Genomic DNA, 51,211 nt, shown 5'->3' on the forward strand with positions numbered 1-51,211 from the left:
ATACAGCGCCCGGACCAACGCGGCGTCCCCGGTGATCTCCGGTCGCGACAACGTCCAGCCCAGCAACCCCGTCAGGCCCAGGCTCCCGGCCGCCAAGATCCCGCCCGTCAACGCGATCGTCGGGCCCGCGCCGGTGACGCCGAGCCCGCGAAGCCGGGCACTGACAGTCGCGGCAAAGAGCGCGAGCAGCACCGACGACACGAACACCGCCAGCGCGATGATGTGCACCGCCGACGGTTGTGTTCGCACGTAGTGCTCAATCGGGGCGACCGGCCCGTACGGCAGCGGCATAACGCCGCCGAGCGCGACGCCGATGGCCACACCACCGAAGAGCACCGCAATGCACAGCACGGCGAGTAGTTCGACCACCTCACACCTCGAGTCCGATATCCATCACTAGGTATCCAGCGGGTGACTCCACCGCAGTCGTCGAAAGCGCGCGAAGCCGCGGTCGGCACTGAGCCAAGTCGCGTTGTTTTCTAGGGCATAGGCGGCCAAATAGGCGTCTGAAATATCGTTGCCGCGCGCACCGATGTCGGCAGCGAGCCCGCGAAACAAAGTCCAGTGGCGCTCGCCGGGTGAAAGTCGCATGGCCGCAGGAGCGCCAAGTAGTGCATCGATGGCTGTCCACGCTTCGTCGGCGCTTGCCGGTTCGGCGAAAATCCGCCGGTTGGTCATTACTCGGACGAATCCCACGAGCACAAGGTCCGGAATCCCAAGGGGCTCATCGTCGTTGGATAGCCGTTCGAGCAAGGCACGATAGTCCGCATGTTCGTCGAGGTCGCGTCTGTGTGCATAAACAAGCACGTTGACGTCAACGCAGAGCATCGACTGACGCGTGCTCGTCCAGCACCTCGGCGACAGCGGCGTTAGACGAGAGGTCGACTCCGGGTTGAAGCCCTCCCCTGCCCGTTGGCCGGACCCGGTAACGACTCGGTACCCGTTGCTCAGGCGGATTGAGCCCACGTCGCACGGCATCTTCGAGGACCGCGGCCACCGTACGTCCGGACCGCGCGGCCTTCGCCTTCACTTCGCGGTACAGCTCGTCGTCGATACGAATGGTAGTGCGCACTGTGGCATTTTAGCATCACCTTAAGGCATAAAGATGCCGCACGTAGCCGCGCTATGCCAATCGGGTCATTTCGATGACGACATCGAGATCGGTGGCGCCGCGCCCGGAATAGATGCCCTTCAGCGGGGACACATCGGAATAGTCCCGGCCGACACCGACACTGATGTACTGCTCGTTGATCTCACTGTCGTTGGTGGGGTCGTGATTCCACCAGCTCCCGGTCCAGGCCTGAATCCAGGCATGGCTCTGGCCGTCGACAGTCTCCCCAATCACCGCGTCGGCGTTGGGATGGTGATAGCCCGACACGTAGCGCGCGGGAATTCCCATGCTGCGCAACAGCATCAGCGATAGATGGACGAAGTCCTGGCAGACGCCTTTGCCCTCGCGGAGCGCGTCCAGGCCCGACGAATGCACGCTGGTGGTGCCCTTGACGTACTTCAGTTCGCCGCGCACCCATGCTGCCGCCGCCAGAACGGCTTCGGCGGGCTCGTGCTCCTTGGCGATCCGCTTGCCCACGGCCGCAATACGTTTGCTCGCCGGCGTGTGGCCGGTGGGGCTGAGCACCTCGTCGTACCGGTCGATGACTGTCTCGTTCTGCAGGTCAGACCAGGTGAGCTCTTCAGGCGGGGGATCGGGACGCTCGGTCTCCACCACCGACGCGGAAGTCACGGTGAGCTCGGTATGCGGCGCGTGCAAGTCGAACGCCGTCACCGCGGTGCCCCAGTAGTCGACGTAGCGGTACGACCTGGTCGCCGGCACGGTTTCGACGCGATTGAGGACGACGTTCTGCCGGGAATCCGATCGCGGTGTCAGCCGGGCTTCGTTGAAGGAGGCCGTGGCCGGCGACGGGTAGGCGTAGCCGGTCGCGTGCAACACACGGCTGCGCCACATCAGTTCTTCCCCCGCTTGGTCGGCAACGGCTCGCGGTAGCCGGCATCAGACCAGGCAACCCACGGTACGGCGTGAAAGTACTGCACTGCCAACGCGTCTCCGACGTCATAACACGACTTCTGCAAACCGGCCAGCCGCATCTCCAGCGATTCGAGCAGCACCCCCGGCCGCACGAATTCGAGTTCGCTGCGGGCCCGGCCCAGCAGCCGCTGCGCCTCGGAAATGGCACCGACGCGGCTGTGCGGGCTGTGCAGCAGTTCGTCGAGATTGTGCTCGGCCAGCTTCAGCGAATAGAAGATCGACCGCGGGAACAGGCGATCGAGCAGGATGAACTCGACGACCCGATTGGCGTCCAGCACACCGCGATAGGTCCGCAGATAGGTGTCATGGGCACCTGCGGAGCGCAGCACGGTCACCCACGCCGGAGACACCGCGCTGTCACCCACCCGCGACAGCAGCATGCGTACAGTCATGTCGACACGCTCGATCGCACGGCCCAGCATCATGAAGCGGTAACCGTCGTCGCGCGAAAGCGTCGAATCGGCCAGGCCGGCGAACATTGCGGCGCGTCCCTCGATGTACGACAGAAACTCATGCGGGCCAAGACGTTTGGCGGCCCGCTCGCGTTCACCCAGCGCGTTGAAGGTGGTGTTGAGGCACTCCCAGGTCTCGGTGGACGTCACCTCCCGGGCAGACCTCGCGTTCTCCCGGGCGGCCGTGATGGCGTCGACTATAGAGGAGCCGCCGCCTGGGTTGTTACGGCGAAACGCCACCAGATCGGTCAACGACCAGACATCCAGCTCAGTGTCGGGCTCCTCAATGTCCAAGACTTGCAACAGCACTCGCGAGGTGTGGTCGGGGTCGACGCTGGAATCCTCCAGCAGTTGGTGCACCGTGACGTCGAGGATGCGCGCTGTGTCGTCGGCGCGCTCGACGTAGCGACCGATCCAGTACAGCGCTTCGGCGTTGCGGGCGAGCATCAGCGGATCACCGCCTGCTGTTGTTGCTGGGCCGACTGTGTCTGCGACTGGCTCTGTTGCTGGAATTGCTTTTGCTGGGACGGCTTTTCGCCGTCCGCTTCGGTGCCGGCCGTCGTGGCCGGCGTGGGCAATGCCTTGACCACCTCGGCGGCACCCAGCTCACGGTCGGCCGCCGACGTGCGCGACGCCAGCACCCAGGTGTCCTTCGATCCGCCGCCCTGGCTCGAGTTGACCACCCGCGACCCTTCGACGAGCGCCACCCGGGTCAGGCCACCAGGGAGCACCCACACGTCGTCGCCGTCGTTGACCGCGAACGGCCGCAGGTCGACGTAGCGGGGCGTGAGGGTGTCACCGATCTGCGTCGGGACAGTCGACAGCTGCATCATCGGCTGAGCGATCCAGCCGCGCGGATCGTCGCGGATGCTTTTGCTGATCGCGTTCAGCTCTTTGTTGGACGCCTCCGGACCGAAGACGATGCCGTAGCCACCCGAACCCTCGACGGGTTTGATCACCAGTTCGTCGACCCGGTCGAGCACCTCTTCGCGTTCGTCGTCAAGCCAGCACCGGAAGGTGTCCACGTTGGCAAGCAGCGGCTTCTCTCCCAGGTAGTACTCGATGATGGTCGGCACGTAGGTGTAGACGAGTTTGTCGTCGCCCACTCCGTTGCCGATGGCACTGGAGATCACCACGTTGCCCGCCCGGGCCGCATTGAGCAGGCCGGCCACACCCAGCACCGAATCGGGCCGGAACTGCATCGGGTCCAAGTAGACGTCGTCGATGCGCCGGTAGATGACGTCGACCTGCACCTGGCCTTCGGTGGTGCGCATGTAGACCTGGTTGTCCCGGGAGAAAAGGTCGCGGCCTTCGACCAGCTCGACACCCATTTGCCGGGCCAGCAGCGAATGCTCGAAGTACGCCGAGTTGTAGACGCCGGGGGTCAGCACGACCACCGTCGGGTCGGCCTCGTTGGTGGCCGCGGAGTTGCGCAGCGCCCGCAGCAGCTGCGACGCGTAGTCGTCGACGGCGCGGACCCGGTGAGTGGCGAACAGGTTCGGGAAGACCCGCGCCATCGTGCGCCGGTTCTCCATCACGTAGGACACCCCGGACGGTGAACGCAGGTTGTCCTCGAGGACCCGCCAGGTGCCTTTCTCGTCGCGGATCATGTCGATCCCGGCGACGTGAATGCGCACCCCGTTGGGTGGGACGATGCCAACGGCCTGGCGGTGAAAGTGCTCGCAGGAGGTGATCAACCGGCGCGGGATGACGCCGTCGTTCAGAATCTCCTGATCTCCGTAGATGTCGTCGAGATACATCTCGAGCGCTTTTACGCGCTGCGTGATGCCGCGCTCCAACCGCGTCCACTCAGCGGCGGCGATCACGCGTGGAACCTGGTCCAGCGGAAACGGCCGCTCCTGGCCGGACAGCGAGAATGTGATGCCCTGATTGCTGAACGCCCTGCTCAGCGCCTCGGCGCGGTCGTCGAGGTCGGAGGCATCCGATGGCGCCAGCTCCCGGTAGATGCCCTTGTAGGGTCCACGGACGTTGCCCTGACCGTCGAACATCTCATCAAAGGCTTCCGCGTAACCGTCCGAGGCGTTATAGCCGTCAAAGATGTGCGCGTAGGGCTGCGGCGGCTGCGACTTACTGCGCTGCTGCCGCTTGGTCTCAGCGGGAACGGTTCGGAGGGCCACGTTGTCATGCTGCATCAGAAAACGCACCCTCGCAGGGGTTGTGCCTTCACTTTGGGGGAATGCACGACGGACTGATACCCTGAGCAGTCGCCGCTCAAGCGTCAGAACGCTGCGGCAAACCGTGACACCAGCAAGCCGCCCAAAATGTATCGAAGGAATTACGCGTGGCCAACATCAAGTCGCAGCAAAAGCGCAACCGCACCAACGAGCGCGCCCGACTGCGCAACAAGTCGGTGAAGTCGGCGCTTCGCACGGCTGTCCGCGCATTCCGCGAGGCCGCCGAGGCCGGCGAGAAGGACAAAGCCGCCGAGTTGCTGATATCCACCAGCCGCAAGCTGGACAAGGCCGCCACCAAAGGCGTGATCCACAAGAACCAGGCGGCCAACAAGAAGTCGGCGTTGGCGCACACCCTCCAAAAGCTCTGATCGCTTACTAGTCCGCGACTAACTCGGCGACCTTTCGCACCGCTGCTTCCAGGGCGTAGTCCGCATCGGCGGCTGCGCCCTTCACGTCGGCGTTCAGCGCCGCCACCAGTCGCATCGCGGTAGCCACCGAGTCCCGTGACCAGCGCCGGGCCTGTTTCTGCGCCTTCTGCACCCGCCACGGCGGCATCCCCAGCTCGGCAGCCAGCCGGTTAGGGTCGCCCGACAGCGACCCGACCCGCCCGATGCTGTGAATGGCCTCGGCCAGCGCGTCGGCCAGCACCACGTGCGCCTCGCCACGCAGCATCGCCCAGCGCAGCGCCTCGACAGCTCCCGCGACATCACCCACCACGGCCTTGTCGGCGATGTCGAACCCTTTCACCTCTGCCCTGCCGCTGTGGTACCGCCGGACCGCGACAGTATCGACATATCCACCCGTGTCAGCGACCAATTGCGAACAGGCAGAAGCGAGTTCGCGGACATCGGAGCCGACCGCATCAACCAGCGCGGCAACCGTGTCGTCGTCGACCTTGACCTTCAGTGAGCGAAATTCCTTGCGAACGAAGTTCAACCGTTCGCCGGGCTTGATGATCCGCGCGCACGGATGCACCTGTGCGCCCAGCGCGCGGATCTGGTTCGCCAAGGCCTTGGCACGTCCGCCGCCTGAATGCACGACCACCAGTTCGGTGCCCGGCGGGACGTCCGCGGCGGCTTCGGCGATCAATTCGGCGGCTTCTTTGCCGGCTTCACCGGCGGATTCCAGCACGACCACCCGCTCGTCGGCGAACAGCGACGGGCTCAGCAGTTCGGCCAGCTCATAGACCCCGACATCGCCGGCCCGAACCCGGTCGATCGGGACATCGTCGGTGCCTGCGCGCTTGCGTGCCGCCCCCAGCACGCTCGCGACGACGCGCTCGACCAGCAGCTCCTCATCCCCGAGTACCAGATGCAATGCCGAATCCTGCTGGCTCACCGGTCGATCGTGTCATGTCCGGCCGACAGGCCCGCCGACCCCCGCCAATAGGCCCGACAACGACCAGGCCAGCAGCGCGCAGGCCGCCAGCGCCATTCCCGCGCGAAACCAGTGCCAGCGCCACAGCAGCACCGTCAGTACTCCTGCGGCGCCGACCACCAGCACCCCGGCGAGGCCCGAGGGCACCGAAAGGCTCGCGGCCGGGATGTTCGCGGCCCAATGCGCGATCCGCAACAACCACCACAGCTCGGGGCCGGTGAACCGGATCAGCAGTTGCGCCCCGGCCGGCCAGCACAGGCACAGCGCGGCCGCCGCGCTGCCGAGCACGGTGATCGGCGCGATCAGCGCGGCCACAGCGAGATTGGCCGCCGCCGACACCAGGCTCACCCGGCCCGATATACCGGCGATCAGCGGCGCCGTCACCAGCTGCGCGGCACACGCCACGCAGACCGCGTCGGCCAGTGCCTTGGGCCAACCCGCTGCCACCAGACGTCGCGACCAGATCGGCGCGATGACCACCAGCGCCGCCGTCGCCACCACCGACAACGCCAGGCCCACATCGACGGCCAGCTGAGGCGCGACCACCATCAACAGCAACACGGTGGCCGCCAGAGCCGGGATCGCTTGCCTGCGCCGCGACGACAACACCCCCACCAGCGCGATCGCGCCCATCACCGCCGCGCGCAACACGCTGGCGGTGGGCTGCACCACGACGACGAAGAGCACCAGAGCCAGCGCGGCCAGGCCCACCGCGGCCCGCGGGCCGATCAGCCGCGACGAAAACAGCACGGCGCCGCACACGATCGTGACGTTGGCCCCGGACACCGCGGTGAGGTGCGTCAGGCCGGCGGTGCGGAATTCTTGGCCGGTCACCGGGGTCACCGTCGACATGTCGCCGAGCACCAGCGCCGGCAGCATCGCCGCCTGGTCTGCGGGCAGCACCTGACGAGCCGTGCCAGCGAAACCGGCACGAACGGCGTACGCGACCTGATGCACGGGCCCGGCGCGACCCATCGTCGGCGCACCGATCGCATTGATCACTGCCACACTGAGGTCACGACGGCTGGGCGGGGTGATTCTGGCGCGAAAGCGCATCGGCTGACCCACCATCACCGTGCTGAAGTCGCGCACTGGCGCGAAAACCACTGCGCGGCCAGATGTCTCGTCGCGCCCGAGCTGCCGTAGCGTGGCCCTGAACAGCAACCGGCCGTGACCCACCGACACCGCGCTTTCGGTCGGCGTGACGGCCACCTCCATGCTGGTGCCGAATACCGCAACGACGGGGTGGTGCGCGACCGCGTTGGCGCGCAATGCAATCGCGAATCCGAAGCCCGCGCCGACGATGCCCGCGGCCGCCAACCCCATACCGATCGCGCGCATCCGCGGCCGTTGGGGTCCGGCGCGCCACAACAATGCGCCTGACATGCTGCCTGCCAGGCAAAGCATTCCGACGATATTTCCGATCGGCCACAAGATTCCCGCGGCTGTCACGACCCAACTGGTCAGCGCGGCCGGCACCAGCCGCGCATCCAGCCGCGCCGCCGTGGGGTCGGCGCTGGATGGTTGCGCCACCGGCCTCAGACACGAACCAGCGGGCGCAGCTTCTCCAGGCGCCCGGGGCCGATGCCGTCAACCTCCCCCAGTTGGTCGACATTGCTGAACTTGCCGTTGGCCTCCCGCCAGGCCACGATGGCGGCCGCCGTCACCGGTCCGACCCCGGGCAGGGCGTCCAACTGCTGGACGGTCGCGGTGTTGAGGTTGATCGCTTGTGCGGGTGCGCCTTTCGCCGGGTGGGACGCCGAGCTGGTCGGACCGGGACCGGCCGAACCGGGGCTCACCGAACTGCCGAGGACCGCCGGCTGCCCTTTGACCGGCGCGATCCCCACCACGATCTGCTCGCCGTCGTCGACCTGACGGGCCATGTTGAGCCCGATGGTGTCGGCGCCGTCGGTGGTGCCGCCGGCCGCTTTCAGCGCATCGGCTATTCGCGCGCCCGGCGCCAGGGTGACGAGGCCGGGCGTGTGCACCAGGCCCACCACGCTCACCACCACCGGTTGGTTGGCCCGCGCCGACGGACTCGGGCTCGGCCCGCGGCTGGCAGTGGATGCCATGTCGACCGGCGGCAGCTTCGCCGACACCACCGGTGCGGGCTGCTCACGCATCAGGGTGAAGATGGTGACCAGAACCGCGATCGCCGCGATCGCCGCCAAGGCGATAGCGCCCGAACGACCGGGGTCGGCCCGCACCCGCGCCAGCCAGCCGTCGTCGTGCCGCGCCGAAGCGTCCGGAAGCCAGCGCGGCAGAAGCGAGTTCGGGTCGTTGTCGGCGTCTTTGTCGTCGGCGTCGCGGTCCGGTTGCGCGCCCTCGTCCGGCCGGGCGCCGAGCCGCCGGTGCAGACGCTCGGCGGGCAGTTCTGTTCGCATGCGCAGACGGTATGTGCGCCGGCCGTCGCAGCGATGCTGTCGCAGGGCAGAAAACTGCCGGCTGTGTATCAACGGCCGGGTGTTGACGGGTGGTGTCGAGTTTGGCGATTGGCCATGCGGGTAGGCGGTCGCCATGGATGTGGCAGCCGGACTCACCGTGGCCGTTACCGGGCCAACCGGAGATATCGGCATCGCGGCCGTCGCGGCGCTGGAACGGGACCGGAACGTCGAGCGCATCATCGGAATGGCGCGGCGTCCGTTTGACCCCGACTCGCAGGGGTGGACCAAGACGGTCTACCGACGGGGCGACATCCTCGACCGCGATGCGGTGAACGCGCTGGCCGCCGAGGCCGACGTGGTGGTTCATCTGGCATTCGTCATCATGGGTTCGCGGAACGACAGTGAGCGGGTCAATCTGCGCGGCACCCGCAACGTGTTCGAAGCGTGTGCCGCCGGCGCCGACGTTGGGCGACCGCGCCGGCTGGTGTATTCCTCGTCGGTGGCCGCCTACGGCTATTACCCCGACAACCCGGTGCCGCTCACCGAGGACGTTCCTGCCCGGGGGTCGCCCGAGCATTACTACTCCGAGCAAAAAGCCGCGTGCGAAACGGCGCTTGCCGAAGTCTCGGCCCAATCACCGCTGGAGGTGTTCGTGCTGCGGCCGTGCATCGTCGCGGGGCCAAAAGCCCATGCCATGGTCGACGCGTTGCCCTGGAATCGGGTGCCCTACCTGAACACCGCGAGCCGGCTGCTGCCGGTGCTCAAACCGGTTGTTCCTGACCCCGGGGTCCCGTTGCAGCTGGTGCACCACGACGATGTCGCTTCCGCCGTCGCGTTGGCCGCAACGGGATCGGCCCCGGCGGGTGCCTACAACATCGCCGGAGAAGGTTTGCTCTCGGTGTCCGATGTGGTCGCGGCGCTCGGCGGCCGGCCGGTGCGGGTGCCGGCCGTCGCGGCGACTGCGGCTTCGGCAGTCCTGGCCCGGTTACCGCTGGTCCCCTCGGCCGCCGAATGGCTGCACAGCGCCCGGACGTCGATGGTCATGGACACCACGAAAGCCCGAACACAGCTGGGGTGGACGCCGCAATACACGGCTGCGGAAACATTGCAGGCGCTCACCGCGTCGCTGTGAGCGAGCCGCCTCACTGGTTGCTCGGGGCGCCGGATAACGTGCAGAGAGGACCGTCAGATCCAGCAGAGGAGACTGCCATGCAACTGGCGCTCACACCGGATGAAACCGCCTTCCGCGACGAATTGCGCACGTTTTATACGACGAAGATCCCGGCGGAAATCCGGGAGCGGACCCGTTCGGGCGAAGGCCTCGGCCGCGACGACATCGCCACCAGTCACAAAATTCTCAACGAACACGGTCTGGCGGTGCCCGGCTGGCCGGTCGAATGGGGCGGTAAAGACTGGACACCGGCTCAGCACCAGATCTGGCTGGACGAGATGCAGCTGGCATGCGTGCCCGAGCCACTGAACTTCAACGCCAAGATGGTCGGCCCGGTGATCGCGGAGTTCGGCTCGCAAGAGACCAAGCAACGATTCCTCCCGGCGACGGCCAGCCTGGACATCTGGTGGTGCCAGGGGTTCTCCGAGCCGGAAGCCGGCTCGGATCTGGCGTCGCTGCGCACCACCGCCTTGCGCGACGGCGACAGCTACGTCGTCAACGGGCAGAAGACGTGGACCACACTCGGCCAGTACGCCGACTGGATTTTCTGCTTGGTGCGCACCGACCCGCAGGCGCCCAAAAAGCAGGCCGGCATCTCGTTTCTGCTCATCGACCTGGACACCCCCGGCATCACGATGCGCCCGATCAAGTTGATCGACGGCAGCGTCGAGGTGAACGAGGTGTTCTTCGAAGACGTCCGGGTGCCCGCCGATCAGCTTGTCGGAGAAGAGAATCAGGGCTGGAGCTACGCGAAATTCTTGTTGGGCAACGAGCGAACCGGGATCGCCCAGGTAGGCCGCACCAAGGTCAGGCTTGCCGACGTCAAAAAGCGCGCCGCCGACAGCGGCCTGCTGGAGGATCCGCTGTTCGCCGCCCGGGTCGCCGAAGCTGAAAACGATTTGCTGGCACTAGAACTCACCCAGATGCGAGTCACGTCCGGGTCCAAAGCCGGGAAGCCCAACCCCGCATCGTCGGTGCTCAAACTTCGCGGCAGCCAGTTGCAACAGACCGCCACCGAATTGCTCGTCGAGGTCGCCGGTCCCGACGCGCTGCCGTTCGACGCCGGCGACGACATCGCTACGCCGCCTTGGGCGCAGGGCAGTGCGCCGCGCTACCTGAACTACCGCAAGACGTCGATCTACGGCGGCAGCAACGAAGTGCAACGCACCATCATCGCGTCGACCATTCTCGGCTTGTAAGACAGAAAACGAGGTAGCGACATGGACTTTCAGTTGAGTGACGAGCAGGTGCTGCTGCGCGACACCACCCGCGACCTACTGTCGCGCAGCTACGACGCGGAGAGTCGCAACAAGGTGATCGCCTCCGATCTGGGCTGGAGCCGTGAGGTGTGGACGCAGCTGGCCGAAATCGGAATCCTCGGGCTGGGATTCGACCCCGACGAGGCCGGGCAGATCGAAGTGATCACTGTGCTCACCGAGGTAGGTCGCCGGCTGGCGCCCGAACCCGTCGTGCACGGTGCACTTGGGCCCGGGGCGATCATCGCCGAAGCAGGCAACGATACCCAGAAGCAGCTGCTCGACGAGGTCGCCGAAGGTCACCGGCTGCTGGCATTCGCCCACCTGGAGCCGGGCGCACGTGGGTCGTTCACCGAACACGTCGCGACAACCGCTGTGCAGCAAGGTGATTCATGGGTGCTGAGCGGACGGAAGAATCCGGTGCTGGCCGGCGACTCCGCCGACACCCTGGTCGTCAGCGCAAAGCTGCCGGCCGGCGGCGTCGGGTTGTTCCTGGTTGACGGTGAGGCCGTGATCCGTCATGCCTACCGCACATTCGACGGGCAGCGCGCCGCCCAGATCGACCTGGACCAGGCTCACGGCGAACCGCTCGGCGATGCGGTGGACGCATCTGCGGCCATCAGCAACGGTCTGGTCCGTATCCAGTCCGCGTTGTGCGCGGAGGCGGTTGGCGCGATGGAAGAGGCGCTGCGGCTGACGACCGATTATCTCAAGCAGCGCAAGCAGTTCGGGGTCACCCTGAACACCTTCCAGACGCTGACCCAGCGTGCCGCCGACATGTACGTCTCGCTGGAGTTGGCCCGCAGCATGAACCTCTACGCCGGTCTGTCGGTCGCGGACGGCAATTTCGACCCGGTCGTCGCGGCGCGGGCCAAGCTGCAGATCGGCCGGTCCGGCCGCCATATCAGCCAGGAGACGATCCAGTTGCACGGCGGTATCGGGATGACCGCCGAGTACCCGGTCGGCCACTACGCGGCGCGGCTGACCGCGATCGAGCACACCCTCGGATCGTCGCAAGACCAGCTGCATGTGCTGATCGATCAGGTCGGCGACTACGACGTTGTGACCCTGTAAGGCTGGCGCTGAATCCGCCACACGTCAACTCGACTCCCGCGCCGGCTCCGGCTCCGGCTCCGACGCGACCGTCTCCGAGTGCGCCCCATTGGATCCCGGCTCGGCGGCTGACTCCGATTTCGCCTCGGACGCGCCATTCGATTCCGGGCTCGCCTCGGGTGCTGCAGCGGAATCCGCCTCGCCCGAGTCCGACTCCGCGTCGGGCAGCTGAGCCGCCAGGTATTCGCCCAGCCCGCCGATCGTCGGGTAGTCGAACACGGCGGTCGCATTGATAGTGAACTTGCCACCGAACTGGCTGTGCAACCGGTTTCGGAGTTCGACTGCCATCAGTGAGTCGGTACCCAGGTCGAGGAATCGACTGGTAGCCGCCGGCGGTTGCGCGAGCCGCAGGAAGTGCTGCACTTCGCGCTGCAGGAATTCGGTGATGAACCCGGCTCGCTGCGCTACCGGTATCTCCTGTAGTTGCTTGAGCAACTCGCTGTCGCCGATGACCTCACCGGCCGCACTCGGCAGCACGAGATCGAGAATCGGTGGACGCGAACTGCCCAGCACCTTCGCTGCACGCTGCCAGTTGGCCTTGAGGACGGTAGCCTGGCCGGTCCCGTTGGCGACGACCTCGGCGAGCGCACCGAGGGCGGCCGAGGGCTCCAGCGGAACAAGGCCCTGCGCACCGATATTGGCGCGCGCGGCGTCCGAAGACGCCATACCGCCCTGACCCCAGGGACCGAAGTTGACCCCGGTCGCCGGAAGGCCGTGCGCCTTGCGGTCCGCGACCAAACCATCGAGCAACGCATTGGCCGTCGAGTAGTTGGCCTGGCCAGGCGAACCGAGCAAGCTGGACACCGAGGAGGAAACGATGAAGAAGTCGAGCTTGTCGTTTCTGGTCAACCGGTCTAGATAGGACGCACCGAATGCCTTGGCCGCCAGTGTCGTCCGGAACCGATCCAGGTCCTGCTGACCCAGCAGCGCGTCGTCGAGCACACCCGCAAAATGTGCCACCCCGGCCAGCGGTGGCAACTCCGTGCGGATCCGATCCAGCAGTTCCGCGACTTGCGCCTCGTCGCCGACATCGGCCGCAAACGTGTGAATGCGGCAACGGCAGCGCTCGGTGATGTCGTCGATTACCTGCTGCGTCTCCGCATCGGGTTCGCGTCGACTGGTCAGCACGATGTCACCGGCGCCGAGTTGCGCCAGATACGACGCCGTGTGCAGACCGATCGCACCGAGACCACCGGTGATCAGGTAGCTGCGATCGCCGCGCGGCTGCAGCGGAGTCGGCATCTGGCACACGATCTTTCCGATGTGCCGCGCCTGCTGCATGCGGCGGAACGCCGTCCTGGCCTCCGTCAGCGGGTAGATCTCGGCGGGCAGTGGCGTCCACTCCCCCTTGGCCAGCCCTTCCGACACCTCGGTGAGCAAGGTACGAATGCGCTCGGGTTCGGTGAACATCACCGTGTCCAACGCGACGATCTCGTAGGCGATGTCGGGTCGGACCTCGGCCATCTGCTCGGGAGTCCAGATGTCGCGCTTGGCGATCTCGGCGAAACGGCCGTTCTTGGCGGTGGCCCGCACGGTCGCCTCGACGAACCCTTCGCTGGTCAGGGAGTTGAGTACTACGTCTACACCCGAGCCGCCGGTATCCTCTAATATCTGGTCGGCGAAATCGGTTGTGCGCGAATCGTACACATGCTTCACGCCGAGCTTGCGCAGCGTCGCCCGCTTGAAGGTGCTCGCCGTCGCGTACACCTCTGCACCGTGTTGTTGCGCCATCTGGATGGCGGCCAATCCGACACCACCACTGGCGGCGTGGATGAGCACCTTGTCGCCCGGATTCAGCTTCGCCCAGTCGAACGAGAGCCGAACGGTGAGCGCCGCGGCCGGAATGGTCGCCGCGCCAACGGCGCTCACCCCGTCCGGGATCGGCGCCACGAACTGGGCCGGCGCGTTGAACCGGCTGGCGAAAGCACCCTGCATGGAGCCGTAGACCCGCTGACCGACCTCCAGTCCGGTCACGCCCTCGCCCAATTGCGTGACGGTGCCGGCGAAGTCGCCACCGACCGGCCCCGGGTCACCGGGGTACAGGCCCAACACGTTGAGCACATCGCGGAAGTTCAGGCCGGCGGCCTCAACCCGTACCTGCACGTATCCCTCGTCGGGCGGCGGCACTTCCTTCTCGGTCAGGCGCAGGTTGTCGATCGCGCCGCGCTCGGTGGGAAGCAGGGCGTAATCGTCGGCCCGCGGGACTGTGAGGTTGCCGCTGCGCGCCCACGGCAATAGCCGGGACGTCAGGAACTTCCCCTGGCGCAGTGCGAGTTCCGGCTCGTCGGTCGGTGTGCCGAGCAAGCCGGCCAACGAGCGCGCCGCCCCGTCTGCCCCGTCGATGTCGATCAGACGGCAGCGCAGGCCCGGTTCCTCGTTGACGATGGTGCGCCCGAGTCCCCACAGCGCAGCCTGCACGGGATCGACCGGCTCGCCGGATTCGGTCGCCACAGCTCGTTCGGTGATGATCCACAGTCCACCGGGAAGTTTCACCGACTCGTTGGCCTGGAGCGTGTGCACGGCGCTGAGCAGGCCGGCGATTTCGGCCTCCAGCCGCGCGGCAGATTCGGCGCTCGACTCTTCTGCACTCGGTCCGGTGCTACGCCAGACGATGCCGGAGATCGGCACGCCGCGCTTTTGCGCCTGCACCAGCAGCTCCCCCAACAGCTCCGGATCCGTGGTCCGGTCAAAAGAGATGCAGCCCGGCAGGTCGGCCGCCAGATCGTCGAATCCGGCGATCAGCCAGGTGCCGCTGACATTTCCAGCCTCATCGGCCGGCGGCGGCACCTCGTGCCAGCCGAGGGTGTACAGCAGCCGAGTGGCGTCGCCGCCAAGCCCGCGCAGCAACGCCTCTCGGGGCGCCCGCTTGACGGTGAACTCGCGAATCCCGCCCAGCAGGCGGCCATCCCGGTCGACGAAATCGAGGTCAAAGACCTGAGTTTCGTTGTTGAGTTCATTGGTGTGCCAGCGCGCGCGGCAGTAGAACCGTCGCGGCATCTTCTCCCGCAGCATCACTTGGCCGTACCGCAACGGCAAGAACAGATCGCTGACTCCCTGTTCGGCCGCAAGCAGTGCCGGGAACGCCGGGAAGGCGACACCGGTGCACAGGTCCATCAGGACCGGATGCATCGGCTCGGTTCCGAGATGTTCTGCGAGTTCTTCGCCGACGGTGATATCGCCGACAGCTTCACCCTCGCCGAGCCACAGCGACTTCAGCGAACCGGACCAGTTCGGGCCCCACGCCAGCTCCATGTCGGCGAAGGTCTCGAACAACTCCTGCGGACGCATGCGCTCCAGCCGCTCGATCGCCGCGTCGACGGGCTCATCGGGTGCCGGCTGGTCGTCGACACCGGTGACGACGGTGCCGTCGGCGTTCAACGACCACTCCGCGTCACTGACACCGTATGGGCGGCTGTGCACCTTGAAGGTGAAGTCGCCATCCTCTTCGATCGGATGCAACGTCAGCTGCACCTCGCGAGAACTCTTCTCCGGCAGGATGATCGGCTCGTAAAAGAAGACATCCTTGACCCGCGCCGGCGGACCGACGGCGGCAAGGGCCATCGCCGCATACGTCGCACCGGGGACCACGACGGTGCCATAGATGACGTGATCCGACAGCCACGGCTGCGATTTGACCGACAGCCTGCTGGTGTACACGCAGTCACCAGAGGCGAGATCCTTTGCGCTACCCAGCAATCCAGACATCGCGGGACCGTCGATGGTGATAGACGACGTCTTCGGCCAGAAGCGACGGCGCTGGAACGGATACGTAGGCAGCTCGAGCCTACGGCCGTGTTGGTGATGCAGCGCACCGAATTCGGGCCGGTGGCCGCTGACATACGCCGTGGCCAGCGCGTCGGCGATCTGGCGACGGTCGCCGACGCCCTTGCGCAGGGAAACGATCGCACGCGGCGCGGCCAAATGCTCCGGCCAGACCTGCACCGCGGCGCCGGTCAGAACGGGTTGCGGACCGATCTCCATCAGCACCGAGCAGCCGAGCGCCGCAACGGTGCGCACGCTTTCGGCGAACTGCACCGGCTGGCGGGAATGCCGCCGCCAATACTGGGCGTCCAGTGGGGTTTCCGTCGTGAGGATGGCGCCGGTGCGGTTGCAGACCAGCGGCAACGTCGGCACAGCGAACTCGAACTGCGCTGCGTAAGACTCGAATTCGCCGAGCACCGGGTCCAGCAGCTCCGAATGGAACGCGTGGCTGGTTTCCAGCCACGTGCAGCGGACCCCGTCGTTGCCGAACTTGGCGACGACCTGCTCCAGGTCCTCTGCCGGGCCCGACAGCACTGTGTTGGGGCCGTTGTACGCGCCGACCGACACCCGGGAGAATTCGCCGGCGACCTGCTCGACCTGCTTGGGGTCGGCGAATACCGCCACCATCCGTCCGCCCTCGGGCAGGCTGCCGAACAGCCGTCCACGCTCGGCCATCAGCCGCGCGCCGTCCTCGAGGCTGAACACTCCGGCCAGGCAGGCCGCCGCGTACTGGCCGACACTGTGCCCCAGCACCACATCTGGCTCGATGCCCCAGGACTGCCACAACCGGGCCAGGCCCATCTCGATGGCAAACAGCGCGGGCTGTGCAAATGAGGTGTGCTTCAGTGTTTCTCCGGCCTGACCACCGGTCTCGCGGTCGGTGGCGAATACCACCTCGAGCAGCGGGCGCGGCAGTATCTCGCTGACCGCGTCCGCGCAACGCTTCACTGTTTCTGCGAAAACTGGCTCAGCATCGAATAATTCGCGTGCCATGCCCGGATACTGACTGCCCTGTCCGGTGAACAGCCAGGCCGTCGTCGGCCGGTCAGTGCACTCGCCACGTACCACGCCGGGCCGTAGCCGATTCTCGGCCAGCTCGGTCAGGCCCTCGCCGGCGCCCTGCACCGAATCCACCACCAGCGCGGCCCGGTGTTCGAAATGCGAGCGACCGACCCCGGCGGTGTAGCACACCTCGGCGATGTCGGCCTCTGGGTGGTCGCTCAACCAGGACCCATACCGCTGGGCCAACTCCACCAGCGCCTCCGATGAGCGCGCCGACAGCGCCAGCACATGCACCGACTCTTCGTGACCGTCCGACTCCGGTGTCGCCGCGACGTCGTCTGCCGGATGTTCGTCGGCGGTGACCGGTTGTTGTGTGGGCGCCTCCTCGATCAACACGTGGGCGTTGGTGCCGGTGAAGCCGAAAGAACTCACACCGGCGCGCCGCGGCCTGTCGCTGGCTTCCCACGGAGTCGACTTGTCCACCACCTGCACCGGCAACGAGCCCCACGGGATGTGCGGGGACGGGTTGTCGAAGTGCAGGCTCTGCGGCAGTACTCCGTGCTGCAGCGACAACACGACCTTGATCAGACCGGCGGCCCCGGAGGCCGACTCGGCATGACCAATGTTGGTCTTCACCGATCCCATCAGCAGCGGGCGGTCCGCATCACGGGCGGTGCCGTAAACCGCCCCGGCCGCCTGCACCTCGATCGGGTCACCCAGCGGGGTGCCTGTCCCATGCGCCTCGAGGTAGTCGACATCTCCGCCGGCCAGACCCGCACGGGCCAGCGCCGTAGCGATAAGCCGTTGCTGTGCACCACCATTGGGCACGGTCAAACCGCTGGACGCGCCGTCCTGGTTGACGGCACTGCCCGGGATCACAGCGGCAACCCGGTCGCCGTCGCGCACCGCATCGCTGAGCCTCTTGAGCACCAGAATCCCGCAGCCTTCACTGCGCACGTAGCCGTCGGCCGACGCGTCGAAAGTCTTGCAGCGCCCGACCGGCGACAGCATCCTGGCGCGTGAGGCGGCGACAAAGGTCACCGGACTCAGCAGGACGTTCACGCCGCCGGCCAGCGCCAGATCGCAGTCACCGGAGTGCAATGCCTGGCAGGCCTGATGGACGGCCACCAGCGACGAGCTGCACGCGGTATCGACCGCCACTGCCGGCCCTTCGAGCCCGAGCGCGAAGGCAACCCGACCGGAAATCGCGTTGAGCGCATTGCCGGTGATGAAGTAGGGCTCGATTTTGTCGATCGGCTCGGCGGACAGCAGATGCGCATATTCGTTGGCGGCCACCCCGGCGAAGATGCCAGTTCGGCTGCCGCGCAATGCGGACGGCGCGTACCCGGCCCTTTCGAGGCCTTCCCACACCGTTTCGAGTATCAGCCGCTGCTGCGGCTCGATCCAGACGGCCTCACGCGGAGAGATACCGAAGAATTCCGGATCGAATCCGTCGATTCCGTCCAGAAATCCACCAAAGCGCGTGTAGGTCTTGCCCGCCGTATCCGGATCCGCGTCGTAGAACTCGTCGATGTCGAATCGGTCCTCCGGAATTTCCCGGATCGCATCGACACCGCCAGACAAGAGGTCCCAGAAAGCTTCCGGATTGGGTGCGCCGGGGAACCGGCACGACACCGCGACGATCGCGATCGGCTCGTCGGTGCGCGTCGTCACTGCTGTTGCCAGCGAAGGCCCGGACTTGGCCGCCTGCTCACTGAGCTCGAGCACATCGCCGAGCAGGTAATCCACCACGTCGGACAACCGTGGGTGATCCATCGCCAGCGTCGCCGGGATCTCCTTGCCGACTCCTTGCTCGATGCGGCGCCGCAATTCGACGGCCATCAGCGAATCCATGCCGAGATCGAAGAATCCCGCATCTTCGCGGATCTCTGCGGCGTCGACCCGGGTCACCTCGGCCACCGCGTCACGCAGGTAGTCCGCCATGAGTTTGCGGCGCTGCTGCACCGGGGCGTTGGTGAGCCGCTCGACAAGCTGAGTCTTGCCCGACAACGTGGTCACCGGCACCGCGTTGGGCACCTCGCGTTCCAGCTCGGACAGGAATGACCGCCGCCCCGCTTGCTGGTAGAGCGGCAGGAAGCGGGCCCAGTCGATCCGGGCCACTATTCCTTGTGCGCAGCCGGCCGCTGCACCCTGCGCAGAAGCCGCCATCAGGTCGGCCATACCCGCCAGCGCGTCGGTAGGTGACAGCGTGCGGACTCCGCGCTTGGCCAGTTTCGCGCGAGACTCCTCATCCGCCATGCCCGCGGCCCAGGGGCCGAAGTTGACGCTGACCCCGGCCACGCCCTGCCCGCGCAGCCGCCAGGCCAGCCCGTCGAGGAAGGCGTTGGCCGCGCCGTAGGCGGTCTGGCCGTATCCGCCCCATACCGAGGCGATCGACGACGTGCTGAGGAAGAAGTCCAGCTGCAAATCCACGGCTGCTTCGCTCAAATGCCAAGCACCCCAGACCTTTCCGGCGAACACACGATCGACTTCGGCGTCGTCGAGGTTGCTCAGTGGCGTGGTGCCGATTTCGCCTGCGGCATGAACGATGCCGGCCAGCGGCGGCAGTTCGGCCTTGACGGTGGCCAACAACCGCGCGACGTCGTGCGCATCGGCGACATCGGCCGCGACGACCCGGATGTCGCTGCCATGCTGCTCGCGTAAGGCATCGATGCGCAGTTGCGCGGCATCACTGGGCGAGCGCCGGCTGGTCAGCACGAGATGCTTGGCGCCTTGCGCGGCAAGGAATCCGGCGATTTCCAGTCCGATCGACCCCAGTCCACCGGTTACCAAGTACGTGGCGTCATCACGCAACGCCAGCGGCGTTGCGCTCGGCGCCCCGACCCGTCGAAGCAACCGGGGCACATAGACCGTTTGATCACGCAACGCGAATTGGTCTTCGCCGGCCGGTGCGGCCGCGAGCCGGGTGATGAACCGCGACCATTCGTCAGCAGTACCGTCAGCCAGATCGGCCAGCCCACCCCATAGTTGCGGATACTCGAGCGAGGCGGCACGACCGAATCCCCACAGGCAGGTCTGATCCGGCGACACGACGTCCGCGTCGGTAATCCGTTGTGCGCCACGGGTTACCAGCCAGATCGGCAGGCGAAGTTCGGCCGCAGCCGCGGCGCGGAAGAGTCGCTTTGTTCCGCCCAGGACTTGGTGCTGCATCCGCAGCAACGACCGCATCGACGGCGCGGTGTCGGAATCGAGGGCCGCGACATGCACGATGCGCAGGTTCGGTTGGTCTGTCGCCGCGGCGCGCAGCGCCACCGCGAGCTGTTCCTCGTCCGCGTCGGAGGCCGGCAACCCGAGGAGCTGATGCTGCTGGCCCTGCGCCGTCAGCGCTTCGGTCAACGACTGGATCGCCTCGCTGTCATCGCCGATGAGCAGCCAGATAGGCGTCTCGCCGGGATCCGTATCGGAGGCCGTGGTAGTGGACTTCTCCCAACGGATCTCGTAGCGGTCGTCCGCGATGGCTTGCGTCTTGCGTTGTTGGTTGTGTTGTGCGGCAAGCTTTGTCAGCACTTGCAGGGTCTGACCGTCGCCGCTGGCTCCACCGAGTAGGCCGGCAAGTTCCTCGATCCGGCCGTCCTCGAGAAGACGCATGGCCTGGGTACGCGCACCACCCATGTGTGACTGCTGGTTGGGCAGCTCTCGCTTGTCCCGGTACCAGTACTGGCGGTGCTGGAACGGGTAGGTCGGCAGGTCGAGCTTTCGCGGGTGTCCCTGCAGGACCGCGCCGAAGTCGGGCAGATGCCCTAGCGCGTACGCGTCGGCAAGGGCTTCGGTGATCTGCCGGTGATCGGCGGTGTTCTTGCGCAGTGATGCGATGGCCCGCGGCGTGGTGGCCGGGTCGGGCCACGCCCGCAGAGCTGCGGCGGTGAGCACCGGTTGCGGCCCGATTTCCAGCAGCACCTTGCAACCCAGGTCGGAGAGCGTCTGCACGTTCTTGGCGAATTCCACCGGTTGCCGCGCATGGCGGCGCCAGTAGTTGCCATCCAGTTTGACACTTCTGCCGATCGCGACGCCGGTCCGGTTGCACACCAGAATCCGTTGTGGCGACGCGTATTTGATTCGATCCGCATACGCCTCGAACTCGTCGAGGATCGGGTCCAGCAGCGACGAGTGGAATGCGTGGCTGGTCTCCAGCCAATCACAGCGGACGCCGTCGGCTTGCAACCTGGCTACTACCGGCTCCAGATCCTTTGCCGGCCCGGACAATACGGTGTTGGCACCGTTGTAGGCGGCAACGGACAGGCTCGGGAATTCGTCGACGAAGCCCTCGACGCGCTCGGCGCCGGCGAAGACCGCGACCATCCGGCCACCCGCGGGCAAACTGCCGAAAAGACGGCCGCGCTCGGCCATCAGCCGGGCGCCGTCCTCGAGGCTGAATACGCCCGCGACGCAAGCGGCCGAATACTGGCCGACGCTGTGACCCAGCACCACGTCGGGGTCGAAGCCCCAGGACTGCCAGAGCCGGGCCAAGCCCATCTCCACCGCGAACAACGCCGGCTGGGCGTAGGAGGTCTGCCGCAACGTTTCTTCGCTGTCCGGACTGTCGGTATCGAAAATGACGTCCAGTAACGGCTTTTCGAGGACATCGGCGACCGCGGCCGCGCAGCGGTTCAACGTCTCGGCGAACACCGGCTCGGTGTCGAACAGCTCCCGTGCCATGCCGGGATACTGGCTGCCCTGACCGGTGAACAGCCACGCGGTCTTGGGCGTGTCATCGGACACTCCGCGCACCAGACCGGGCGCCGGGCGGTCGTCGGCGAGTGCGCCCAGCAACTCGCTGGCGGACTCGATCGAATTGACCACCAGCGCGGCCCGGTGCTCGAAGTGTGCCCGCCCGACCCCGGCGGTCAGGCACACGTCGGCCAAGGTGGCCTCCGGGTGCGCGCCGATCCAGCTGCGGTACTGGTCGGCGATGTGAACCAGCGCCTCGGGCGTGCGCGCCGATATCGGCAGGATGCTGAACCGGCGGTGGTCGGCCGGCTCCGGTGCCGCGGCGACTGCTTGAGCTGGTGCTTCCTCGAGGATGACGTGGGCGTTGGTCCCGGCGAACCCGAACGAGCTGATCCCCGCGATACGCGGCCGCCCGTTGGGTTCCCACGGGGTGGCCTCCTGGACAACCCGCAACGGCAGCCGGTCCCACGGAATGTGCGGCGACGGGTTGGTGAAGTGCAGGTGCGGCGGCAGCAACTCGTTCTCGAGCGACAGGATGACCTTGATGACGCCCGCGATGCCCGCGGCTGCTTCCAGGTGCCCGATGTTCGTCTTTGCCGAGCCGATCAACAGCGGCTCGCCGGCCTCGCGGCCCGCGCCGAGGGCCGCACCGGCGGCCTGAGCCTCGATCGGGTCACCCAGCGATGTCCCGGTGCCATGCGCCTCGAGGTAGTCGACGTCGGCGGGTGCCAGACCGGCGCGCTTCAGCGCATCGGCGATAACCCGTTGCTGGGCGATACCATTGGGCACCGTCAAACCACCCGACGCGCCGTCTTGGTTGATTGCGCTGCCGCGGATCACGGCCCGGATCCGATCGCCGTCGCGGACCGCGTCCTCGAGCCGCTTGATGACGATGACACCGCAACCCTCGCCGCGCACGTAACCGTCCGCGGCGGCGTCGAACGTCTTGCATCGCCCGTCCGGAGCCAGCATGTGCGCATGGGAGAAGGTGATCATGGTCGCCGGGGTGAGCATGGCGTTCGCGCCGCCGGCCAGCGCGAGGTCACACTCGCCCAGTTGCAGCGCCTGACATGCCTGGTGAATCGCCACCAGCGACGAGCTGCACGCCGTGTCGACGGCGACCGCGGGGCCCTGCAGCCCCAACCGGTAGCTGATCCGGCCCGCTGCGGCGGCGTTCGACGTCCCGATCGCCATATAGGCTTCGATCTCGGGGAAAGTCAGCTCGCCCGATGCCATTCCCAGGTAGTCATGGGTCGCCAGACCGACAAAGACACCGGTGTTGGTGTCCGCCAGAGCCGTTGGAGCGGTGCCGGAATGCTCCACCGCCAGCCACGCCGTCTCGAGCAACAGCCGATGCTGCGGGTCCAACAGTCTGGCCTCGCGCGTCGATATGCCGAAGAACGGCGCATCGAACCCCGTCACGTCATCGACGAAGCCTGCCCGACGGGTCGCAACCTTGCCGGGCGCGTCGGGGTCCGCGTCGAAGAACTCGTCGACATCCCACCGGTCACCCGGTATCTCCGACACCGCGTCGCGGCCTTCGCGGAGTAAATCCCAGAACTCGGCCGCATCCGCGGCACCCGGAAAGCGCGCCGCGTAGCCGACGATCGCAAAACTCGATGTTGGCTGCTGCTGGCCTTCGACAGATGCCATGCGGGTCCTCTCGACTTTTGGGGGACTGTGAAAGATTCGGTTGCCGCGTTCGGCCCGGGTGCGCAACAGAATTGCTGCCGGGGGCAAGTATTGCAAATAGCGTGCCGGCGGCGATGGCGGATATCCGGCACCGTACACCCCCAGGTACGGCTATCGAGGCCCTTTCACGCCGGATGGTTCGATGTCAGACGCCGGCGATACTGGGCGACAGTGTCTGCCGAGCGGGCTATCTTGGGTCTCGCTGCAAGCAGCGGCTGCACGGGAGCCGTAAAAATCAGGAGGACGCAGTTGCGCATCGGGAAGATCACCGTCGGTTCGCTCAAGGAATGGGTGCTGGCTCCAGGCTCAGTCACCTCTTGGCACCCGACGCCCGTGGCTGCAGAGAAGGCCCGGCACGCGCCGGCCAGTTCGGTGCCGGTCAGTTACATGCAGGGCCAGCATCTGCGAAATTACAGCGACCGGACCGCCGCGGGGCTGAACTTCTCCCGCCAAATCATCGCCAGCTGTGACGCGTCGGGCGAGTGTGATATCGCCGCGATGGATGTCGCCCTCAACGCCTACCTGCGTCGGCACGATACGTTCCGGAGTTGGTTCGAGCACACCAGTGATGACCAGTTCGTCCGGCACACCATCACCGACCCGGCCGACATCGAATTCGAGCCGATCAATCACGGCACCATGACCGAGGACGAAATTCGCGCTCACGTCGTGGGTATACCGAACCCGTTGGAGTGGGGCTGCTTCACCTTCGGGATCGTCCAACGCGAGGGCCACTTCACCTTCTTTGTCGCTATGGACCACGTGCACGGCGACGCGACGTTGATCGGCACCACGATGATGGAAGCCAACGGCATGTATGCCGCGTTGAGCAGCGGCGGTGAGCCACTACAGCTTCCCGATGCCGGCAGCTACGCCGATTTTTGTGTCCGCGAGCGCGAGTTCACCTCGACGCTGACCGTGGATTCGCCCGGGGTGAACGCCTGGATCGACTATGCGGAGAACAACAACGGCAGTTTCCCCGAGTTCCCGCTCCCACTGGGTAATCCGTCGGAATCGACCAGCAGCGACATGGCCTCCGAGCTCCTGCTGGACCCGGCGCAGACCGAACGATTCGAATCGGCCTGCAACGCCGCCGGCGCGCGCTTCGTCGGCGGCTTGTTCGCCTGCCTCGCACTGGTGGAGCACGAGTTCACCGGTGCTGTGACGTACTACGGACTTACGCCGAGGGATTCCCGCACCGGCGCGGACAATTTCATGACACAGGGGTGGTTCACCGGGTTGATCCCGATCACCGTGCCGATAGCCGCGGCCTCGTTCGCCGACGCGGCCTGGGCAGCGCAGTCTTCGTTCGATTCAGGTCTGGACATGGCGCGGGTGCCTTACTACCGGGTACTGGAATTGGCGCCGTGGTTGAAGTGGCCGCAACCGAACTTTCCGGTGTCGAACTTCCTGCACGGCGGAGCCGCGCCGCTCAACGCCATTCTCGCCGCCGCTGACCTGGGCCTTGCGGACAACGTCGGGATCTATCCCGACGGACGTTTCTCGTACCAGATGACGATCTACATCTTCCGGTACGGCGAAGGCACCGTCATGGCCATCATGCATCCCGATAATCCGGTCGCCCAGAAATCGGTGACCCGCTACATGGAGGCGATGCGATCGGTGTGCTCGCGGGTCGCCGACAGCGGGCACTGGGGTCGCGTCGCATAGCGTGAGCAGGCGGATGGCTAAAACGGTGGGTAATGCGTCGGCGAGCGTCGCCGACGGGCGCAGATGCGTGGGCCGAACGGGGGCGGGGGCGCTATGCGACGGCTAGCTGGCTTTGTGGTGCGATGGCCCTGGCTGGTGATAGGGCTCTGGATCGCGACCGCGGTGACCTTGACACTGACCTCCCCATCACTCAATGAGATGGCACAGAAGCATCCGCTCGCCATTTTGCCCAACGACGCGCCGTCCAGCGTCACCGCCCGAAAGATGACCGAGGCGTTTCACGAATCGGGCTCAGAAGACCTGCTGCTGGTCGTCCTGACCGATGACAAGGGGCTCAGCCCCGCCGATGAGGACACCTACCGCGCATTGGTCGACACGCTGCGGAACGACACCCGCAATGTGGTGATGTTGCAGGACTTCATCAGCACGCCGCCGCTGCGGTCGATTGTGACCAGCAAGGACAACAAAGCCTGGGTGCTGCCGGTCGGCGTCGCGGGCGAGCTGGGCACGCCACGGTCCTACCAGGCGTTCAAGCAGATCACCGACACCGTCAAACACACCGTGGCCGGATCGTCGCTCAAGGCGAATCTCACCGGTCCCGCCGGAACTGTCGCCGACCTCACGGTCGCCGGCGAACAGGATCGGATGCCGATCGAGCTGGCCATCGGCGTGCTGGTCCTGATTGTTTTGCTGATCGTCTACCGCAGCGCGATCACCATGGTGCTGCCGTTGATCACGATCGGGTTGTCGCTGGTGATCGCGCAGGCGGTGGTGGCCGGCTACTCCGCGTTGACGGGCTCGGGCGTCTCGAACCAGTCCATCGTCTTTCTCAGCGCGATCATGGCCGGGGCCGGCACGGACTACGCGGTCTTTCTCATCAGCCGCTATCACGATTACCTGCGGTCAGGCGCGGACTTCGATCAGGCGCTCAAGCGGGCGTTGATCTCGATCGGAAAAGTGATCACCGCCTCGGCCAGCACGGTCGGCATCACGTTCCTCGTCATCAGCTTCGCCCGGATGGGCGTGTTCAAAACGGTCGGCATCGCGTCGGCCATCGGGGTCGGGGTGGCATACCTGGCCGCGGTGACGTTGCTGCCGGCGATCCTCGTGCTCGCCGGGCCACGCGGCTGGGTCAAGCCGCGACGCGAGCTGACCGCGCGGTTCTGGCGGCGTTCGGGCATACGGATCGTGCGCCGGCCAAAAACACACCTGGTCGTCAGCCTGCTGGTGCTGGCCGGCCTGGCCAGCTGCGCCGCGCTGGTGCGCTACAACTACGACGACCGCAAGGCACTGCCGTCTTCTGCGCCGAGCTCGATCGGGTACACCGCCCTGGACCGCCACTTCCCGGTGAATCAGTCCATTCCGGAGTACATCCTCGTCGAATCGCCACGTGATCTGCGCACACCACAGGCGCTGGCGGACCTGGAACAAATGGCCGACCGGGTCAGCCAGCTGGCGAATGTCGCCGCCATCAGCGGCATCACCCGTCCGACCGGCAATGTGCCGGAGCAATTCCGGGCGACCTATCAGGCCGGCGCCATCGGGAGCTTTCTCGAAGGCGGGTCCACGCTGATCAACGACCACACCAACGACCTCAACCAGCTGTCCGAAGGGGCCGGCACACTGGCTAACCATCTCGACGACGTGCGCGGTCAAGTCAGCCAGCTCGCTGCCAGCGTGCAGGAGCTGCAGAACACCCTCTCGTCGACGAAAGACCAGTACAGCGGCGACACTCTGGTCCATCAGGTCGACATCACGGCCCGACTCATTGACCACGTCAACTCGCTCAGCAACAACATGGGCTGGAACTACACCGCCGCCAAGAACGTCTTCGACTGGATAAGCCCGGTGCTGACTTCGCTACGAGGCAACCCGATCTGCGATATGGACGAGTCGTGCAGCGCCACCCGCGGGGTGTTCGAGCAGCTGGTTGGCTCGCGCGATCAGGAAGACCTCGACGCAATCAATGACCTGTCCCATCAATTGGCGGACTACCCGGACAAACAGACCCTGAAAGCAACGACGGACCGGCTGCGCGCGGCGGTCGGGAAGCTCACCGACGTGCTGCGCTCCATGGGGATGGACCAGCCCGGCGGGATGCAGGCGAACCTGGACCAGTTGCAAGGTGACGCCGATCAGTTCGCCGGTGGCAGTCGGCAGATTTCTGAAGCGGTCAACCTCCTGGTCGACCAGGTCAAACAGTTGGGTGCCGGGCTCAGTGAGTCGGCGACGTTCCTGTTGTCACTCAAGCACGATGCGGCGCAACCGGCGATGGCCGGATTCAACATCCCGGCGCAGCTGCTGCACCTGGATGAGTTCCAGAAGGCCTCCAAGGTATTCATGTCAGCGGACGGCCATTGGGTCCGGTACCTGGTGCAAACGAAACTCAATCCGTTCAGCACCGATGCGATGGATCAGGTCAACGCAATCCTTGCCGCCGCCAAGGGAGCCCAGCCGAATACCGCGTTGTCGGACGCCAAGATATCGATGGCCGGATACACCGTCGGCCTGAAGGACACCCGCGACTACTACCAACACGACATCAGATTCATCATCGCGGTCACCCTCATCGTTGTGTTGCTGACCTTGATGGTGCTGCTGCGTGCGATTGTCGCCCCGTTGTACCTGGTTGCGTCCGTGGTGGTCTCGTATTTGTCGGCGGTGGGCATCGGCGCGGTGGCATTCCAATTCATCCTTGGTCAGCAACTGCATTGGAGCGTGCCGCCGCTGGCGTTCGTGGTGCTGGTGGCGGTGGGAGCGGACTACAACATGTTGCTGGTCTCGCGAATGCGCGACGAGTCCCCGCACAGCTTGCGTTACGGAATCATTCGCACCCTGAAATCGACCGGCGGCGTGATCACCGCGGCAGGCCTGATCTTCGCCGCCTCGATGGCCGGTCTGCTGTTCTCCAGCATCGGCACCGTGGTGCAAGGCGGTTTCGTGATCGGTGTGGGAATTTTGCTGGACACGTTCCTGGTGCGGACCATCACGGTTCCCGCGATCGCCGCGCTGGTCGGTCAGGCAAACTGGTGGCCATCCCGAGTGGGCAGGCGGCGGCGGGCAGCGGGCCGCGCCCAGCCTCAAGCGAGTTAGGGGATACGCCCTGATGTATGTGAAACTACGAGACATATCCAAGCGGTCAGGAGTAGGGATGAAGAAACTACTCGCAGGAGTTTCGGTGCTGGTAAGTGTCGGCGCCACAGGATTTTTCGGGCTCGGGACCGCTTCGGCCGACGACACCCCCATCACCGGGCCGCCAAGTCCCGGCGCACCGGGCGACCAGACCGCCTACGCCCTCGGAGGTGCACACGTCCTGGGCATTCCCTACGACCAGTACATCCGCATGGAGGGCGCCCAGTGGTTCCCCGGCCAGCAGCGACAGATAGTTCCCTACCCGGCGGGGCAAGTTCAGGGCCACGTGCTGGACCGGCTCTTCCCGGGCATCGGCAAGATCGACGAGCAGTTCCCCGGCCTAGGGGTGGACGGCCCCAGCGTGGGTGAGTCGGTCGATGTGGGAGTGGACAACCTCGTCGCGGCGATCCGCAAAACCGGTCGCCCCGGCACGGCAATCGGCTTGTCCGAGGGTGGGTTCGTGGTCGACGGCGCGCAGGCCCGGCTGGCGACTGACCCGAATGCTCCCCCGCCGAACACGCTGAACTTCGCCACATTCGGCGACCCGATCGGGCATCACGCCTTCGGTCAGAGTTTCCTGTCCGCCGCGTTCCCGGTCGGCAGCGTTGTCCCCGCACTCGACTACACCATGCCGCCGCCGTACGAGAGCCAGTACGACACCTATCGGTTCGTGGCTGCCTACGACTCGATCGCGGACTTCCCCGACCGGCCGGACAACCTGTTCGCTTTCGCCAACACGCTGATGGGCCTCGCCACCGGTCACACCGCGGTGGCCTTCACCAACGCAAGCATGGCGCCGCCGCAGAACATCAGAACGACGATCAACTCCAGGGGCGCGAAAGACACCACGATCATGGTCCCGCAAAAGCACCTTCCGCTGGTAATGCCGCTGAAGTACATCGGGATCGACGAAGGCACGCTGAACAAGCTCGACGCGATCCTGATCCCGCGGGTGAATCCGGCCTATTCACGTAACGACGACCCGGCGACCGCTCCGATTCAGGTGGACCCGGTCAACGGCTTCGACCCCGCCGAGGCCACCGCACCGGCCAACCAGGCGACATTCGGCGGCGGCGCCGACCCGTTCTCGCAGATCATCGCCGGTGCGATGTCCGTGTTGTCGCACGGCGCAGGAGAAGCGGGAAGCAGCTGACCACCGACTCCGATGCCGCCGACTCCACTATCAGTACGGACGTAATGTGACGCGTATGTCCCAATCCTCCATCCTGTCGATGCTGCATGGACGCGCCAGTCTGCGCCCGCATGACGTCGCGTTCACTTTCACCGATTACGAGAAAGACTGGGCCGGCATTCCCGAGAGCCTCACCTGGTCGCAGCTATCCCGCCGGACGATGAACGTGGCGCGCGAAATCCGCCTGCACGGGTCGGTGGGAGATCGGGCGGTAATCCTGGCGCCGCAGGGCATTGAATACATCCTGGCTTTCCTGGGAGCCATGCAGGCCGGGCTGATCGCGGTTCCACTGCCGCTGCCCCACCGCGGCTCGAGTTACGAGCGGGTCGGCGCCGTTTTTGCCGATACGTCACCCGCGGTTGTTCTCACGACATCTGCCGCGGCAGAAGACGTCGGCGATTACGTCGATCAATCACGGATGGACACCGCGCCAAAGATCGTCACGATCGATTCGTTGAATCTGGACGCCGAGGGCGGACCAAGCCTTCAGACAGCTGATTCACCCGGCATCGCGTATCTGCAGTACAGCTCCGGTTCGACGCGGCTGCCGACCGGGGTGATGATGTCGCACCGCAACCTCACGGTGAATTTCGAGCAGCTGATGCTCAGCTTCTTCGCGGACTCGAAAGTCCCATCCGATACCACGATTGTGTCGTGGTTGCCGTTTTACCACGACATGGGTTTGGTGCTGGGGGTCTGCGCGCCGATCTTGGGTGGCTATCACGCGGAGCTGACGAGTCCAGTCGGTTTCCTGGAGCGGCCGGCCAGATGGATGCGATCGCTGGCCGAGAATCCTCATGCGTGGTCGTCGGCGCCCAATTTCGCATTCGACTTGGCCGCCCGCAAAACAACCGAGAGCGACCTTGCCGGGCTCGACCTCGGCGGAGTCCTGGGCATCATCAGCGGCGCCGAGCGCGTCGAGCCTGCCACGATGCGCCGCTTCGTCGATCGCTTTGCGCACTTCAATTTCCGGGACGCCATGATGCGTCCGTCCTACGGCTTGGCGGAGGCGACCGTCTTCGTGGCGACCGGCACCTGGAGTGAATCCGCGTCGGAAGTTCACTTCGACGTCGGCGAGCTCGGCACGGGCCGTGTCGAGCGGTGTGCGCCCGGGAACGGTACCTCGCTGGTCAGATACGAAGTGCCGCAATCACCCAAGCTGCGAATCGTCGACAGCGAGACGCATCGCGAGTGCCCGTCGGACTCGATCGGCGAAATCTGGGTGCACGGCGAGAACATCGCCGAGGGCTACTGGCACAAACCGCCGGAAGAGCAGGGCTGCTTCCACGCCACGCTCTTCGACCCTTCGCCCGGCACCCCGGACGGGCCCTGGCTACGAACCGGCGACCTCGGTTTCATCCACGAGGGTGGCCTGTTCATCGTCGGCCGCATCAAGGATCTGCTGATCATCCGGGGGCGTAACCACTATCCCGAGGACATCGAGGCGACGGTCCAAGAGGTCACCCAGGGTCGGGTCGCGGCGATTTCGGTCCCGGTGGGCAGCACCGAGCAACTGGTCACCGTCATCGAGGTGAAGAAGAACCGGGGCGAGCCCAGCGAGGATGCGTTGCACCGGCTCAGCGGCGTCAAAAGCGACATCACGTCGGCGATTTCCAATGCGCACGGGCTGAATGTCGGTGACGTGGTTCTGGTGTCGGCCGGCTCGATTCCCACCACGACGAGCGGCAAGATCCGGCGCGCAGCCTGCGTCGAGCAGTACCGACAGGACCAATTCACACGGTTGGACGCCTAGCCCGGGCCGGTGGGTCGCGCAACCCGGGTTAATTCATGCTGGCAACCGTCCTGGTAATGGCCCTTGCCGTCAGTGTCGAACCATTCCGGATCGGTATGACCGTGCTGATGCTGAACAGACCCAGGCCCGCGCTGCACCTGCTCGCGTTTCTGTGTGGCGGTTTCGCCATGGGAACGACGGTGGGCCTGGTTGTGCTGTTCCTGTTTCGACGCATACTGCTCGGGACGAACTACGTCACCGTGCCCAGGGTCCAGATCCTGATCGGGTTGCTGCTTCTCTTCGTCGCAGCGATAGTGGCCGTCGACGTCTTCGGCCGGCTGGGTGCGGGGCCGGCGAGGTTGACGACGCCGGCCCGCAAACTGCTCAAGGGGGATTCGCTGTCGGTCGCGGGCATCGCAGGTCTCAGCATCGCGCTGCCATCGGTCGACTATCTTGGCGCGCTGGCTGTCATCCTGGCCTCGCGGACGGCGGCCCTGACACAGGTCGCGGCGCTGGTGATGTTCAACATGGTCGCCTTCGCCCTTGTCGAGATTCCGTTGGTGGCCTATCTGTTGGCGCCCAAGGCAACCGCCCGGTCGGTGACCGTACTGCACGACTGGATTCGATCGCGTCGCCGCCGCGACGTCGCGATCCTGCTGGCCGCGATCGGCTGTGCGTTCCTCGCGGTCGGTGCCTGCGGGCTTTGACCTTTCTCTGACACAGAGGAATGCCCGGCACGAGTGAGTGCCGGGCGGTTGAACATAATGAGTCCAATGCAACCGGCGAAGGAGCCCCAGATGAGCGCGACCAAAGCAGACCATCCGCTTCGGGTGATCCAGTGGACCACCGGCAATATCGGACGGCGATCGCTGCACGCCATCATCGGCAGACCAGACATGGAACTGGTCGGTGTCTACGCACACGGGCAAGACAAGGTCGGGGTGGACGCCGCGGCGCTGTCCGGGTGGCCGGAGCCGACCGGTGTCAAAGCCACCAACGACATCGATGCGCTGTTGGCGCTTCGACCCGACGCGTGTTGCTATAACCCGTTGTGGGCAGGCGTCGACGAGTTGGTTCGACTACTCGAATCCGGAGTTAACGTATGCACGAGCGCGGCGTGGATCACCGGTGGCAAGCAGACCCCGCAGGACCGCAAGCGGATCCTCGACGCCTGCGAGCGAGGCGGTTCGACGATTTTCGGCAGCGGCGCCCACCCCGGGATGACGAACTTGGTCGGCATGGCGCTGAGCGGCTCATGCGAACGCGTCGACGAAATCCGGATCACCGAATCGGTGGACTGCTCAACCTACGAATCGGCGGAAACCCAGACAGCCATGGGCTTTTCGCAAGACCCAGACACACCCGGGTTAGCCGAGAATGTGCGACGCGAAAGCGAAGTCTTCGCCGAATCGGCCGCGATGATGGCCGATGCGATCGGGGCGAAACTGGACAAGATGACATTCGACGTCACCTTCACCGCGGCCACCGGTGATTCCGACTTGGGCTTCATGAAGATTCCGGCCGGCACGGTCGGCAGCGTCTTCGGCTACCACCGCGGCTGGGTCGGCGACCGCAATGTGGTCAGCGTCGGGTTCAACTGGACGATGGGTGATCAGGTGGTGCCGCCCAAACCACTCGAGCACGGCCATGTCATTCAAGTCTTCGGTGTGCCGAACATGCGCACGGTGGTGCACTGTCTACCGCCCAAGGGCTGGACCGAGCCCGGATTCATGGGCCTGGGCATGATTTACACCGCAATGCCGGTCACCAATGCGGTTCCCGCAGTGGTGGCGGCCGAACCCGGGATCGTCACGCTGGCCGACCTTCCGCCCGTCACGGGCCGAGCCGCCCAGTAGCAGTGCGAGCCCCGGCAAAGCGAAGAGACCTAGCGGAACGCGGGCGTGCCCTATCGTCTAGCATAGTTAGCCGAGCGAAGGTTCTGGTCGTCATCGGCGGGCGGCGGGAGGAGACCGAGTGAGGGCGATGTCGATGAGCGGTCTGCTCAAACGTGCATGGATACCTCTGCTGTTGGTGGTCGTGCTGTCGGTTTCCGCGCTCTCCGTGACGCGCCTGCACAAGGTGTTCGCATCACAGGACCTCAACGCGAACTCGGGAGCCGGAATCAAGATCGTGCAGTTCAACCCCAAAGTGGTGAAGTACGAGATCGACGGGCCGCCCGGCAGCGTCGCGAACATCAACTACTGGGACGCCGACGCCAACACCCATCAGATCAACAACGCATCGCTGCCATGGTCGTACACCATTTCCACCACTCTGCCCGCGGTGAGCGCCAACATCATGGCGCAGACGGATGCCGGCTACATCGGCTGCCGCATCACCGTTGACGGAGAGCTACGCGAGCACCGCAGCTCGGACGGTCATAACGCCCAGACGTTCTGCCTGGTGAAGTCCGCATGACCTACCCCGACACTCAGAGCAGAGCAGCCAAACCGCACCGCCCTTTCATCCCGCACTTCATTCGCATCTTCGCGATTCCGATCATCCTGGGCTGGGTCGCGCTGACCGTCGTGGTCAACGTCGCCGTTCCCAGCCTGGAAATCGTCGGCGAAAGCCATTCCGCGCCGATGGCGCCCCTGGAAGCACCGTCGAATCAGGCGATGATGCGGATGGGTCACAACTTCCACGAGTTCAGTTCCAACAGCACGGTCATGGTGGTAGTGGAAAGTCAGCAGCCGCTCGGCGACGCCGCGCACCACTACTACGACGACATCGTGCGCAAACTGCGCAAGGACACCAAGCACGTCCAGCACATCCAGGACTTCTGGGGTGACAGGTTCACCGCGGCGGGCGCGCAGAGCGCCGATGCCAAGGCTTCCTATGTCCAGGTCAATATCGCCGGTAATCAGGGCACCACCCAGGCCAACAACTCCGTCGAGGCTGTCCGCAAGGTCGTCGACGACGAGCCTGCGCCGCCCGGGGTCAAGGCTCACGTCACCGGCTCGGCGGCGCTGTCGGACGACATGCACGTCATCGGCAATGACAGCTTGGCCAAAATCACGCTGTTCACCCTTGGCGCGATCGCGATCATGCTGTTGCTGGTCTACCGCTCGTTCGTCACCACGCTGATTCAGCTGTTCATGACCTTCGTCGCGCTGGCGTGTGCGCGCGGAATCGTCGCGGTTCTTGGTTACAACAACGCCTTTGGGCTCACCACGTTCGCCGCGAACATCCTGACGATGCTGGCGATCGCGGCCGGCACCGACTATGGCATCTTCCTCATCGGTCGTTATCAAGAGGCACTCCGCCAAGGCCAAGACCGAGAAACCGCGTACTACACGACATTCAAGGGCGTAGCGCCTGTCGTGCTGGGGTCCGGGCTGACCATTGCCGGCGCGACGTATTGCCTCAGCTTCTGCCGGTTGCCCTGGTTCCACACCATGGGCGACCCGGTGGCCATCGGCATGATCGTCGTGGTGGCGGCGGGCTTGACGCTGGGCCCGGCCGTGGTTTTCGTGGGCAGCCGATTCGGGCTGTTCGAAAAGAAGGGTCAGGCCCGCGGCCGGCTGTGGCGGCGGGTCGGTACCGCGGTCGTGCGTTGGCCCGCACCGGTTTTCGCGGTGAGCGCAGCTGTTGTCCTGGTCGGTATGGTCGCCTTACCCGGATACAAACCAAGTTATAACGACCGCCATTATCTACCCGAATCAGCGCGGTCCAACGTCGGCTACGCCGCGGCCGATCGGCACTTCTCCGAAGCCCGGATGAATCCGGACCTGCTGATGATCGAGGCCGACCACGACATGCGCAACACCTCCGACATGCTGGTGTTGGACAAAGTCGCCAAGAACGAGATCCGCACCGTGGGCATCGCGATGATCCAGGACATCACCCGGCCGTTGGGAATTCCCATCCAGCACAGCTCGATTCCGTTCCAGAACAGCATCCAGAGCCAGACGACCATGCAGAACATGGACTTCCTCAAAGACAGAATGAAAGACATTCTGAAGATGGCCGACGAGATGCAGATCATGATCAACGTGACGGAACGCCAGGCGAAGGTCACTCATGATCTGGCCAGCGCCGCCCTCGACAGCGCGAAAACCACACAGGAAACATCGGAGATCACCGACACCCTGCGGGACCACATTGCGGACTTCGAGGACTTCTACCGGCCGATCCGCAGCTACTTCTACTGGGAGAAGCACTGCTACGACATCCCGGTCTGCATCTCGTTCCGGTCGTTGTTCGACTCGATCGACGGTTTCGACCAACTCGCCGAGAAGTTCCACGATCTCTCCGGCGATATCACCCGCACCGCACAGGCTTCGCACGAGTTAGAGCTGCTGATCCCGATCATGCTCGAGACGTTGAAAACGACGCACGGTCTGACACTGACCATGTACCAGACGTTCAAAGCGATGATTGACCAGATGGAGGCGATGAGCAACACCTCCATCGTGATGGGGCAGAGCTTCGACAAGTCGCAGAACGACGACTTCTTCTACCTGCCGCCCGAGGCGTTCACCAACCCGGAGTTCATCCGCGGCGTGAAGTTGTTCTTCTCTCCCGACGGAAAGTCGGTGCGCTTCTTCATCACTCACCAGGGTGATCCGATGTCGCCCGAAGGAATCGGTCGCGTGGACGCCGAGCGCACCGCGGCCCAGGAAGCGCTCAAGCAGTCCTCGCTGTCGGACGCCAAGGTGTATCTCGGCGGCACCGCCGCGACCTTCCGCGACATGGCCGACGGCGAGAAGTACGACCTGATGATCGCGGTGGTGTCGGCGTTGACACTGATCTTCATGATCATGCTGATCCTCACCCGAAGTGCGGTGGCGGCGTTGGTCATCGTCGGAACCGCGAGCAGTTCGATCGCCGCATCCGTCGGGCTGTCTGTACTGATCTGGCAGGACCTGTTCGGCATGCACCTGCACTGGATCGTCGTGGCACTGTCGGTGATCATCCTGTTGGCGGTGGGCTCCGACTACAACCTGCTGCTGGTCTCGAGGTTTAAAGAAGAAATACACGCAGGGCTCAAGACCGGGTACGTCCGGTCGATGGCCGGCACCGGTGCGGTGGTGACGTCGGCGGGCCTGGTGTTCGCGTTCACCATGGCGGCGATGCTGGGCAGCGACCTGACAGTGTTGGGCCAGTTCGGCTCGACGGTCTGTATCGGACTGCTGCTCGACACCCTGGTGGTACGGACGCTGTTCATGCCCTCGCTGGCCACCATGCTGGGCCGCTGGTTCTGGTGGCCCTTAGTAGTCCATCCGCGTGGCGACCACCCTGTCCGAAGGCACGTTGCTCAGGAGGAGAACACCGCTCCGATGCCGGTGCAGGCACGTTAAATCTCGATGGCTCAATCGGAATCGCCGGCGTCCGCGAATTGCCCGCCGATATAAACGGCGACGGCGTTCGGGGTCGGATGGTCGAAGATCAAGGTGGGCGACAAGGTGAGGCCCGTGGCGGTCTTGACCCGGTTGCGCAGCTCGACGGCGGTCAACGAGTCGAACCCCAGATCCCGGAACGGGGTGTCGGGGTCGATTTCCTCCGGTGCGGGGTGACCCATCACCGCGGCCGCATGCAAGCACATCGTCTCCACCAGAAGACTGTGCTGATCGTCCGGGCCCAGCGCTTGTAGCCGTTGCGCCAGCATCGATTTCGATTCGGTGGCATCGACGACGTGGTCGGTCGTGCGCCGCCGTGGGCGGCGCGCCAGGCCGCTGAACAACGCCGGCAACTCGCCGCTGAGGCCCCGAGTGTCCAGCGCCGCGCGGTCCAACCGGGTGGCGACGACGACGGGGTGATCCACCGCCAGCGCGGCATCGAACATTTCCAGCGCCTGCCCGGCGTTCATCGCGCCCAACCCGTCGCGGTTGAGACGGGCCAGATCGCGGCCGCTCAAATGAGCGGTCAGGGCGCTGGAACGCTCCCACAATCCCCACGCCAGCGAGACCCCCGGCAATCCCGCCGCCTGCCGGTGCGCGGCCAGTCCGTCCAGAAACGCGTTGGCGGCCGCGTAATTACCCTGCCCGGGGGCGCCGACCGTGCCGGCGATCGACGAGCACAGGGCGAACATCGACAAGCCCAGATCGCGGGTCAGCTCGTGCAGATTCCAGGCCGCGTCCACCTTGGCCCGCAGCACCGTATCCACCCGTTCCGGTGTCAACGAGGTGATCACCGCGTCATCGATCACCCCGGCCGCGTGAATCACGCCCCGCAACGGCGGGAACCGTCGAGCCACCTGGGCCAGCAACTCCGCCACCGCACTGCGATCGGCCACATCGCAGGCCAGCACCTGCACCTGGGCGCCGGCCCGAGCCAGATCGAGAGTCAGCTCAGCGGTCTGCCCCCCGCGGCCTCCCCGCCGACTGGCCAACACGACATGACGGACCCCATACGCCTTCACCACATGGCGAGCCAGCTCCGCACCGGCCATGCCGGTGCCGCCGGTGATCAATACCGTGCCCTCGGCGAGCTCAGCACTCAGGGCCGAGGGCATGGTCAAGACGACTTTGCCGATGTGGCGTGCCTGGCTGATGAATCGGTAGGCCTCGACGGCGGAGCGCACCTCCCAGGTCCGCACCGGCAGCCGCTGCAACACCCCGGTGTCGAACAGCTCCTTCAACTCGTCCAGCATCGCCGCCATCCGCTGCGGGCCGGCCTCGACCAAGTCGAACGCCTGATAGCGCACGCCGGGATAGTGCTCGGCAATCACCTGCGCGTCGCGGATGTCGGTTTTGCCCATCTCGAGGAAACGCCCGCCGCGGACCAGTAACCGCAGCGAGGCATCCACGAAATCGCCCGCCAGCGAGTCGAGCACCACATCGACGCCGCGGCCCCCGGTGACGGACAGGATTTTCTCTTCAAACGTCAACGTCCGGGAATCAGCGATGTGGTCGTCATCAAAACCCATGGCGCGCAGCGTGTCCCACTTGCCCCTGCTGGCGGTGACGAAAACATCCACCCCCCAGTGCCTGGCCAGCTGCACCGCGGCCATACCCACGCCACCGGTACCGGCATGTATCAGGACCGATTCGCCGGCACGGATCGCGGCAAGATCCGCCAGCCCGTACAAGGCCGTCAGGAACGCCACCGGCACACCCGCGGCCTGGGTCAGCGACCAGCCCTGCGGCGCCTTGACCAGCCGTTGCTGATCCGCCACCGTGAGCGGACCCGCCCCGTCGATCAACCCCATCACAGCGTCACCAACGGCGACACGGGTGACCTCGGGACCGGTCTCGATGACCACCCCGGCACCTTCTGCGCCCAACACCGGGGACTGCCCGGGATACATGCCCAGCGCCGCCACCACGTCACGGAAGTTGACCCCGGCGGCGGCCACCGCCAGCCGGACCTGGCCTGCCTGCAGAGCTGCCTGCGCCTGCCGGAAGGGCTGAATCGCCAAATCCTCCAGCGTCCCGCCACCGCCGGTCGACAACCGCCACGCCGGCTCGCCGGCCGGTAAGGCCAGCAGCGCCGGCGCCGGGGCCAGCCGGGCGGCGTGCACCGCACCGGCGCGCACGAGTAGTTGGGGCTCCCCGACAGCGGCGAGCACCGCCGCATCGACCTCTGCGTCGGAGTCGATCAGCACGATGTGGTCCGGGTTTTCGGCCTGCGCTGAACGCACCAGCCCCCACACCGCCGCGGCGGCCAGATCGCTGACGTCCTCACCGGGCAGGCCCACCGCACCGTGCGTCAGAACCACCAAGGTGCCCGTCGGGTCGGCGTTCAGCCAGCGCTGCAACACCGACAGGGCGGTGTGGGTGGTGGTATGCACCGAGCCCACCACCTCGTCACCGTCAGATGCGCACCGCCACACCACTACCCGACCGGCATCAGCGCTCTGATCGCCCGCGCAGTAGTCCTCCCAGGAGACCGCCGGGAGCTGGCCAGCCGCGTCGGTTGCGTCGGGCTTGGGCGGTATCGAAGACCACACCACTTCAAGCGGTTCGCAATCGCGGCGGCCGGCATACGTCGTCAACGCCGCCTGCAACTGGTCGGCGGACATCGGGCGGGTCACCAGCGAGCCGACCGTCAGCACCGGCAACCCTGCGGCGTCGGCCACCTCGATCGACATCGCGTCGCCGCCCAGTGCGGAGAACCGGGCTCGCACCCGGGCCGTTCCGCCCGCGTGCAGCGACACCCCCCGCCAGCAGAACGGCAGCATCGTTTCAGTCGTTTCAGTCGTTTCGCCGGCAAGCCCGATGGCGTGCAAGACCGAATCCAGCAACGCCGGATGAATTCCCAGTCCGTCGACCTGCAAGCCGGCATCAACGGGCAGGGCGGCTTCCACGAAGATCTCCGACTCGCGCCGCCACACCGCCGACAGGCCCTGAAAAGCCGGCCCGTAGCCGTAGCCGCGGTCCGCGAGCCGCGCGTATCCATCCGAAACGTCCACGCGTTCGGCGCCGACGGGCGGCCACACCGACAAATCCATCGAGGCCTCGGCGGCGGCTACTCCGAGCGTGCCCTCGGCATGCAACAACCACTGCGCCTCGGACTGATCGCACCGGGAGTACACCGACACCGCGCGCGAGCCCGCGTCACCACCGGGCCCCACCACCACCTGCAGCTGCACCTTGGTGCCCGGCGGCACCACCAACGGCGCCGCCAGTATCAGCTCGTCGATGACCGCGCACCCGACCTCGTCACCGGCGCGGATGACCAACTCGACAAAACCGGTCCCGGGAAACAGCACCGCTCCGCCCACCACGTGATCGGCCAGCCAGGGCTGAGCCGCCAGCGACAACCGGCCGGTTAGTACCACCCCGCCGGAATCGGGTCGCTCCACCACCGCCCCCAGCAGCGCGTGACCGGTCCCCGCAACACCCAAGCCGGTTGCATCAGTGGCCGCAGACGGGTCGCGCATCGACCAGAACCGCCGCCCCTGGAACGCATAGGTTGGTAGCTCCACCCGCCGTCCGCCCGAGCCGGCGAACACCGCCGGCCAGTCCACCGGCCGCCCGGTGGCGAACAACTGACCGGCCGCATTCATCAGTGACGCCATTTCCGGGCCGTCTTTAGCCAATACCGACACCACCTCGATCTCGGCGGGCGACAGCGATTGTTCGATCGCGGCGGTCAGACCACTACGGGGACCGACCTCGATGAAGTGAGTGGCGCCGCAGGTTTGCAGATGGCGCGCGCTGTCAGCGAACCGAACCGCCCGGCGGATGTGCTCCACCCAGTATCGGGCGGACCCGAAATCAGAGCCGGACCCGACCAGCTTGGCCGTCACGTTCGACACCACACCGATCTGCGGCTTACGCACCTCGACTCGGGCGGCGATGCGCCCGAACTCCTCGAGCATCGGCTCCATCAGCGGCGAATGAAATGCATGGGAGACGGCCAATTGGCGGACCGGCCGGCCCTGCTCGGCAAATTGCTGCGCAATGGCATTCACCGCAGGCTGTGCGCCGGAGATCACCACCGATCCAGGGGTGTTGATCGCCGCGATCACCACCCCGTCACGCAGCAGAGGCGTTACCACGTCTGCGCCGGCGCCGACCGAGACCATGGCCCCACCGGCCGGCAGGCCCTGCATCAACCGGCCCCGCGCGGCGACCAGCATCGCGGCATCGGCCAGTGTCAGCACGCCGGTCACGTACGCCGCGGTCAGCTCGCCGACCGAATGACCCATCACGAAGTCAGGGCCCAAACCCCAGCTGCGCAGCAGCGTGAACAACGCCGCCTCGAACGCGAACAACGCCGGTTGGGCGAACTCGGTGCTGTCGAGCAGATGCTGGTCATCACCCCAAACAACGTCGCGCAGCGGTAGTCGCAGATGCCGATCCAATTCATCGGCCACCGCACCGAAGGCTTGGGCGAATACCGGCAACTGGCCGTACAACTCGCGGCCCATTCCGATCCGCTGCGAGCCCTGGCCCGGGAAGACCATCACCGTCTTGCCCAGCGACCCGGCGCGGCCCGTCACCACACCCGCACCCGACTCACCACGGGCGAGCCCGGCCAACCGCTCCGTCAACTGCTGACGATCGGCGCCCACCACCACAGCTCGATGCTCGAACACCGACCGCCGCGCCAACGACCAGCCCACATCGACCGGGTCCAGCCCTTCGTCGGCTTCCACCCAGGCCAACAATCGGCCCGCCTGCGCGGTCAGAGCCTCGGCAGATCGGGCCGAAATCACCCAGGGCAGCTCCGACATCCCCGACCGGCCAGATCCGCCGGAAGACGTTGAACTGTCGGTTATCTCGGCGGGGGCCTGCTCCAAGATCACGTGAGCGTTGGTGCCACTGATGCCGAACGAGGACACGCCTGCCCGGCGCGGGGGCCCGTCTGCCGGCCAGCTCCGAGCCTCGGTCAGTAACGACACCGAACCGCTCGACCAGTCCACGTAGGGCGAAGGAGCATCGACATGCAGCGTCGCGGGCATCGTCCCGTGCCGGATCGCCTCCACCATCTTGATCACTCCGGCCACGCCGGCCGCGGCCTGAGTGTGACCCATATTCGATTTGATCGAGCCCAACCAGAGCGGCCGCCCATCTGGGCGGTCTCGCCCATAGGTGGCCAACAGCGCTTGCGCCTCGATGGGATCACCCAGTGTGGTGCCGGTGCCGTGGGCCTCCACCACATCCACATCTGCTGCGGTCAGCCCCGCGTTGGCCAACGCCGTGCGAATCACCCGCTGCTGGGATGGCCCGTTGGGTGCGGTCAAGCCGTTAGAGGCGCCGTCCTGGTTGATGGCGCTACCCCGCACTACCGCCAGCACCGAATGCCCCAGGCGTCGCGCATCCGACAGCCGCTCGAGCACGACGATCCCGACGCCCTCACCCCAACCCGTTCCGTCAGCGGCGCCGGCAAATGACTTACAACGTCCATCAGCGGCCAGTCCCCGCTGCCGACTGAACCCGATGAAAACCCCCGGGTACGCGTTCACGGTCGCGCCGCCGGCAATGGCCAGATCACACTCCCCCGAGCGCAGCGACTGCACCGCCCAATGCATGGCCACCAAGGATGACGAACATGCGGTGTCCACCGACACGGCCGGACCCTCCAGCCCCAGAACGTATGACACCCGTCCAGAGGCCACGCTGGACGCCGTACCGGTCAGCCGATACCCCTCCAACGCGTCGATCGCCGAGCCCCCATAGGCTGCCCCGAAGACCCCGGAGAACACTCCGGTCGCCGAGCCGCGCAGCGACATCGGATCGATCCCGGCGTGCTCCAGCGCCTCCCAGGAGCACTCCAACAGCAATCGCTGCACCGGATCCATGTCCAATGCCTCGCCGGAGCCGATCCCGAAAAACCCGGCGTCGAAATTGCCTACGTCCGTGACAAATCCGCCCCGTCGCGTGTAGGTCTTGCCCAACGCGTCTGGATCGGGGTCAAATAGCTCCTCCACATCCCAACCCCGATCGGTGGGGAAATCCGACACCACATCCCGGGCCGTCGACACGACCTCCCACAGCCCGCGCGGGGAATCCACCCCACCGGGGAAGCGACAGCCCATCCCCACCACGACCACCGGCTCGTCGGCTTGCGCCGGGGCGGGCAGCGCCACCCGGCTTTCCGATCCGGAGAGTTCAGCTTCCAGATACCGAGCCAGTCCGGTAACCGAGCCGTAGTCCCATCCGAGCGTGTCGGGCAGCCGCAGCCCGGTCCCCGCCGCCAGCCGATTACGAAGTGCGACTGTCATCTGCGAGTCGAAGCCCAGCTCCGCGAAGGTGAGATTCGGATTTACGGACTGCGGACCAGGCTGGCCCAAAATCTTGGCGGCCGCCGTGCTGACTGCCTCCACCACCAGCCGGTGACGTTCTTCCTGCAAGACGGCCAACCGCTCGCTGAGCGTGACGCCGGCCAGGTTCTCCGGAACCTGAAAATTCGATGCCGGTGCGCTACCCGTCATCGCGTCGTTGTCCGAACCTGGCGCCAGATTCGGCAGATCCCAAATGGGCTTCGCCGGGCGCTCGGCGCGAAGCACACCGCGCAACAGCTTTCCGTTCGAGGTTCGAGGAAGGCGTTCAACGACGGCAAACCTATGCGGCACCTTGGATGCAGACAGTTGAGTAAGTAAACGGCGGTGGATGCGTTGGATAATCGGCTGCTCAACGAATTGGCCGCCCGCCGGGACCAGAAATGCCTGCAACACCGACGCTCCGGCGGATTCGGTCACCGAGACAACAGCGGCCTCGGCCACATTGTCGTCGTCGACGATGAGTCGCTCTACCTCAGCCGGATTGACGTTGAGGCCCCCGACGATTTCGATATCGTCCGCACGGCAACGGTAGCTAACCCATCCGTCGTCGTCGACAGAAACTCGATCGCCCGTGTCGAGCCAATCCCCATTCGTCAATGGATCTGTGGGCCGGTTCCAGTAGCCGGCCGCGATCGACGGTCCTCGGACCCATAGGTCGCCCTCAACCCCTGGATCGGCATTTTCGCCGTCCGGGGCCGCCACTCGAATCTCGTACGGTTTCAGTACCTTTCCCAGGGTCCCTGGACGCCATTCGTCGACGCTGTTCGATACGAATGTTTGCCCAACTTCTGTGGACCCGATTCCGTCAAGAATGGGAACACCGCCGAAGAAGCTCGCGAGCCGGCCGGCGAGCCCAGACCCAAGAGCCTCTCCGGCTGAAACGACACACCGTAGCGAGCTAAATACATCGGGAGAGCATGTCTCAACAATTCTGGCGAAGAAGGTCGGGACGCCGTAAAGCACCGATGGCGCAAAACTCGCACTCAGCTCGGCAGCCTTGTCCGGGCTGACCGGGGAGAGACTGATTACCGACGAACCACCTGTCGCCAATGGAAACCAGACCGAATTGCCCAGCCCATATGCGAAATACATACGTGCGCTACTCAACCCGATATCTTGGGGAGTGAGCTGTAGCGCTTGGCGACACATGGCTTCGACAAACGCCGCCACATCGCCGTGCTGATGGATCGCAGCTTTGGGCGGACCCACAGTGCCCGAAGTGTAAGTAGCGTAGGCAGGAGCGTCACTGCTCACCGGTTCGTAGTCGCCTGGCCCGACTCCGCCGGCCTCACACAGGAGCTCTTCGGCTTCCACGACGCTCGCCTGCTGAAACCGAGCGCGGAGAGCGGCAGACGTGACGACGAGCGCAGGCTCCGTGTCACGTTCTTGAAACGCGTGGTCTTCGGGATGTAAGTCCGGATTCGCCAGGAACACCAGAATTCCTCGAGCCAGGCAGGCCAGCAATAGCTCGACTAGTTCCGGCGAATCCGGAAGGCACAACAGGACGCGTTCACCTTTGGAAATACCGCGTCGTCGCAGCACTTCTGCTAGCCGTGCGGCGCCGTCATGGATTTGGCCATGGGTCACAACGTGCGGCGCGTAGTAGGCGGGCCTGTCATACCATCCCGCTTCTGATGCTCCGTCAGCCAATAGCAGCGCCAGATTCTCATTCCGCATTACTGATACGCCTTCCAGCCGGCCGCTGTGAGCGCGCCCCGTCAATCACGTGCACGGCAAAAGGCGCCGTCTGCGCCATTCGCACAGCGGGCTTGACGTCGTCAGCGCCAAAAACTGCCCGGGATTCGCTCGGTAGATGCAAGTCGATTTCCAATCCCGTGTATCGATGTCGTTCGAATTTTACGAAGCATCTTGGAATACGTTTCGAAGAAAATACTCGGTGATAATAATTGCAGGCTGTGCGTCGGCAATGACACGATATCGGCGGCCGACAATTGTTGGTTCTGAGCACTCGTAGCCGGCAACTGCGAGCCAAGTGGGCGGCTGTGCTATCCAAACACTAGCCGCCTCCTTGAATGTTTCAAGGCAACTGGCTGCCATGATCTCACCGATGGGGCGCTCGGTCTCAGTCAAGCTTGTCGTAATCGCGGGTGGTAACAAGTCAACAGCCACCAGCGACTCGGCAGCGATAAATGGCTGCCCTGAACTGCGGCCCTTCAGGAGAATCCGGCGGCGAAGAACCCGGCCTTGAGGTAATTGTTCGAAACCCGGCATCCTCGAGGACATGTCCTGAATCTGCTGCTCGACAATTTGCACGACGATCTCATCGTCAGCGACGATGCCGAGAATTCGAGTGAGAGTGCCGTTGCATGCTATTAGTATCCGAAGGTCGCGATTGAGCTCTTGGATTTCGTCATGGTGCAGGAAGCACTCGGTCGCATCGCGACCAACCCAGCGTCCGAGTCCGTATTCCGTGTCAACGTCCGTCATCATGCCGGAACGTCCACGCGTGCGAATTCACATTGGAAGTAATGCTCGACCCACGCCGATCGGGAGGCCATACTGCCGGGGGTAATCGGAACCGGGTCCTGTGACGCCGGAACGAGTTCCGTAACGTGCGGACCGCCCCATGTTTTTACCGCCATATACCACCTCCTCGTAGCTCCTCTGGCTACTTTCAGCAGAGTCCAAGCAACCTTACAGATGTGTCGCAGAATCAGCGCGTGTTTAGCCAAGCCTTTGACCTAGCGTTAATACCGTACGGCCAATCGTCATGCCCGGCCCGGCGGGTGCACGTTCCCGGCTACTTCGACGCACACCGCGAGAGCTCCGGCGCCGACGTGCAGAGCGAGAACCGGGCCCAGGTCGGTCACGATCGCCGGCTCACACGCCGGCAGTCGCTCGGCCAGTGCGGCGACCAGGTCGGCCGCGCCATCCGGGTTGGCGACGTGATGCACCGCGACCGCGGCAGACCGGTCCCCGACGATGTCGCAGACCCGGTCGATCATCGTTGTGACTGCCTTGCCGGCAGTGCGTACCCGCTGCGCCAGGACGAGTTTGCCCTCATCGATGCGCAGCAGCGGCTTCAGCGACAGCTTGGTGCCCAGCCAGGCGCCGGCGCCACCGATGCGCCCGCTTCGCCGCAGGTTGTCCAGTTGGTGCACGACGATGAACCCGTGGTTGCGGCTCACCGCCGCGATGGCGGCCTGCGCTACAGCGTCCAGGTCGGCGCCATCGCGGGCTGCGTGGGCCGCCGTCAGCGCGATGAAGCCCGTATTCATCGCGGCCGATTTAGAATCGAGAACCCTTACCGCCGAACCGATCTGGGCTGCGGTGGCCTCGGCGGCACGAAGTGTCCCGGACAATGCCGCCGAAAGATGCACGGCCACCACCCCGTCGCCGCCACTGTCGGCCAGCGCCCGCCGATAGACATCGGCCAGCTCGGCCGGCGTCGCAGCGGCCGTCGTTGCGTGTCCGTAATCGTGGATGTCGGCCGGAATGTCGTCCACTCCGTCGCGCAGGTCGGTGTCGTCGATCAGAATGTGCAGCGGGACTTGCCGTATCCCCCACTGCTGACGCAACTCGCCGGGAAGGCGCGCCGACGAGTCGGTTACTACCACGACAGGCATGAATTCAGCCGTGCGGATTCTCGGGTAAAACGCCGGCTCTATTGCGCGGCTCCTCCTCATCGCGCTCCGCGTTCTGCATCGTCGCCACGCCGGCTCTATTGCGCGGCTCCTCCTCATCGCGCTCCGCGCTCTGCATCGTCGCCACGCCGGCTTCGGCCAGCGCCTTGAGCATCAACTCCGCTACCGCCTGGTGCGCTTCGAAATTCCAGTGGATCCCGTCGGGATTGCCCCGACCGCTCATAACTTGTTCGGCGACAGCGGCTTTCAGGTCGACCAATGGAATATCGTGCTGCCCGGCCCACTCGGTGAGTGCCACCACCGTACCCGTCCGGCCGCGGTGGGCCTTTCCGTAGGTCTCGGCGACGTGCACCGACGGCAGTGACGCCACAATCGGGATACCCGGCCGATTGAAATCGATTGCGTTGCGCGTCAATTCGAGGTATTCGGCGGAAAGGTGCGGCGGCAGAGCGGCTCTTGCCACCGGAGACAATCGCGGCTGGACCCAACCGTAGCCGTCGCGAACCCATCGGCGCAGCCACGGCGGGCGCACATAGCGGATGAGCTCCCGTAGTGCGGTCGGCAGCGGCGAGGGCAGCGAATCCATGCCGCCCGTCGCGAAGACCACCGCTCCGGCACGGGGCAACGCTGCCCACGCGCGGGGATCCTGGGTGGCGGCCCACCACACATCTCGGCACGTCCAGCCGATCCGGCCGATCAGCTCCAGATCCCAACCCAGCTGTCCGGCAACGATATTGGGCCAGATACGGGGGTCGGCTGCGGTCAGCCCACCAGTTGGGCCGTAATAGGCAAGAGAGTCGGCGAACACCAGCAGGGTCGGCCGGGACCGTTGATCAGAGCACATCGCCCGCAACCTGTGCCGATGCGTTCCACACGTCAAGCCGCCACCGGATGGCATCGAAGTCGCCGGTGCCGGACTCCGGGTCGGCAGTGTGCCCGGACAGCTGCGTCCAACTCGCATTGCCCATGCCGCCCAGTGAGGGCCAGTTTCCCACCGGTAGCCGCAGCAACGCCGCGGTCAGCGCGGCGATCAGACCGCCGTGGGCAACCAGCACCACCGGCCGCGGCGGTTCGCCGATGGCGCCCCACTCGGGCTCGGCGGCGACCAACTCGGCGATCAGCGGCAGGCTGCGCGCGGCCACGTCGACCCTGTTCTCGCCGCCGTGCGGTGCCCAGCTGGCATCATCACGCCAGGCCAGCCGGGCACCCGGTGCGACGGCGTCGATCTCGGCGTGGGTCATGCCCTGCCAGTCACCGAGGTGCGTCTCCCGCAGGCGGTCATCGACCCGCACCCCCAAGCCGGTGCGTTCCTGTAATGCGACCGCCGTGTCAGAAGCACGGCGCAGATCCGAGGACACGACGAGCAGCGGTTGATGTTTGGCCAGCGCCTCGGCCGCGGCGACCGCCTGAGTACGGCCCAGCTCGGTCAGCGCGGTATCGAGCTGGCCCTGCATCCGGCTGCCGAGATTGAACTCGGTTTGGCCGTGCCGCAACATCACCAACCGGCGAACCGTCATGACACGTCCACCGTGACCAGGGGACAGTCGCGCCACAGCCGATCGAGCGCATAGAAGTCGCGTTCGTCTTGATGCTGGATGTGCACGACGATGTCGACGTAATCCAGCAGCATCCAGCGGCCCTCGCGGGTGCCCTCGCGCCGAGCAGGCTTGTAGCCGGCGTCGCGCATCTTCTCCTCGACCTCGTCGACGACGGCGTTGACTTGCCGTTCGTTGGACGCCGAGGCGATCACGAAACAGTCGGTGATGACCAGTTGGTCGGACACGTCGATGACCACGACATCGTCGGCGAGCTTCGATGCGGCCGCGCGTGCGGCGACAGTGGCCATCTCGATCGCCTCGAGCGCGGCCGTCACACGTCCTCCGGGGGTTTGCGGTAGAGCTCGCGCTTGGAGATGTACTGCACGACGCCGTCGGGCATCAGGTACCACAGCGGGCGCCCCTCCGCCGCGCGCCGACGACAGTCGGTGGAAGAGATTGCCAGCGCGGGGATTTCGACCAATGACAACGCCTCGTCGGGCAGCCCGTCGAGGACGTCGGCCAGATGTTCGCCCCCCAGTTCGTAGCCAGGCCGGCTGACACCGACGAATCGCGCCGCCGCAAACAGTTCCGGCAGGTCCTGCCAGGACAGGATCGACGCCAGCGCGTCGGCACCGGTGATGAAGTACAACTCGGAGTCGGGGTTGAGCGTGTGCAGATCCCGCAGAGTGTCCTTGGTGTAAGTGGGCCCGCCGCGATCGATGTCCACCCGGCTGACCGAAAAGCGGGGGTTGGCCGCGGTGGCGACCACGGTCATCAGGTAACGGTCTTCGCCGGCGCTGACCTGGCGGCCTTTCAGCCAGGGCTGGCCGGTCGGCACGAAAACCACCTCGTCGAGGTCGAACAGATCAGCAACCTCGCTGGCCGCCACCAGGTGGCCATTGTGGATGGGATCGAACGTCCCACCCATGACTCCCAGCCGCCGCTTTTGCACGGTTTGCCAGCTTACTTGAGCGTCGTACCGGAGGCGCAGCTCAAACCGGCAACAGCTGGTCGATCACAGCGGCCAGCTGTTTGGCGGAGCGGCATTCGTGCATGGTGATCACTTCCTGGTAGCGCGGTACGGCCGAGTCGCCGCTGCCCCACAGGTGTTTGGGCTCGGGGTTGAGCCAGTGCGCGTGCCGGCTGGCGGTAACCATGTGCGCCAAGACGTCGGTGGCCGGGTCGCGGTAGTTGGTGCGCCCGTCGCCGAGAACGAGCAGCGAGCTGCGAGGCGACAGCACGTTGGGGTGCGCCTGAATGAACGAGACGAAGGCATTGCCGTAATCGCTGTGGCCGTCGCGGGTGTAGACACCGGCTTCCCGGGTGATCCGTTGGATGGCCACGGCCAGGTCGGCATCCGGGCCGAACATGTGAGTGACCTCGTCGCTGGTGTCGATGAAGGCGAAGACCCGAACACGGGAGAACTGCTGCCGCAGCGCGTGAACCAACAGCAGGGTGAAATGGCTGAATCCGGCGACCGACCCCGACACGTCACACAACACCACGAGTTCGGGGCGAGCCGGGCGCGGTTTGCGCAACACCAGGTCGATCGGCACCCCGCCGGTGGACATCGATTTGCGCAGCGTCTTGCGCAGGTCGATCGCCCCGGCGCGGGCGCGGCGCCGTCGGGCCGCCAGCCGGGTCGCCAGCGTGCGAGCCAGCGGTTGCACGACCCGGCGCATGGCACGCAGCTGATCCCCCGAAGCACGCAGGAATTCGACGTTCTCGGATAGCTGTGGGATGCCGTACATCTGGACATGGTCGCGGCCGAGTTGCTCGGCGGTGCGCCGTTTGGTCTCGGCGTCGACCATTTTCCGCAGCTGCGTGATCCGCTGCGCGGCAAGTGCTTTAGCGATCTGTTCCTGCGTCGGGGTGGGTTCGTCGCCGTAGGGCGCGAGCAGGCCGGCCAGCAGCTTGCCCTCCAACTCGTCGAGCGCCATCGACTTGAGCGCCTGGTACGACGAGTACGACGGGCCGCGGCTGGAGTTGTACTTGCCGTAGGCGTCGACGATTTGGGCGATCATCGCGACCAAGCGCTCATCCATGTCGGCGAGATCGGGGTTGTCGGTGAGCAGATCCAACAGCATCTGGCGCATCGCCTCGACGTCGTCGGGCGGCAGCTGCATCTCCGGATCGGCCGCGGCGTCTTCGGTCACCACCGCTCGCGCGCCCAGCGCTGCCGGCCACCACAGGTCGAACATCGCGTCGTAGGTCTCGCGGTGTTCGGGACGGCGCAACACCGCGCACGCCAGACCTTCGCGCAGGATTTCGCGGTCCCCGAGTCCGAGGACTCCCATTACTCTGCCGGCGTCCACGGTCTCCGACGGACCAACCGAGATACCTTGTCCGCGAAGGGCTTCGACGAAGCCGACCAGATGGCCGGGCAGGCCATGAGGGGCCAGCGGCTGGCTGGGGCGAACGCGGCGGACGGCCATCAGCAGCGCCTCAGTTCAGCCGCAGTTCGCCGGTGGCGCGTTGCTGGTCGGATTGGTGCTTGAGCACCACCCCCATGGTGGCGGCGATCGTCGCGTCGTCGATAGTGTCCAAGCCCAGCGCCAGCACCGTGCGCCCCCAGTCGATGGTCTCGGCGACCGACGGCAGCTTCTTGAGTTGCATTCCGCGCAGCCCCCCGATGATGCGCACCAACTCTTCGGCGATGTGTCCGGGTAGTTCGGGCACCCGCGACAACAGGATCCGGCGTTCCAGCTCGGGGGTGGGGAAGTCGATGTGCAAGAACAGGCAGCGGCGTTTGAGGGCTTCGGACAATTCGCGGGTGGCGTTGGAGGTCAGCAGCACGAACGGCGCCCGCTCGGCGGTGATGGTGCCCAGTTCGGGGACCGTCACCGCAAAGTCGGACAACACCTCCAGCAGCAGGCCTTCGATCTCGATGTCGGCCTTGTCGGTTTCGTCGATCAGCAGCACGGTGGGCTCGGTGCGCCGGATCGCGGTCAGCAGCGGCCGGGAGAGCAGAAACTCCTCGCTGAACACGTCCATCTTGGTCTGGTCCCAGTCGCCTTGTCCGGCAGCAATACCGGTTTGAATACGCAGTATCTGCTTGGCGTGGTTCCACTCGTAGAGCGCACGGGCCTCGTCGACGCCCTCGTAGCACTGCAGGCGGACCAGATCCGATCCGGTGGCCTGCGCAACGGCGCGGGCCAGCTCGGTCTTGCCGACGCCGGCCGGGCCTTCCACCAGCAGCGGCTTGCCGAGCCGGTCGGCGAGGAAAACCGCGGTGGCGGTGGCGGTGTCGGGCAGGTAGCCGGTTTCGGCCAGCCGGCGACCGACATCGTCGATATCGGCGAACAGCGGGACAGGCCGCGCGGGCACACTCACTTTTGCGTTCTCCTAATTGAGTCAGGCCGGGCGAGTCTGACCGTCTCCCCAGACGATCCATTTGGTTGAGGTCAATTCCGGCAGACCCATCGGGCCACGGGCATGCAGTTTCTGGGTCGAGATGCCGATCTCGGCTCCGAACCCGAACTGCTCGCCGTCGGTGAACGAGGTTGCCGCATTCACCATCACCGCGG

30 protein-coding genes and 2 pseudogenes are annotated in these 51,211 nt (G+C 65.7%); 12 read left to right on the forward strand and 20 right to left on the reverse strand.

Translation table 11 applies throughout. From position 1 onward, the window contains the following. From VGG53_RS04760 to VGG53_RS04785, 6 genes and pseudogenes are all read right to left on the reverse strand, one after another. Positions 1-369 (reverse strand): annotated as a pseudogene (locus VGG53_RS04760) (hypothetical protein); the annotation flags it as partial. A 27-nt stretch (positions 370-396) separates the two neighbouring features. Next, positions 397-828, reverse strand: coding sequence for a type II toxin-antitoxin system VapC family toxin (locus VGG53_RS04765; protein ID WP_331516839.1), 432 nt, complete (start codon positions 826-828; stop codon positions 397-399). Then, a complete protein-coding gene (locus tag VGG53_RS04770; protein WP_331516840.1) occupies positions 815-1,072 on the reverse strand; it encodes a ribbon-helix-helix domain-containing protein in 258 nt (85 codons plus the stop codon). The genes VGG53_RS04765 and VGG53_RS04770 overlap by 14 nt, the downstream gene beginning before the upstream one ends. A 51-nt stretch (positions 1,073-1,123) precedes the next feature. Next, a complete protein-coding gene (locus VGG53_RS04775; protein ID WP_331516841.1) occupies positions 1,124-1,963 on the reverse strand; it encodes a transglutaminase family protein in 840 nt (279 codons plus the stop codon). Continuing rightward, complete coding sequence (locus VGG53_RS04780; protein ID WP_331516842.1) at positions 1,963-2,943, reverse strand: alpha-E domain-containing protein; 981 nt, start codon at positions 2,941-2,943, stop codon at positions 1,963-1,965. Before VGG53_RS04780 ends, VGG53_RS04775 begins: the two co-directional genes overlap by 1 nt. After that, entirely contained in the window at positions 2,943-4,649 is a 1,707-nt protein-coding gene (locus tag VGG53_RS04785) for a circularly permuted type 2 ATP-grasp protein (RefSeq protein WP_414688883.1), read from the reverse strand. Before VGG53_RS04785 ends, VGG53_RS04780 begins: the two co-directional genes overlap by 1 nt. 149 nt (positions 4,650-4,798) lie before the next feature. Here VGG53_RS04785 and rpsT point away from each other — a divergent pair, with 149 nt between their 5' ends. Continuing rightward, positions 4,799-5,059 carry a 30S ribosomal protein S20 gene (gene rpsT, locus VGG53_RS04790; RefSeq protein ID WP_331516844.1) on the forward strand — a complete coding sequence of 87 codons (261 nt, stop codon included), beginning with the start codon at positions 4,799-4,801 and terminating at the stop codon, positions 5,057-5,059. 7 nt (positions 5,060-5,066) lie between these two features. Here rpsT and holA read toward each other — a convergent pair whose 3' ends face one another. From holA to VGG53_RS04805, 3 genes are read right to left on the reverse strand one after another with little or no spacing between them, the layout of a single operon-like run. Then, a complete protein-coding gene (holA, locus tag VGG53_RS04795) occupies positions 5,067-6,029 on the reverse strand; it encodes a DNA polymerase III subunit delta (RefSeq protein ID WP_331516845.1) in 963 nt (320 codons plus the stop codon). Between the two features lie 12 nt (positions 6,030-6,041). Beyond that, complete coding sequence (locus VGG53_RS04800) at positions 6,042-7,601, reverse strand: ComEC/Rec2 family competence protein (protein WP_331516846.1); 1,560 nt, start codon at positions 7,599-7,601, stop codon at positions 6,042-6,044. Positions 7,602-7,606: 5 nt separating this feature from the next. After that, entirely contained in the window at positions 7,607-8,452 is an 846-nt protein-coding gene (locus VGG53_RS04805; protein ID WP_331516847.1) for a ComEA family DNA-binding protein, read from the reverse strand. 133 nt (positions 8,453-8,585) lie between these two features. Here VGG53_RS04805 and VGG53_RS04810 point away from each other — a divergent pair, with 133 nt between their 5' ends. The 3 genes from VGG53_RS04810 to VGG53_RS04820 all read left to right on the forward strand — a co-directional run bounded on the left by VGG53_RS04810 (position 8,586) and on the right by VGG53_RS04820 (position 11,953). Further along, positions 8,586-9,584 carry an NAD-dependent epimerase/dehydratase family protein gene (locus tag VGG53_RS04810; protein ID WP_331516848.1) on the forward strand — a complete coding sequence of 333 codons (999 nt, stop codon included), beginning with the start codon at positions 8,586-8,588 and terminating at the stop codon, positions 9,582-9,584. Between the two features lie 77 nt (positions 9,585-9,661). Beyond that, positions 9,662-10,822 carry an acyl-CoA dehydrogenase family protein gene (locus VGG53_RS04815; protein ID WP_331516849.1) on the forward strand — a complete coding sequence of 387 codons (1,161 nt, stop codon included), beginning with the start codon at positions 9,662-9,664 and terminating at the stop codon, positions 10,820-10,822. Positions 10,823-10,843: 21 nt separating this feature from the next. Beyond that, positions 10,844-11,953: an acyl-CoA dehydrogenase family protein gene (locus tag VGG53_RS04820; protein ID WP_331516850.1), complete on the forward strand. Its 1,110-nt coding sequence runs from the start codon at positions 10,844-10,846 to the stop codon at positions 11,951-11,953. 24 nt (positions 11,954-11,977) lie between these two features. Here the strand turns inward: VGG53_RS04820 and VGG53_RS04825 are convergent, their stop codons facing one another. Then, positions 11,978-23,098 (reverse strand): type I polyketide synthase, encoded by an 11,121-nt coding sequence (locus VGG53_RS04825; protein WP_331516851.1) that lies wholly within the window; start codon positions 23,096-23,098, stop codon positions 11,978-11,980. 288 nt (positions 23,099-23,386) lie between these two features. Between VGG53_RS04825 and VGG53_RS04830 the strand changes: the two genes are divergently transcribed. The 8 genes from VGG53_RS04830 (at position 23,387) to VGG53_RS04865 (ending at position 36,167) form a co-directional block, all read left to right on the forward strand. Next, entirely contained in the window at positions 23,387-24,808 is a 1,422-nt protein-coding gene (locus tag VGG53_RS04830) for a condensation domain-containing protein (RefSeq protein ID WP_331516852.1), read from the forward strand. A gap of 93 nt (positions 24,809-24,901) precedes the next feature. Beyond that, positions 24,902-27,901 carry an RND family transporter gene (locus VGG53_RS04835; protein ID WP_331516853.1) on the forward strand — a complete coding sequence of 1,000 codons (3,000 nt, stop codon included), beginning with the start codon at positions 24,902-24,904 and terminating at the stop codon, positions 27,899-27,901. A gap of 58 nt (positions 27,902-27,959) precedes the next feature. After that, positions 27,960-29,093 carry an acyltransferase PE gene (gene pe, locus VGG53_RS04840; RefSeq protein ID WP_331516854.1) on the forward strand — a complete coding sequence of 378 codons (1,134 nt, stop codon included), beginning with the start codon at positions 27,960-27,962 and terminating at the stop codon, positions 29,091-29,093. Positions 29,094-29,148: 55 nt separating this feature from the next. Then, positions 29,149-30,885: an AMP-binding protein gene (locus VGG53_RS04845; RefSeq protein WP_331516855.1), complete on the forward strand. Its 1,737-nt coding sequence runs from the start codon at positions 29,149-29,151 to the stop codon at positions 30,883-30,885. Positions 30,886-30,920: 35 nt separating this feature from the next. After that, positions 30,921-31,571: a GAP family protein gene (locus tag VGG53_RS04850; RefSeq protein WP_331516856.1), complete on the forward strand. Its 651-nt coding sequence runs from the start codon at positions 30,921-30,923 to the stop codon at positions 31,569-31,571. 90 nt (positions 31,572-31,661) lie between these two features. Further along, complete coding sequence (locus VGG53_RS04855; RefSeq protein ID WP_331516857.1) at positions 31,662-32,720, forward strand: dihydrodipicolinate reductase; 1,059 nt, start codon at positions 31,662-31,664, stop codon at positions 32,718-32,720. A gap of 133 nt (positions 32,721-32,853) precedes the next feature. Then, a complete protein-coding gene (locus tag VGG53_RS04860; protein ID WP_331516868.1) occupies positions 32,854-33,282 on the forward strand; it encodes an MmpS family transport accessory protein in 429 nt (142 codons plus the stop codon). Beyond that, positions 33,279-36,167: an MMPL family transporter gene (locus tag VGG53_RS04865; RefSeq protein ID WP_331516858.1), complete on the forward strand. Its 2,889-nt coding sequence runs from the start codon at positions 33,279-33,281 to the stop codon at positions 36,165-36,167. Before VGG53_RS04860 ends, VGG53_RS04865 begins: the two co-directional genes overlap by 4 nt. Before the next feature lie 11 nt (positions 36,168-36,178). On the opposite strand, the gene VGG53_RS04870 is transcribed toward VGG53_RS04865, so the two are convergent. The 10 genes and pseudogenes from VGG53_RS04870 to proA all read right to left on the reverse strand — a co-directional run. Continuing rightward, positions 36,179-44,218, reverse strand: a complete 8,040-nt coding sequence (locus tag VGG53_RS04870) for an SDR family NAD(P)-dependent oxidoreductase (protein ID WP_331516859.1) — start codon at positions 44,216-44,218, stop codon at positions 36,179-36,181. Positions 44,219-44,398: 180 nt separating this feature from the next. Next, entirely contained in the window at positions 44,399-44,989 is a 591-nt protein-coding gene (locus VGG53_RS04875; RefSeq protein WP_331516860.1) for a chorismate--pyruvate lyase family protein, read from the reverse strand. 281 nt (positions 44,990-45,270) lie between these two features. Continuing rightward, a complete protein-coding gene (locus VGG53_RS04880; protein WP_331516861.1) occupies positions 45,271-46,128 on the reverse strand; it encodes a DegV family protein in 858 nt (285 codons plus the stop codon). 4 nt (positions 46,129-46,132) lie between these two features. Next, complete coding sequence (gene octT / locus VGG53_RS04885; RefSeq protein ID WP_331516862.1) at positions 46,133-46,990, reverse strand: diglucosylglycerate octanoyltransferase; 858 nt, start codon at positions 46,988-46,990, stop codon at positions 46,133-46,135. After that, the gene (gene gpgP, locus VGG53_RS04890) at positions 46,980-47,663 is read right to left on the reverse strand and encodes a glucosyl-3-phosphoglycerate phosphatase (RefSeq protein WP_331516863.1); all 684 of its coding nucleotides are present in this window, start codon (positions 47,661-47,663) and stop codon (positions 46,980-46,982) included. Before gpgP ends, octT begins: the two co-directional genes overlap by 11 nt. Further along, complete coding sequence (gene rsfS / locus VGG53_RS04895; RefSeq protein ID WP_331516864.1) at positions 47,660-48,019, reverse strand: ribosome silencing factor; 360 nt, start codon at positions 48,017-48,019, stop codon at positions 47,660-47,662. The genes gpgP and rsfS overlap by 4 nt, the downstream gene beginning before the upstream one ends. Further along, the gene (gene nadD, locus VGG53_RS04900) at positions 48,016-48,636 is read right to left on the reverse strand and encodes a nicotinate-nucleotide adenylyltransferase (RefSeq protein ID WP_331516865.1); all 621 of its coding nucleotides are present in this window, start codon (positions 48,634-48,636) and stop codon (positions 48,016-48,018) included. Before nadD ends, rsfS begins: the two co-directional genes overlap by 4 nt. Positions 48,637-48,676: 40 nt before the next feature. Continuing rightward, positions 48,677-50,119 carry a VWA domain-containing protein gene (locus VGG53_RS04905; RefSeq protein ID WP_331516866.1) on the reverse strand — a complete coding sequence of 481 codons (1,443 nt, stop codon included), beginning with the start codon at positions 50,117-50,119 and terminating at the stop codon, positions 48,677-48,679. 10 nt (positions 50,120-50,129) lie between these two features. Beyond that, positions 50,130-51,017 carry a MoxR family ATPase gene (locus VGG53_RS04910; protein WP_331516867.1) on the reverse strand — a complete coding sequence of 296 codons (888 nt, stop codon included), beginning with the start codon at positions 51,015-51,017 and terminating at the stop codon, positions 50,130-50,132. Between the two features lie 21 nt (positions 51,018-51,038). Next, positions 51,039-51,211: pseudogene (gene proA / locus VGG53_RS04915) on the reverse strand (gamma-glutamyl-phosphate reductase); the annotation flags it as partial.

This window comes from Mycobacterium sp. (assembly GCF_036490025.1).
Lineage (GTDB): Bacteria > Actinomycetota > Actinomycetes > Mycobacteriales > Mycobacteriaceae > Mycobacterium.

Excerpts from the sequence above, each read along its gene's own strand:
- VGG53_RS04765 (WP_331516839.1), bottom strand. The coding sequence starts at position 828 with ATGCTCTGCGTTGACGTCAACGTGCTTGTTTATGCACACAGACGCGAC.
- VGG53_RS04775 (WP_331516841.1), bottom strand. The coding sequence starts at position 1,963 with ATGTGGCGCAGCCGTGTGTTGCACGCGACCGGCTACGCCTACCCGTCG.
- VGG53_RS04780 (WP_331516842.1), bottom strand. The coding sequence starts at position 2,943 with ATGCTCGCCCGCAACGCCGAAGCGCTGTACTGGATCGGTCGCTACGTC.
- VGG53_RS04785 (WP_414688883.1), bottom strand. The coding sequence starts at position 4,649 with ATGCAGCATGACAACGTGGCCCTCCGAACCGTTCCCGCTGAGACCAAG.
- VGG53_RS04805 (WP_331516847.1), bottom strand. The coding sequence starts at position 8,452 with ATGCGAACAGAACTGCCCGCCGAGCGTCTGCACCGGCGGCTCGGCGCC.
- VGG53_RS04810 (WP_331516848.1), top strand. The coding sequence starts at position 8,586 with ATGGATGTGGCAGCCGGACTCACCGTGGCCGTTACCGGGCCAACCGGA.
- VGG53_RS04815 (WP_331516849.1), top strand. The coding sequence starts at position 9,662 with ATGCAACTGGCGCTCACACCGGATGAAACCGCCTTCCGCGACGAATTG.
- VGG53_RS04820 (WP_331516850.1), top strand. The coding sequence starts at position 10,844 with ATGGACTTTCAGTTGAGTGACGAGCAGGTGCTGCTGCGCGACACCACC.
- VGG53_RS04825 (WP_331516851.1), bottom strand. The coding sequence starts at position 23,098 with ATGGCATCTGTCGAAGGCCAGCAGCAGCCAACATCGAGTTTTGCGATC.
- VGG53_RS04835 (WP_331516853.1), top strand. The coding sequence starts at position 24,902 with ATGCGACGGCTAGCTGGCTTTGTGGTGCGATGGCCCTGGCTGGTGATA.
- pe (WP_331516854.1), top strand. The coding sequence starts at position 27,960 with ATGAAGAAACTACTCGCAGGAGTTTCGGTGCTGGTAAGTGTCGGCGCC.
- VGG53_RS04845 (WP_331516855.1), top strand. The coding sequence starts at position 29,149 with ATGTCCCAATCCTCCATCCTGTCGATGCTGCATGGACGCGCCAGTCTG.
- VGG53_RS04850 (WP_331516856.1), top strand. The coding sequence starts at position 30,921 with ATGCTGGCAACCGTCCTGGTAATGGCCCTTGCCGTCAGTGTCGAACCA.
- VGG53_RS04855 (WP_331516857.1), top strand. The coding sequence starts at position 31,662 with ATGAGCGCGACCAAAGCAGACCATCCGCTTCGGGTGATCCAGTGGACC.
- VGG53_RS04860 (WP_331516868.1), top strand. The coding sequence starts at position 32,854 with ATGAGCGGTCTGCTCAAACGTGCATGGATACCTCTGCTGTTGGTGGTC.
- VGG53_RS04865 (WP_331516858.1), top strand. The coding sequence starts at position 33,279 with ATGACCTACCCCGACACTCAGAGCAGAGCAGCCAAACCGCACCGCCCT.
- VGG53_RS04870 (WP_331516859.1), bottom strand. The coding sequence starts at position 44,218 with ATGCGGAATGAGAATCTGGCGCTGCTATTGGCTGACGGAGCATCAGAA.
- VGG53_RS04875 (WP_331516860.1), bottom strand. The coding sequence starts at position 44,989 with ATGACGGACGTTGACACGGAATACGGACTCGGACGCTGGGTTGGTCGC.
- VGG53_RS04880 (WP_331516861.1), bottom strand. The coding sequence starts at position 46,128 with ATGCCTGTCGTGGTAGTAACCGACTCGTCGGCGCGCCTTCCCGGCGAG.
- octT (WP_331516862.1), bottom strand. The coding sequence starts at position 46,990 with ATGTGCTCTGATCAACGGTCCCGGCCGACCCTGCTGGTGTTCGCCGAC.
- gpgP (WP_331516863.1), bottom strand. The coding sequence starts at position 47,663 with ATGACGGTTCGCCGGTTGGTGATGTTGCGGCACGGCCAAACCGAGTTC.
- VGG53_RS04905 (WP_331516866.1), bottom strand. The coding sequence starts at position 50,119 with ATGGCCGTCCGCCGCGTTCGCCCCAGCCAGCCGCTGGCCCCTCATGGC.